The following is a 57,671-nucleotide window of genomic DNA, read 5'->3' as shown; positions in this document are numbered from 1 at the left end:
AGCTATCCTTTTCTTAGCGACATTACTCGTTTGCTCATTTATTTCTTATGTTATTGGCTTATTAGTCCAAAAAACAGGTTTATCAGGGACAGATCGAGTATTAGGCATCTGCTTTGGTGCATTACGTGGAATATTAGTGGTTTCAGCTGTTCTCTTTTTTATTGATACTTTCACTCCCTTCTCGCAATCGCAATACTGGAAAGAATCACAACTTATTCCCCATTTTCATGTTATTATTCGTTGGTTTTTTGATTTTATACAACATTCGTCTTCATTTTTAGTGCAGTAATTTTGAGGTAATCATTGTATGTGTGGTGTTGTTGGTATTTTAGGATGTAGCACAGTTAACCAATCTATCTATGATGCATTGACTGTATTGCAGCATCGAGGTCAAGATGCAGCGGGTATTGTAACTATTGATGAACAAAACTGCTTTCGTTTACGTAAAGCAAATGGTTTAGTTAAAGATGTTTTTCAAGAACATCATATGCAACGTTTGCAAGGTACATTAGGAATTGGACATGTACGGTATCCTACAGCAGGAAGTTCAAGTCCTTCAGAAGCTCAACCCTTCTACGTTAATTCGCCTTATGGCATAGCACTTGCACATAATGGTAACTTAACCAATGCTAACGAATTACGAAATAAAGTATTTGAATTAGCAAGACGCCATATTAACACTAATTCTGATTCAGAAGTGCTACTTAATATTTTCGCCAGTGAATTAGACAAATTTCCAACTTATCCTCTTTCTGCAGATAATATTTTTACCGCTATACGTCATGTACATAATATTATTAAAGGCGCTTACGCTTGTGTCGCAATGATTATTGGGCATGGATTGGTTGCATTTCGTGATCCCTATGGCATTCGTCCTTTAGTTATTGGTAAACGCATTTTAAATAATCAAAAAGTGGAGTATATGGTTGCTTCTGAAAGTGTTGCTTTAGATATACTTGATTTCGAATTTATACGTGATGTCGAACCCGGCGAAGCGATTTATATTACACAAGATGGGCAATTTTATTCACAACAATGTTCAGACAATCCCCAATATTATCCATGTATCTTTGAATACGTTTATTTTGCACGACCCGATTCGTTCATGAATGGGGTATCGGTTTATCAATCACGTATATTGATGGGACAAAAATTAGGTAAAAAAATAGCACGAGAATGGAAAGATGTTGATATTGATGTTGTGATTCCAATTCCTGAAACATCTTGCGATGCTGCGCTTGAGATTGCTAGAATTTTAAATAAACCCTATCGGCAGGGCTTTGTCAAAAATCGTTATGTTGGACGAACATTTATTATGCCAGGTCAAGCTACACGCAAACTTTCTGTAAGACGTAAACTTAATGCTAATCGCATTGAATTTGAAGGAAAGAATGTCCTTCTTGTCGATGACTCTATTGTTCGAGGTACAACTTCGGAAAAAATTTTGGAAATGGTTCGCTCTGTTGGTGCTAAAAAAGTTTATTTAGCTTCGGCTGCGCCAGAGATTAGGCATCCTAATGTATATGGAATTGACATGCCAACAGCCAGTGAGCTTATCGCTTATAATCGCACAGTCGAGCAAATTGCTAAAGATATTGGTGCAGATAGACTTATTTTTCAGGATCTATCTGACTTAATCGACTCAATCCGTGAAGAGAACCCTAAGATTCATCATTTCGAGTGTTCAGTGTTTGATGGGCAATATATTACAGACGGTATTGATGAAAGCTATTTGCTTCAATTAGAACAAACAAGAAATCAAAATCAAAAAGCTTTTAATAGTAAAGAATCAGAAAATCTTGAAATATATAATGAAGAACAATAATTAGTATTCTTGCTGAAAATGACATTTTTATAAAAAAAGATACTAATATTCTAATATTTCTATCTTTTTTATCTGCTTTATTTAGTATTATATAAAGAGAACTAATGTATTATTAATATTATCAAATTGATAAATAAATCCCACGTTTTATTTTAATCTATCTCTCCTCATATTTTGAAGACATTTTCATCAAATCTTTACAAATATTTTAAAAAAGTTATTGAACAATGACTTCTTTGTAATATAATCTTAAAAAAAGTAATTTTTTGTAAAGAATTTTAAAGACAATAAAAATGCTATCGTTTTTTTATTCTAAACAAAGAAGCTTTTTTATCAAAAAGCTGAATAAAACGTGTTTTTGATACATATATTATCAATAAAGTGAAATATGAGGAATGATTAAGATGAAAACAAATCTTAATTTAAAAATTGTTTCAACCTTAGTTGTTCTGGCATTAAATTGCCAGACAGCTATGGCATTGGATTCGAAACAAGGCACTTCTACTGTTGCTGTAGACAACAGTAAAGTTATTGAACTTAAAAATGGTATTAAAGTTCGAGAAATGGTTAACAATAAAAAGGCTAGCCTTTACCAAATAGCATTAATAAGTGGTATAAATGTTGACCAATTACGCAAAATGAACAATGGGCGCTTTGATAAAAAGGATGTGATTGAAGAAGGTGAGCTTCTCGTGCTTCCTGAAAACTCCCCACTACTACCTGCCATCAGTACAAGTAAAGCTGAAGATACTAAACAAAACAAATATACAAATTTACCGGATTTAGGATCAGATGAAAATTATGATGTACAGGCAGATAAAGATAAGCTTGCAACTCATGTTGCTTATGCTTTACAGACATTAGCAACACAAGATTGGAAACAACTATTATCATCTGAAAATGGTGGCTTATCAAGTCAATTGGCCAATCGAGGTAAGGATTACGCAGAGGATTATTTACGCAGTAGTGTGAAAAATCATGTTGTTGATCCACTTCGTACCGCTGCCCAAGACTTCTTAGGGCGTTTTGGTACGGCTCAATTATCTTTTGACGTTAGTGATAAAGGACAATTTAGTAACGTCAACGTTAAACTATTTAGTCCTTGGTATGATACAGAAAATACCTTGATATTTAGTCAAATATCATTTCAAGAATATGAACATAAACGACGTATTGGAAATATTGGTATTGGTCAACGTTGGGACTTTGCAGATAAAAAATGGTTATTAGGCTATAACGTATTTTTGGATCATGACTTTCAACGTTCACACAATCGTTTAGGTTTAGGTGTTGAGGCTTGGAGTGACTACATGAAACTTGCAGCTAACTATTATCATCCATTATCAAATTGGAAACAATCTCGTGATTTTGATGATTATTTAGAACGTGCTGCAAAAGGTTTTGATGTTCGTTTTCAAGGTTATTTACCACAGTACCCTCATTTAGGTGGTTCATTAATGTATGAACAATACTTTGGTGATAAAGTGGCATTATTTGGTAAAGATAACCTACAAAAAAATCCTAGAGCAGTGACAGCAAGCGTTGATTACACACCAGTGCCACTTTTTACCCTCAAAGCGGAACATAAGCGAGGACAAAATAATCAAAAAGCCACTTCTGCTTCATTGACGATGAATTATCGTATGGGGGTTCCTTTAAAAGATCAGTTAGATCCAGATATGGTTCAAGCAGCACGTTCATTAGCTGGTAGTCGTTATGACTTAGTTGATCGTAACAACTATATCGTTCTTGAATATAAAGAGAAAAAATTAAGTGTTGATTTAGGACTTGAATCTTTACAACTCGTTGAAGGACAAAGTTATGATGTTAGTATCGCTGTTTATAATGCGAAAGGATTAAGCAGTGTAAAATGGAATGGTGATATGTTTGAAATTGATGCAAATGGTGGATTCCTTTGTTATACAACAGGTATTTGTACCTCTTCATCATGGGCTACACCAAAAGCAGATACTCAAAATTGGAAAATTGTTGCACCAAGTTATGTAGATGAAAATGGTAAACGTCATCCAATTCAATCTAATGGTAAATATACCTTATCTGTTTCCGTTACCGATAAAAAAGGTCGTTCAGCAACATCAAATCAAGTGTCATTTGAAGTTATCCCCGATCCTGTCATGCGTAAGATTGGTCTTTGGGCTGTTGATCGTAACGGCAATAAAACCACAATGGCTTCTAATTCAGCCGATGGTCTCAGTGCTATAACATTGATTGCCAGCCTTGTAAAGCCGAAGGTACCAAATGGAACAATTTCAGCAATAGAGGATGCAGTTGGGTTTAGTGATGAACAACTCATGAACCGAATTCCAGACTCATTTGATTCTGTACTTAAAGGCTGGACAGCAACAAGTAATGGTAAAAAAATCACCTTAATTGATGGTACTTCGGGTCAAGTAACGTCTTGTCCTAAACAAGAACCTTGTGTCATTGTGAAATCCTTTGAAAAAATCAAAATGGGTCAAAAAATTTCTGCTAAGGCAGCTACTGCTGGAGGCATGGATGCAATTGGTGATAGTTATGTATTAGATGTCGCTTCTAATATTGAAGGGGTGGTTGAATTTTCCACTTCGATAGATCAATTTGGTGCATCGTTCAATAAAGTATCCATAGATTTTGCTGGTGGTCAAGCTGGATTAATTAAAGTTTATCGAAGTGATGGGGTATTGGTTGCGACTCAAGCTGGAAACTTATTAGAGTTTGATCCTAATGGTTCAAAAGAGTGGAAAGTTGATAATGAATATTATGTCAAAGCATATGCAGCAGATGGTGTCACTGAAATGAATAGTCCATATGTGATTTGGTCTCTTGTGGGGTCTAATGCGGTTGCATGTCCTAATGGAGCGGCAACAGCAGCATTACCTGATGCAAGCAACAAACCAAATGGGCCTTGGTTTAATGTCGCAATGGGATATAACGCACATTATAAAATTAGAAGTATAAAAACAGGTAGTTATGCAACTTCTGGTTCGAGCATTATCGCTAATGCTGATGCTCCACAAGAGTTAAATCTTGATCCGATAAACGCAACGCCTTCAGCATGTGCAGGTGATCAAGGGTTTAGATTACAAGTATTTGTTAAATAGAATGGTTAATTAAAAAAGTGTTTTAGATAACCAATTTATAAGGGTTATCTAAAAGTTAAATACAAAACGGTGTATATTATTTTTGATATACAATAATTAATAAATGAAAAATAGGAAGTTAAACATGAAAAGTTTAATGATAAAAAATATTGCTTTAGGTCTGTTAATCGCTGGATGTGCAGCAAGTAACGCATATGCACTTAGCGGTGTGAGTGCTAAATATATAGTGGGTAATGCACCTGTAATTAAAAGTCTTGGCGGTCAAGATCACAGTTTAACAGTGTCAGTATCTTCTGATGCTGATGGTAACAATACCGTGGGTGGTCGAGCTGCAAAAGTTAATGATTATGTCGTTATCGAGTATACATTACATGATGAAGATGGTGACAGCGATCCTTCAGGTAAAGTAGTAAAAGAAACGTTTAAAGCATTTTATAAAAGTGCGTCTGGTGAATGGAAAGAAGCCAGTTTAGCTGACTCAGATATTAAGTTCAGTAATGGTAAAATCACGTTTAAAATTACAAATGAGTTTGCTGGTGCAACACGAATTGGTTTCAAAGTATTAGAAAAAACTGAGTTTGGTTTACCTTATACAAATAAATGGTTAAAAGTTGCTGATATTTGGAGTACGCAAGCACCAGGACAAGTGGATACATTAGATCCGACAGATCCAAGTAAAGCCCCTACTGATGATACTAATGGCCCGAATAAAGACGAAATAGGTAGTAACCCTAACGATGGTCCAGGTGAACAAAAAGATCCGAATAAAATTACAAGTGGACCAATTGAATCTGATGACATGAGGGTCTACATTTTAGCTGCTGATTCAAATGATAACTATAGTATAGCGGGTAGTACTTTCGTACCTAAACAAGGCGGAAAATATCGAGCTGTGGTATGGTTAGATTCTAATGGCAATGGTGCTTTAGATAGTGGTGAAGCTGACTTATCTGCAAATTACAACTTTACTTGGGAGTTAGACGGTACTTATGCCGGTGTTGGAGCGACAACAGATTCGTTAGCACAAAATCAAAATATAACATTAGGTCAACTTAACAACGATTCAATGTACAGTACGACCTACAAAGCAGGTGCTCAAGGTTATAAACTCAAAGTTACCGCAACCGCAAAATAATGCTTATTTAAGACAGATAAAAAACCACTCAAACGAGTGGTTTTTTTATAAATAAATTAGTTTGAACATCTTTTTAAATTAGTTTAAGCCGTTAAGTATTGTGCCATACTCACTAAGTTAAATACCCATTTAGGATAGACTCCGCAAACCATAATAAGTAAAGCAGAAAGGGTGATGAGTAACTCACTCATTCCAATTTTATGCCATTTAAAACTTACTACTGAATTATTGATAAATTGATCTTCTCGACAAGTTGGTTTGATATAAAGGTTGATCACTAAACGAGCATAAAAATATAGGCCTAGCGCACTACCGACTACAACTGCTGCCATTAACCACCATAGTTCAGCGGTGACACCTAATAGGACTAATAAAAATCGACTAATAAAACCGAGAGTTAAAGGTGCGCCAGCTAATGAAAGCAAGCCTATTCCCATAGATAATGCAAGGATAGGGCGTCGCCAAAATAATCCCGACAAATCTAGCTCATTTTCATGATCTTGAAGCTCATTTGAGTGAGATTCTAAACTAATTACGCCCAGAACAGTAATATTTGCAAGAATATAACCTATCAAATAAACGCCGATTGTTTCTAAGGCCAAAACTTGATATTGCACAGCAATTAAAGCAATTAATAAATAACCAAAATGTGCGATTGAGGAATATGCAAGAAGACGTTTTAAATTACTTTGCATAAAAGCAAATAAATTACCCCATAAAATAGAACAAAATGCCATCACAACTAAAATAATTCGGATGGTTTCATTGTTTACAATAGGAGCTAATAAAAATAGTCTTGCGATAGCGCAAAATATCGCAACTTTACCCACTGTGGATAAAAGAAGTGCGACAACCGTTGGTGCACCTTGATAAACATCGGGTAACCAAAGTTGGAAAGGAACAAGTGATAATTTAAAACCGACACCTACAAGCATTAAACAGACCCCCATTAATAACAGTGTGCTTGGGTAGGTCATAGTGGATAACTGATAACTTAAACCACTGAACGTTAATTCACCAGTGGATGCATAATAAAAAACAATACCCATTAGCAAAAAAGCACTTGCAACGGCGGATAAAATCATATATTTAATTGCTGCTTCAAGGGAGTGGGTTTGAATATATTGATATCCTATTAAACCCACAAAAGGAATGGAAAGCAACTCAATACCAATAAAGAAAGCGATTAAATGGCTGGCGTAGACTAAGGTCACTCCACCTAATGCCATGAAAAGTAATATTATATAAAATAATCCATGAGACTTTTGTTCTTGCTTAAACCAACGATATGCTAAGCAACTGACGATAATTGAAATTAATAAAATCAAACTGGTATAAAGTAAACCATAGCCATCACAGGTGAAAAGTACTGTAATTTCTTGGGAGTTCCAATTATTTACATTATTCGGTTGTTGAATATCTGAATGGGATTGATTTTTTTCTTGGTTATCCGCAATGTTTTCATTTTTCGGTGTTTCAGATGTTATAGTCTGTTCCGAATTGGATTCGTCTAACTGAGGTTGGCGGACTTGAGTCGCTGATTCTACGCTTGCATCATTATTATTGTCACTCAGTGCTTCTGTCTGATTAGTTTGTGGATCTGGTTGAGTTGGTGCGGCATCCACTGCTAACAATTTTGCATTCTGAAAATCAGGAGAAGTCAGTGGCAAAGAAGAGATAAATATTTGCATATTATCGCTGCTGATATCTGAAATTTTCTGATCATTGGCTGAAATTTTATATCCCATGACAGAAGCGCAAATTAATGCGAATATTAAACCACATAAAGATAAAATAGCGCAGCATTTTGTACTTACTTTGAAACGAAATAATGCAAACATTAGCGCAATAATAGTAAGACTTAATATATAAATAGGTGATAAAGCTATCATATCTTATTACTCTCCCATGCGCTCTGTTGTTATATAGTGTTGAGTTTGATTCATGACAGAATATGACATATCTAAAATGACTTTAGGATATAATCCGATAAAAATAAGAACAGCCAATAAACTACTTAACAATAAAAGCTCTTTGATATTAAGAAAACACTTTTTCATGGTTTCATTATTATCGTGACCGCCATGAAAAATAGGTTGCATACGAATAATGAATGAAATAGATAGCATAAGTAATCCTAATGCTAATAAAATTGTAGAATAAGAAAACGTTGTGAAACTTCCAAGTAACATCAGGTAATTTCCTATAAAGTTAGCTGTGCCAGGTATACCCAATACGGCCAATATGAAAAATAACGTAAATGATGATAAATATTTGACTCGCTCTTTCAATCCAGTAAATTGACTGATGTTACGTGTTGAATAACATTCAACTAATAAACCACTAATCATGAACATACCGACAATCGCTAAGTTAATCGCAATAATTTGTATGACCACTCCTTGGTAGGCGATTAATGAACCACTATATATGATAGCGGTCACAAAGCCCATCAATGCAATATGAACATAAGCAATTAGTTTTTTAATATCCGTTTGATTAAATGCAAGTAGTGCAGAATAAAAAACGGTGATTAATGCAAGTATTAAAATTAAAGGTACAATTGTTGCAGAAGCATTAGGAAATAGTGGTATGACAAAACGCAATAACCCAAAAGTGGCAGTACTAAGTAATAAACCACTAATCATCATTGAACCGGTTGTTGACGATTCGATATGTGCTTCAATAAACCAATTGTGAAATGGAACAAAAGGAATACGCACAATAAAGGCAGCCATGAATCCAAGCATTAATAAATATTCTGTTTTACTTGATATAGGCGTTTTGGTTAGGATTTGATAATCAAAAGTCCAATGACCCGTTAAATTCCAATTAATGAGAGCTAATGAAACAATCGAGATTAACATTAACAAACTACTGATTTGCGTATAAATAAGAAATTTACTTGCACCATTAAAGCGTAACTGAGAATTGGAATCTCGTCTTCCCCATAAAGAAATTAAAAAATAGATAGGAATCGCAACAGCTTCCCAATAAAAGAATAACAAAAAGAGATCCGTAACTGTAAATAACATCATGACAGCTGATGTCATTGCTAAAATACACAGATAATATAATCCAGTATTATTAATGCTTTCTTTGCTTGAATAGGCGATAGTGAATAAAACAATAATGAGTGTTGAAGTAATAACAATGATAGATAGCCCATCTAAAATTAAGTGAAAACGAATACCTAATAACGGAATCCATTCAAAATTGACTTCTTCTACCCAACTATTTCCTTGATCCATAATAGCTTGCGCATCCAGCCAAAAATTGATCACCAATATTAGCGAGATGATAATCGTCATGAATGCGATACAAATTGGCAGTTTATTCCAACGTGATTGCGCATCAACAGATGCTACCATTCGTTGTAAAAAAAGATGACATAACCAACCGATAAATCCACCTGTCACAGGTAAGAAAATAAGCCATAACAACATGAAAGATTGCACCTTTATTAAATAAACACAAGTAACATTAATATAATAATACTACCCATTACAATTGAAACCATATACCATCTGAGATGTCCATTTTCGAAGCCGACAATATATGAATTGATTTTTTTTATACCCAGCATAACCCAATTGTCCCAAGTTGCTAATGGATCCTTTTTCAACTTACTGGTTAAAAAGATGAAAGGCTTAACAAAAACAATATTGAGTAAATAATCAAATCGCCATTCTGCTTTACACAGTCGTGTAAAAAATTTTACTATGGGCGTGTTTAACACTTCTTTCACTTCACTATTAGGATGAGCAAATAGTGTATAAGCGATGATAATGCTAAGTAACGTTACCGCAGCAAAAAGAAGCTGGAATGACAATTTTACATTAGTATCTAATGCAGCAATTGGAATTATTCCTTTTATGGGTAACGGAAAATAGATAACTAATGATGAGGTAAATATTAACAATAAGAAAATAGGGCAATAACTCATCCAATTCGTTTTGGCAAATTGTTTAATTTTAGGTTTATGATAAAACACCATAAATATTAAACGTAATATACTAACACTCGAGAGCAAAATACCTAATAACCCAATGGTTCCATTCATTAAATTATCTTGAGCCATTAATCCCCAAATAATGTCACCTTTAATGTAAAAGGCAGCTGAAATCCATGGCATTGCACTAAGCGATAACAGAATGACTAAAAAAATGATAAATAAAACGGGGAATTTTTTATATAAACCACCAATTTTACTTATATCACGCTCACCTTGGCATTTTTTGATAAGTATTGCCGAGGCTAATATGAGTAACGTACTTGTCATTGTATAATTGATTAAACAATTAAGTGATAAACTCCAATGTTGAGTTGAAAATGCATAAAACAGATAACTAATTTGTGTTAGGTTTATGAAAGTGACTATACGTTTAATATCGTATTGTACAAGAGCAATAGAGCTTGCAAATAAAACTGTTAGCGATGAAATCATTGTCATGATAGAAAGTACATCGCTTGACATCATAAACAAATTGCTGAGTCTTAAAATTAAATAAACACCCGCTAAGATTACCGTTGAACTTTGCATTAACGCCATTGCAGGCATGGGGGCTAAGGTGCTTTCAGTAAACCAGGATTGCATTGGAAATAGCGCTGATTTACTCATTGCACCAAGCAATAGCATCAATGTTATCCAATAGATGATATCTGAATCGATAGCTAAATTAGCATGTGCGAGAGTCAATATATTACGAATATCTAACGTATGAAGCGTTTGATAAATTAAAAATACACCGATGAGTAAAAAAACATCGGTCAAATGCATGATTACAAACGCTTTAACTGCTGCAAAACCATTGCGGATTTGTTTATAGTAAATGCCAATAAGTAAGTAAATACTTAATGTAACACCTTCCCAACCAATTAGCATGACCAACAGATTATCGACTAAAATAATTGTTAACATACTTGCTATTAACAAATTGCTATAAGCATAAAAAGTATAAATATCTTTTTGAGATGTTAAATAATACGCAGCAAAAAAATAGATAAGCATGCCCAAAAAAGCAATTAACACAAGAAAAGTTAATGACAAACCATCTAAGGTTAAAGTAATGGGAACAACAAAATCCCCTATAGAAAACCAATTCCATAATGGTCTGCTATAAATTAATGACATATCAGGGACTGAGTTAGTAACAAAATCAATACAAGAAAATATGGTAATTAATACCACAATCAGCATAGTACTAATGCCGATAATGATGATATTAATTGATCGTATTTGTCTTCCTAAGCTAACAAGGGCTAAAAAAGAAAGCAAAGGAACAATGATAGTTAAATAGAGTAAATTCATCCTTTCATTTCGCTTAATGAGTCAATATTAAAAATTTTCTTTCGGTAAACTAGCTTTCTAAAAAGGGCAAGTCCAACGCACACTTCGGCAAGTACCGCAACAATCGCTAAAATAGCCAGTACTTGCCCATCTGTATGTTGCCAATGGCTACTTGCAGCAATTAAAGCAATAATGGCACCGTTATTCATTATGATTAGGCTAAGGAGCAAAAAATAGAGATTGCGCCGAATCATCACGCCTAGTAAACCAAGGACAAATAAGATAGAAGCTAAAATAAGGCTATGCATTAATGGAATCATATTAGCTCTCCGACGACAAACGATGCATAAAATGATAAGCAATGACCGCTGCACCTAATAATAAAAATATTCCCAATTCTGCCATTAAAATATAGGCATGTATTGAAATTTCATGGGTTAATTCATGTGGCTCTTTTAGCTGTGAATAGTCAGTGCTTACTACTCCATAAATAAGGATGACCAGTAAAACAAATGCTAACATTAGCGGGACTAACCATATTTTAGGGCTAATACCATGTTTATCATTTTCTACATTGTCTTTACGAATTTTAAGTATACTTGCAATGGATAAAAAAAGCGTTACTGTTCCGCCAATAAAGAACACGATATAAAGCACAGCTGATAAATAAGTATTAAGTAGAATCAATATCAACGCTGAAGCAAAAAGCGATACAATAAGGTACAAAATAGCTTTATCTATTTGTAAGCAACTAATCACTTTCATGCTAGCAAAAATAGCTATAATCGACGCAATATAAAAAACAGCGATCATTAAATAATCCAATATATATTCTCAATCTTATTAGTATATACCCAAATTAAAGCAAGATACAGATTACAGGCGAGCTATTCATTGAAAAACAGTGATTTAATAAAAAATAGAACGTTATTTTTTAATATTAGCTAAGAATTTAAAGATAAGTGCATTATATTTTCAATATAATTAAAACAGAAAAAAAAATAAAAACCATAAAATTTTATTATTTAAATTCAATTAAGCATTGATATAAAGTATATAACTTGAGCAAATTAACCATTATTTATACTTATTTCTTTAAATTGTGAACATGCCCTTACAGCTTAAAGTTGCTTAACCCTAATTTTTAAATACATAAAATGAGATTAAAATGAACAGTGAATACTCCTCTATGCGAAGTAATGTTAATATGTTAGGTACCCTCCTTGGCGATGCAATAAAACGAGCGACCGGTAACGAAACTTTTGATTTAGTCGAAAAAATAAGGAAGCTATCAAAATCGGCTCAACAAGGAAATAAGCAATCTCATCAAGAGTTACTCAAATTAATAGAACATCTCAATGATGAAGATTTATTACATGTTGCTCGAGCATTTAACCAGTTTTTAAACTTAGTGAATATTGCGGCAGAATATTATGGCATTTCGCCGCACGGGGAAGCGGCGAGCAGTCCAAAAAAAATGACAGACTTATTTACTACCCTAAAAAAATTAAACTTTTCTGAGCAAATTATCACACAAGCCATTAACGATTTATCGATTGAATTAGTATTGACTGCTCACCCAACCGAAATTAATCGTCGTACAATGATTAATACCTATACCGCAATAAATAATTGCTTATCGCAATTGGATCATAATGATCTTGCTGATTACGAAATTGAACGTATTATGCGCCGATTAAAACAGCTAGTTTGTCAGGCCTGGTATACGGATGAAATACGTAAAAAACGGCCTACACCTCTCGATGAAGCTAAATGGGGGTTTTCTGTTATAGAAGACAGTTTATGGCAAGGTGTTCCTCTCTTTTTACGGGAATTTAATGATCAACTCGTTGATGCGTTTAATCAACAACTATCTGTTGAACATGTTCCAATAAAATTTACCTCATGGATGGGGGGAGACCGTGATGGTAATCCTAATGTCACAGCTGATGTGACAGAAAAAGTCATGTTACAAGCTAAATTAAAAGCAATTGAATTATTTTTAGCAGATATTCAAATATTAGTGCGAGAGTTATCGATGACAGAGTGTAACCAATCTGTTATTGATCTGTTAGATGAGCCAAATAAAACAGCATCAGAACCTTATCGAGCGGTGATGAAGCAGCTACGAGCCCGTTTAGTTAAAACGCACAGTTACATAGTATCAGTACTCAATAATGAACAAGTCCTAGCTCCAGCTGATATTTTAATTAAAAATAACCAACTTTGGGATCCACTTTATATTTGTTACCAATCATTAATTGATAATGGGATGTCAACTATTGCTCACGGACCTTTACTTGATACATTACGTCGAATAAAAAGCTTTGGATTACAGTTAGTCAAATTAGATATACGTCAAGATAGTTCTGTTCATACTGAAGCACTTGATGAATTAACGAAAGAACTTAATCTTGGAAGTTATGCACAATGGTCTGAAGAAGAGAAACAAGCATTTTTATTAACCGAACTTCAATCTAATCGTCCATTATTACCCTATCATTGGCAACCTAGTCAAATCGTTAAAGAAGTATTTGACACTTGTCGTGTAATTAAAAAAGCTGGTGAAGAGTCGATTGCTTCTTATGTTATCTCAATGGCAAAAGCACCTTCGGATATTTTAGCGGTATATTTGCTCTTAAAAATAGTCGATTGTGAAAAAAATATCCCGGTGGCACCGCTATTTGAAACATTAGAAGATTTGAATAATGCGAAGACTGTCATGCAAAAATTATTGGATATTCCTTGGTATCGACAAAAAATCCAAGGTAAACAGATGGTCATGATAGGTTACTCGGATTCAGCTAAAGATGCAGGAACCCTTGCGGCATCATGGGCACAATATCGTTCGCAAGAAGAATTAGTCGCCTTATTTGAAAAATATAATATCAATCTTGTTTTATTCCATGGGCGAGGCGGTTCAATTGGGCGTGGTGGGGCGCCAGCACATGCGGCACTCCTTTCTCAGCCACCTGGTTCATTAAAAGGAGGGCTTCGTGTCACTGAACAAGGTGAAATGATTCGGTTTAAACTTGGTTTACCGGAAGTCGCGCTCAGTAGCTTAATGTTATATGCTTCAGCTATACTTCAAGCAAATTTATTACCTCCTCCACAGCCGAAACAAGCATGGCGCAATATCATGGATGAAATGTCAGATATTTCATGTCAGTGCTATCGACGTTATGTTCGTGAAAAAGCAGAATTTGTCGATTATTTTAGAACGGTCACCCCCGAAGCAGAATTAGGAAGGTTACCTCTTGGTTCAAGGCCTCAAAAACGGCGAACAGGTGGCGGAATAGAAAGTCTTAGAGCTATTCCATGGATCTTTGCTTGGACACAAAATCGCTTAATGGTTCCTTCATGGCTTGGTGCTGGCTGTGCCTTAAAAAAAGTGATTGAAGAGGGGAAAAAAGATTTGCTCAAAGATATGTATCACAACTGGCCTTTCTTTAATGCACGATTAGGTATGTTAGAAATGGTATACGCTAAAGCTGCACCAAAAATTCATGAGTACTATGAACAACGTTTAGTTGATGCTAGCATGTGGCCATTAGGAGAAGAGTTACGTAATTTATTAACAGATGATATTAATACTGTTTTAACCATTACTGACGATGATAGCTTAATGGCCGATCTACCTTGGATTGCGCAATCCGTTGCTTTACGAAATATTTATATTGAACCGTTGAATTTATTACAAGCAGAACTATTAAATCGTTCTCGTCAACGTAATGATGAAGAAAATACAATAGTTGAACAAGGATTAATGATCACAATATCAGGTATTGCTGCTGGAATGAGAAATTCTGGATAACTTAATAAAAATAAAAAAGGGCAATCGCCCTTTTTTATTTATCTGCTAAAAGTTCATCTAAATACGTTTTAGCATCTCGATCACCTTGCTCACTCGCTTTAGTAAACCAGTAAATTGCCGTATCTTTATTTTTCTTGATACCTTCACCTTCAAGATATTTAATGGCTAAATTGTATTGAGCATCAGCACTGCCTTGTTCAGCGGCTTTAATATACCATTCAATCGCTTTTTTAATATCTTTGGGAACACCACCGCCGACATCATACATTACGCCAATATTATATTGTGCATCTGCATTACCCGCTTCTGCTGCTTTAGAGAACCAATGGGCTGCTAATTGGTTATTAGGTCTAGTGCCTGTACCTGTGGCATAAATAATGCCTAAATTATACATTGCAAGTACATTACCATATTCTGCCGCTTGCGTATAAAAATAGGTTGCAGCAACATAATCTTGAGTCAGACCATCGCCGTGTTCCGACATTAATCCTAAATAATATAAGGCTTCAGGCACATTATATTTCGCTGCTTTACTAAACCAATCGGCTGCTTGCATACGATCTTCTTCTACACCATCACCAAAAAAGTACATAATGCCTAGGTTTAGGTAAGCATCAAACACGCCTTGATCACCAGCTAAAATAAAATAGTTAATAGCACTATCGTTATTTTTGGCGACACCTTCCCCATTTTTGTACATTAAAGCTAAATTATAAAGTGCAAAACTGTAATTTTGATCCGCTGCCAATTTAAAATATTTAAATGCTTTCGATAAATTACGCTTAGTTCCTAAACCATTTTGATACATATATGCTAAATTATTTTGGGCTTTAGCTAATCCTTGGTCAGCTGCTTTTTTAAACCAAAACAGCGCGCGAACATTATTAACTTCAATACCGCCTAAACCTTGTTTATAAATATTACCTAAAGTGTATTGTGCTTGTGCATCCCCTTTTTCTGCCGAAAGCTTTAAAGAAGGAATCAATGAGCTAGGATCAGTCATTATTAGTTCTGGAGCTTTTGATGCACCATTTTCATTAGCTTTGACACTAAATGAAAAAGATAACATTAATACCAATAATAATTGAAATGTCTTCATAGTTTTTATTCATAATAAAAGTGTTATTAAGTATATATTAACAAGATAAAAATAAATAGTTTATATGTTTTTTGATAGATATAATCGATAGATTCTATATAAAAAAATTAAGTTCTGAGCAAAATTAATTTATTATTAATCAATTAAATCATACTATTATATTATAATTCAAAAATTTAGTTATCAAATCACATAACTTTTAAACGTACATAATACGGTTACTAACATACAAAAGGTGGGTTAACTTTCTGTTTAGTTTCTATTGATCGGATAAAGAATTCAAGTACTTTCTGATAATATTTAATTAAAAAATCGACAAATATTACTTTGTTTTAGGTATAAATTACCTTATTAACTTATTTATTCTATTTAAAATATTTAGTAGTGAATAATTTAAATATATTTTAATCTTTATGCTTTCTTAGGCATAGGGGCAACAAATAGTACATATTTAACCTTTTTTTTATGATACAATTTCGACCTTTATAAAATAAATTTGAATTCAGAGGATCAATATGGACTTTTTTATTAATCAAGCGTACGCAGCTGACGGACAAGCCGTTGAAAGCAATCCTTATTTTTTACCGATCATGCTTGTTGTTTTTGGATTATTTTTCTATTTTATGATCATGCGTCCACAACAAAAACGTGCTAAAGCACACCGTGAATTAATGTCATCCATTTCAAAAGGTGATGAAGTGTTAACCAATGGTGGATTGATCGGTCGTGTTTCTAAAGTGAACGAAAATGGTTATATTGCATTAGAATTAAATGATTCAACTGAAGTAATAATCAAACGTGATTTTATTACATCTGTATTACCAAAAGGTACAATGAAATCATTATAATAACAATATTATTATGATAATTCATTGTGTTAATAGTCTAACCCCACAAGAGAATATGTCGTGTTAAATCGCTATCCTTTGTGGAAGTACATTATGTTGGTCGTCATAATTTGTGTCGGCCTACTTTATGCGCTTCCTAATATTTATGGTGAAGATCCAGCTATACAGATTTCTGGCTCGGATAGTGCCAAAATTGAAACGGCTACGCAAAGCAATGTAATAAAATTGCTAGCTGAAAATCACATCGATATCAAGTCAATTGTTTACGAAAATGGAACCATTTTAATTCGATTTGCTGATAACGATACGCAACTTAAAGCCAAAGAACTTATTTCAAAAGATTTAGGTGAAAATTATATTGTTGCTTTAAATCTAGCGCCCGCAACGCCAAAGTGGCTTTCCATGTTTGGTGCTTCACCTATGAAATTAGGACTAGATTTGCGTGGGGGAGTTCACTTCTTGATGGAAGTGGATATGACAACGGCATTAGACAAACTCGTAGAGCAATCAATTGAAAACCTAAAATCTGATTTTAATAATAGCAAACTAAACTTTAAATCCTTGAGTCGCAATAGTGAGCAACAAATCGTCATGGAGTTTGTTAATACACAAGATCGAAACAAAGCCATTGCTAAAATCAATAATTTACAAGATTACAAGATTGACTCTCAAAACGACAACAGCATCATAATCAATATAAGTGAACAACGCTTACAACAAGCTAAAAACGATGCTGTTCAGCAAAACACAACGATTTTACGTAACCGAGTTAATCAACTAGGTGTTGCTGAACCGATTGTACAGCGTCAAGGTTCGGATCGAATTGTTGTTGAATTACCGGGAATTCAAGATACCGCATTGGCTAAACGCATTATTGGTGCAACTGCTACACTTGAGTTTAGACAAGTAAATGAAAACAATTCAGCGGATTTGGCTGCTATCATTAACGGTCAAATGCGTGTTCCTTATGGTTCAGAAATAAAATATATGGAAAACGGGCGTCCGGTACTGTTATATAAACGCATTGTCCTGACTGGTGACCATATAACGGATTCTTCTTACCGATTGAATGAATATTCCCAACCAGAGGTTTCTATTACCCTTGATAGTTCAGGGGGAAAAACTATGCTCGATTTTACTCAAAAAAATCTGCATAAATCAATGGCTACTTTATTTGTCGAATATAAAGATACTGGTAGACGTGATGAAAATGATAAACCAATTTTTGAACGACTTGAACGGGTTATCAATGTTGCAACAATTCAAGGCATCTTCAGTGATCGTTTTCAGGTTACAGGCATTAGTAACATTAATGAAGCTAAAAATTTGTCACTTTTACTACGTGCCGGCGCATTAATAGCGCCAATTCAAATCATTGAGGAGCGTACTGTTGGCCCATCAATGGGGCAAGAAAATATTACTCAAGGGTTAGAATCTTGTGTATGGGGATTATTAATCTCAGTTATTTTTATGTTAGTGGTTTATCGACTATTTGGAGTATTTGCGAGTTTAGCGTTAGTTGCTAACTTAATATTAATTGTTGGTGCGATGTCATTATTGCCTGGTGCGACGTTAAGTATGCCGGGTATAGCTGGTATTGTATTAACTGTCGGTATGGCTGTTGATGCAAACGTACTGATCAATGAACGAATAAAAGAAGAACTGAGTAACGGTCGTAATGTTCAACATGCGATTAATGAAGGATATGCAGGTGCTTGGAGCAGTATTTTTGATGCAAATATCACTACATTAATTACTGCGGTTATCCTTTATGCAGTCGGTACCGGTTCAATCAAAGGTTTTGCGATTACATTAGGTATCGGTATAGTAACATCAATGTTTACATCTATCGTCGGTACTCGAGCATTAGCAAATCTTATTTATGGCGGTCGTCGCGTCAACAAGTTATCAATTTAGAGGTTTATTGTGATTGTTACTAGTAATGATATAAAAAATCATGATGTTAAAGAACTAAATCATGGTCGCAGAGTCCTCGACTTCTTAAAGTTTGGTTTTATTGCTTTTGCAATATCAATGTTACTTGTTGTTGGATCAATTTATGTAATTTTGACCAAAGGATTTAATTTGGGACAAGATTTTACAGGTGGTACAACAGTCGAAATTACGGTAACCAAACCAGTAAATCTTGACGACATCCGTGACAGTTTACGTAATGCTGGCTATCATGAGCCCGTTGTTCAATATTATGGAAGCAGTAAAGATATTATCATTAGACTTGCTTCAGAAAAAAAGGATGACGGTAGCGTATCTTCAGTTATTGATAATGCGTTAGGAGTCAACATTTCAAATTTAATTCATAAAGATATTGATGCAAATGCAGAAATAAAACGAATTGAATTTGTTGGACCAACCGTTGGTTCTGAGCTTGCTCAAGATGGGATATTAGCTATCTGCGCGGCATTGGTTTGCATATTAATTTACATTGCATTTCGTTTTGAATGGCGATTTGGAACAGGTGCGGTTGTTGCGCTTGCGCATGATGTCATCATCACTGCGGGCTATTTATCACTGTTTGATCGGGAGTTGGATCTCACCATAATTGCTGCCATGCTTTCAATTATCGGTTATTCACTTAATGATACCATTGTAGTATTTGACAGAATTCGTGAAAACTTCAGGAAAATTCGTCGAGCATCGCCTTATGATGTGATTAATATCTCATTGACTCAAACCTTACACCGAACTTTAATGACATCAGGTACAACCTTGGCAGTAGTCATTATTCTCTATATTTTCGGTGGTTCAATGCTAAAAGGTTTTTCAGAAACATTGGGCGTTGGTATTGTTTTAGGCACTATTTCGTCAATTTATGTAGCAGCTTACATGTCACTAAAATTAGGCGTTAAACGAGAACACTTTATGCCGCAAAAAAGTGAAGCTGAGGGTGCTGATCAACCTTCAATTATGCGCTAACTTTTACACTCTGCTGGATGCCCAGCAGAGTTATATCAGACTGTTATTTAAACAAATGATATTAAATAGATTGACACCTATTATCGAGTTGAATATTATTAGCCACAGTTTTATCCCTTTCTACTTGGGGCCATAGCTCAGCTGGGAGAGCGCAACGCTGGCAGCGTTGAGGTCAGGGGTTCGATCCCCCTTGGCTCCACCACTTTTTAAATTCATGTGTCAATGTTAATCAAACACAAACGATGACACTAAAGATATTAAATCCTACTTCATTATCATTCCTGTTATCGCGTTACTCATTCTCCTAAAGGCATATACCTACAAGTAAATATCTGAATACATCTATAATTAAAATAGGCAAAAGCTAAAACGAAAATTTAACTATCTTGATTGCATAAGGCTTTATTAATAATCCTAAAAGATTATATATACCGTTACTATGCCAAAATTCGCGAGAAAATCATATAAAGTTAAAGAATAGTAAAGAAATGTATATAGTAAGTAAATAATATTTAATTTATAATAATTATGTAAGGTTGATTTTGTGAATCTCCCTGACAAAACATCTATTTTAAACGATGAATAGATCAATATGTTTTAAAACTGACATTCTGTTTTTATGAAAAATAAAAAATAGAACGACATGATGTAATGAAAATTACATCATGTTTTTTTTGATTTAATTTTAGGTTAAATATTTTATAGGCTATTAATTTATATGAAAAATCATAAGTTTTCTGTTGTATATCAAACTATAGCATTAATAACGCTTTCCAGCGCGACTTATGTTAATGCTTTACCATGTAGTATCGCAAATGGTCAAATTAATGCCACTAACTCTTGCGAGACGAATGAGAATAATCTTACCAATATTAATGTTAACGCAGGGGCGACAGTTAACCATGATACCGCTAGTAGCTTAATTATCAATAATCCTGGGATTGAGTCAAATAGTAACGGAATTAATGTAACTGGTAGTAATGCGAATTATTTATTAAACGCTTCCGATACAACAAAAGATATAACAATCGATATCGGCGACAATAAAAATCAAAGAGGTCGAGGTATTTCTGTTGAAAAAGGTGCCACAGCAACCGTTAAAGCAAATAACGTGACAATCAAATCAAAGGATAAATATACCAACGATTGGAATGCAAACAATGCATTATGGGCAGGCTCTGGCGGTCAATTAACTATTTTTGCTGATAAATTAGATTTATCAGTTGAAAATGCCACAACACCTTATGGAACAATTGGTGTCAACAACGGTAGTATAAAAATCCAAGGTAATAATGGATTGTCAATTGCGACAATTTCTAACACTGGTGGATCAAGTGCCGGCATATGGGCAGAAGGCAAAGGAACGATAGATCTTGATCTTGTTAAAATTAATACTGATTCTTCTCAAGATTATGTCATGGGGGTTTATACTAAAAATAAAGGGTCAACCGTCACATTTGCTGGAGGTGAAATTGGTAGCCTTGCTAGTCGGGCCGGTTCAGCAATTCGAACATTGGAACAGTCACAGGTTATTGCCAAAGGTTATGATAAAGGATCTTTAATTATACAGACTAATGGAACGGATTCACGGGGTATTCGAGCAACGGGTGGTTCATCTGTCATTTTAAATAACGACAAACACAGTAATTTTGTCACGCAAATTCATACTACAGGAAGCATTTCTGATGGTATTAACGCTGGTCGATTAGGGACAATGCATAAGGATGGAAAAATCTTTAAGCATGGCGGTGAAATAGGATCGGAACTCGCGTCTTCAAGCATTGAAACTTATGGTGAAACTCATATAAAAACAGATTCAGAAAATTCTTATGGTCTTCGACTTATTGGTGATGGAGCAAGCATAAAAATGCATGCGTTGGATGGACAAGGTCGTAGTACGATTCATTCAGCGACCACAGCAATACGTTTTAATTTTGGCAATGGTTACAGTCTGAATGAAGATGGTTCTTCGGCAAAAGATCTTGCCCAAAATATGATGCTCGAAAATGTAGACATTACCAGTGATGGAAAATCAGGCAAGTTCGAATTGATTAATACCAGTGATAATAACAGTTTTATCTGTAAACTTGGTGGTTGTGACAAAAATGGAAATAATACCTATGCTAGCGGTAATTTAATTCAGGTCGGGGATCACAGCCTTGATGTCGGTATGTTATCGCATATCAACGATAATAATTTAGCTATGACTGTGGCTGATTCAGTAAAAAATGGTGTGCTGTTATTAAAAAATAGTTCGGCAACAGCGGCTGAAAATACCGATCTATTAAATGTTACTTATGGTGGTGGAACGGCTAAAGTGACTGATAAGGTTTCAAGTAGTTTTAATTTGACGTCTAATGCATCGATCTTAAAAGGGAGTATCTTTACGGATAAAACCTTAGACAAAGACAATCAAACAAGTCAATCCAACATAAGCTTGAATAATCAATCTACATGGTACATTCAACGTGATTCAAATGTGACTAATTTAAATGTCCAAGATAGTGAAATTTATCTCAATCGCTATGACAATTGGAAAGATGAGCAAGGTAAATTACTTGAAAATGCTAACCAACCTTCAAATTATACCGTCTTAGAGACAAATAAACTAACGGGTAATAATAGTCGTTTTTATTTCCAAACTGATATTGTTAACCAAAAAACAGATAAATTAATAATAACCGATAAAGATGGGACGAATGGGCAACATTATGTCATTGTAAAAAATGATGGATCGCAAAGTACGACAGGAACAGAAAAAATTGACATCATTGAAACTAATGGAAATCATGCCGATTTCAAATTAATCAATAAAGTTGAATTAGGTGGTTATGAATATGATCTCAGACAAATTACTGATCCTGATTCAGACGAACTTGGTGGTTGGGAGTTATATAGTACAGGTTCAAAACAGAAACCTTCAAAACCATCAAAAACTTCAACGGCTCAAGCAACGCTAAGCTTTGCAAATACTAACTATCTGCTTGTTTATATTGATATCCAAACTTTATTACAACGAATAGGTGATTTACGGAATATATCGGATCATCAAGGCGATTTTTGGATTAGAGGCGTCGTTGGTCAATTAAACTCATTTGCATCAGTTGATTATAATGATTATAAAATGAATTATTGGGGGCTACAAAGTGGTATTGATAAACTGGTTTATGAATCTGAAAATGGTCGTTTCTATTTAGGTGGTATGATTGGCTACTATGATGTAGATCAAGATTTTAAACAAGGAAGTGGTTCAGGAAAAAACTATAATGTTGGTCTCTATTCTACTTATATCACCAATAACGATTTTTACTTAGACGGCATTTTCAAATTATCCAAATTAAAAAATCAATTTGATGTTAGAGATAGCCAAGGTAAAAATATTTCGGGTAAAGGGAATACCCACGCGCTAAGTCTATCGTTAGAAGCAGGGAAACGTTTTTACCTTTCTGATGAAAAACAAGGGATATATACAGAACCTCAGCTACAAGTTGTTTATACTCGTAATGGCGCTGATTCAACAAAAGCGAGCAATGCACTCAAAGTTAAATATGATCGCTATAACTCATTGATAGGACGTACAAGCATCATAATGGGATATGCGATACCGAATATCAAAAATCAAACCAATATTTACTTAAAAACAGGGTATGTTAAAGAGTTTGATGGTGATACTTCTTACCGATTAAATCATATCAAGGAATCTAATCAATATTGTGGACATTGGTTTGAAAATGCACTTGGTATAAACGCAACCATACAAAATAATCATCATATCTACAGTGAAGTCGATTTTGCTAAAGGGAATAAGTTTAACAAAAAGCAGATCAACTTGGGTTACCGATACAACTTTTAATAACAATAAAATCCTAACAAACTAACTTTATAAGCTTATCCTTATTGGATAAGCTTTTTTTATATATGTCGTAACCAAATATTCCCCCTAATTGAAATTTAATGAGCGATCAGTTGAACAAATAATTTTTTTAATTACAACAGCAAAGTTATTGGTTTTTGTACGATGAAAGTAATATAAACCTTAGAATCTTATTCATGACAATTGAATGTTCCCTTTATCATTAATTTAATAATTATTAAAAAATTCATGATTTTATAAAGGAAATCAACAATATTGATAACACTATCATTAAATTCTTGGCATATCGATTTGAACAGGTCAAACAAGCCAGTAATTTAAAAAGAAGACTTCTGATATTTACGCAAGTGGAGGTTTTGAGTGTATGCTTGAAAAACGAGAACAACAAGCTAATGAATTCGGATTGAATGATGAAATCATCAAACATTTAAACGCTAATCTTGTACAACATTTTATTGAGGAAGCATTGAAATACGTTAATAATCTAGCAAAATAATCATATCGTAATTTTATCAATGACAATAAGAAATTAAGTCTATTGTATGAAAAACAAAAGGTTAATATAAGTAAATTTCACTGCATTAAAATTTACTTTATCACTCACTTCATCACAAATCTTATCCAAAAACAGCTTGATGCCTATCCTATTTTTCGAAAAAATAACCGACTTACGTCAATAGATTAGCTAACCAATTTGGTAATAATTTATAAAAAAATAATAAATTGAAAGTGAAATGAACAATTGTTTATAACCGTTCTAACAAAATCATTAAACAGCAGTATTGAAGTTGTTTTAAATCTTTAATGGGTAAAAGTATGAAATCTTTTTACAGTATAAAACTAGCCAATTTTCTGAACTTTTTTTCAACGAATTTCTTTTATCATAGTGCAGAAATGCTATTTTTAATCTGGTTCTTCCTATTTTCATTCATATTTTTTTCATTAAAAATCACTCAAAATATATATCAATTAGGCATGATTTCTACGACAAGAGATGAAGGGAAGTTTGAACTTTCAGTCGATGGAAAAAAAAGAAAAAAGTTTGCGTTCAAATATATCAATTATGATAACCCTGTCAGCAATATCTTTTTCATCAGGCTATTTGGCGTTGTTTTAAACTATTTATCAATTATTTTTTGTTTTATCATTCTATCTAACTTATTAATAAATATTGTTTTTTATTTTTTGGGTTTAGGTAAAATGATTAATTTAAAGTACTATAAATACTATCTTTTTAGTGAATATAATATTTATGGCATTGCATGGATATTTGTTGCATTTGTTGTAGCGGTAACTTGTTATCTGATTATCTATCATAAATATACAAAACAGTTTTTTTCAGAATTAGATAAGAAAGTTAATGAATCAATGATTTCAAATATTAAGAAATCTGATTTAAGAAGCGGTAGTTTATTGGATGTTAAAGATTTAAAATTTAATGAAGTCGATATTTATGATCCATCAGATTATTATCAAGAAGCGAAACAAAAAGATTCGTTATTTCTTGGTATCGATGATGAATCGACCCCCATATTTTATAAAAAAAGTATATGGAATGAAACTAACGTACAAATAATCGGAAAAATGGGAAGTGGTAAAGGTGTATTAGCAACATCTGTATTTATCCAATGTTATGAAAACTATAATGATTTCAACGTATGGTTCGACCCTAAAAACGACGAATGGGCTTATAGTGTTTTCAAGAATAAATCAAAGAAAGATCAGTTCTTTTATATAGATCTTAATCGAGATGCAGAGCCTCAATTTAATATATTCCAAGATATTACCGTCACAGAACTTAATGAATTATTTGTAGCCGGTTTTGGACTTGGCAGAACAGGAACAAATGCTGACTTTTATAAAATTGGTGATAGAAAAGTATGTCGTGAATTGGCTAATCAGTTTGAGGATGAACCAGATAATATCAACATCAACACGATTATGGAAAAATGGAATAAACTACCTAATGAACTAAAACAGCAAGGTTCAAGTTTTTTCGGTCAGCTTGAAGAATTATCTGAATTAAAGTGTATTCAAACTGATAAAGGAATTAACTTAAAAGACATTATATCTGGCAATAAACCCGGCATGTTATATATAACAGGATCGTTAAGAGATGAAAATGTTGTTATGTTACAAAAAATGTTGCTGTTAAGAATAACGCAGATCATCGAAAAAAGGGACAGAAAACAAGATTTAACACACATTAATATCATGCTTGATGAAGTTCGATATATTTTATCTAAAAACACGTTAGAAATGATGGGAACAATACGAGATAAAAAAGCAAATATTATCTATACTCACCAATCGTTAGGTGATTTAGTTGGGGCAAGCCAAGATCTTGATCCTGCATCGACCAAAAATATCATGCTCGACAATGTTGGACTAAGATGGATATATAAACTTGATATAAAAGATAGTGCGGAATGGGCAAGTAATTTAACTTCAGAAACGCTAAAAGATGTAGAAAGAAGAACTTTAAGCTTAAATGATGCAAACGTAGAAATGGCAAGCAAAGAAACAACCATCTTTAAACAAAAAGCCAATTATATTGAAACGAGTGTTATACAGAATTTACCGAAACGCTGCGGCTTAATTATCGGATTAGAAGGCTTGCCTAAGTTAGCTTACAGTAGCCCAATAATCGTATCTAAATTAGATAAAGTATTACAGATAGCACCTAGATTGGAACTTACCTACAAAAAAACAACACCAAAAAACAAGGTTGAAAAACAACCAGTCAAAAAACAGAAAAAAAATGAGACCACTGTCGATAAAGAATTACTTAATCAAACTACAGGATTAGAAGATTTTTTAGCATCCAAACTTAAAAAAGATAAAAACCTATCTGATGAAATAATGATTGACATCGAAAGTAATCCTACCGCTCAACCAACGATTATAAATCATGAAGTGATTAAAGATTAACAATTTGTGATAACGATTTCAAAAAAAACATAAGGGTAACGTACGTACTAAAAAATTTTTACGTTTCAATAACTATAGTGAAAAGCTTATTCTGTCTAGTTTTTGGTTATCTTTTTCCAAAAAAAATCGTTATATTTCGTAAAGATAATAATTAACAAACAACAATTATAATTACAAAATTTACTAAATTAGAACTGAAAATATCGAAAATAGCTATTATAGTACGACCCATCTTTACAAATTCGTTTCAATTAGCGATTTGTGCGATTTTGAAAATAAATTAATAAAAATCAAATAACTATAAACAAAAAATAAAATAATAAAAAATTACAATAATTTGTAATCGTATATCATTATATTAGGAATAGAAGGAAATGAGGAAGTGGAGTTAGTTACGCTTTTAACAGCTTGTGCTTTAAATGTAAGTTCTGATTTATTAGAACCATTAATTCAATTAGAAAGCGGTTATAACCCTTATGCTATAGGTGTTGTGGGCGCTTCTGTTCCTCAACCTACTTCTTTAAATGATTTTTGGCACACTATTAATGATTTAGAAAAAAGAAACAAAAATTATTCGGTAGGTCTTGCTCAAATCAATATCAAAAATCTTCATCGATTTAATATTCCTGTTCTTGATGCGGTAGAGCCTTGTAACAACATCAAATTATCAAGTGTCATATTGAAAGATTGTTACTCAAATTATCAAGATATAGGAAAAGCATTGAGCTGTTATTACAGTGGCAATGATAAAACTGGTTTTAAGCGTGATTTTAATAATAGCTATGTTGAACGATTTTTAACATCTTATGCTAACAAGCAAGAAAATGTTGTTATCAATTTTGATTATGACCAATTTTATCAACTCAAAAATCAAGTTGAAAATTATCATCACAATCAACCATCAACACAAATTGCTAGATCATCAAATGTTAAAAATACTAATCAAGTAAAAAATTTTTCTAATCACAAGAAAAAAGAATCGTTTTTGAAAAAAACAATCAATATGAACTAAAGGAGAAAGAATAAAATGAAATTAATCAAAAAATTATTTTGGTTGTCAATTGGGATTTTGATTACTAATCCAAGTTTTGCTGTCGGACTTTCTAAAACCGAAAGTGGTATGAAAAATTTGCAAACTTCGATACATGCCATTGTAGGGGTTGTATTTCTTATAACAGGACTCATTGTTGGTGTTTTAGTTTGGCGAGGATCAAAAACTTGGGAGGAGTGTTCTAAATGGGTGATTGGAGTTGCATTTGCAGGTGGAGCGGCAGAATTAATAGGTATTTTCTTTTAAAAATAAAAGTGTCAAATAAATGGAAAAAGATATTTTATACAAGGCATTAACCAGACCCGCACTAGTGTTGGGATTACCGTTACAGTTAATCATATTTATCGCTTGGATAACTGTAATGCTATGTATGTTTATTTCATACTTTTTTGTCGGTTTAGGTATTTTCCTTTTTATTACCTGTGTTGCTTTAAATAAAAAGGATGAAATGTTTTTTTCTATATTGGGAAAGAAATTATTGGTTTCAAGCGGAACGACCAGTTTGTCACAAAGTAAAAAGCTATATGGCAATAATATAGATTATGTAACATCATCGTCTTATCGGGCAATAAAAGTGGATAATAATATTAATTTAAAACATTTTTCAACTATCGAAAAAAACATACCTTACTCAAGTCATATCGATAATCACATTATTATTAACAAAAATGGTGATTTAGTGGCAACATGGGAAGTAAAAGGTATTTCCTTTGAAACAAAAGGTGATGATGAACTTGATATCAGAAAAAATGAACTTGATAATTTTATTCGCTCATTTTCAAATGAAAACATAGCAATATATGTAAATGTCATCAAAAAAAATACAGATATCAAAATAGGCGGTGATTTTACGGGGTTTTGGTTTGCTGAACAAAATAATAATCGATATCTCGATTACCTAAAAAGTCAGCAGAATAAAGAGACTTTTATTTATGTTTCTTTGGTGATGAAAGGCGCGGATTTACAAGATAAAGCAGATAGCTTCATTACCAGTATAATTACAAAATTGATAGGGAAAAAATCGATTAATATCAAAGAAAAACAAGATTTCATTGATAATAACTTATTACAAATGAAAGATCTTTGTTTCAGATTTGATAAAGGATTATCTGAATTTGGCTCAAGGCGACTAGGGTTATATAGGAAAAATGACTATGTTTATTCAGAATTGATTGAATTATATAACTTAATATTAAGTGGTATTGATCGACCTATAATAATCGAACCGACAAGGTTATCCAACCTATTAGCCACGTCTGATTATTATTTTGGTGAACAGACAGTTATCGCAAAGTCAAATAATCAAACTAAATACATAAAATGCGTTGAAATAAAAACTTATTCCAACGAAACCAATCAAGGTATTTTTGATTTTCTTCTCGCTTTACCGATAGATATTTGTATAACGCAATCCTTTTCTATTTTATCAGCCAAAAAAGGAGTGGATTTAATAAAAAGGAAGAAAAATCAATTTGAATCATCAAACGATGATGGTGTGTCTCAAGTTATGACTCTTAATTTATTTATTGATGATTTAGCAAGTGGTAATATTTCGATTGGAGAATACCATTTTAACGTATTTATTCGTGCCAATACGTTTGAGCAAGTCCAAAACCAATCAAAAGAAATTATACAATCGCTAAATAATAAAGGGTTTATTGCACAAGATAGCACAATATCATTAAAACCTAATTTCTTTGCGCAGTTGCCTTCAAATTTTAAATATCGAACACGCGTCGTTGAAATCACCAGTAAAAATTTTGCAGGAACAACGGGATTACACAATTTTTTAGCTGGTAAACGAATCGGCAATTGTTGGGGAGATGCGTTAACGGTATTACAAACTAGAGGCGGACAACCCTATTATTTCAATATTCATGAAGAAAACGCATTTACTAATGATTTAGGTAAAGATCTAGTCGGAAATTTCATGATCATTGGTGGAACAGGCGCCGGTAAAACGGTTCTTGCATCCTGGATATTGGAACAAAGTTTAAAATTTAATAGTCCAACATCGTTTAAAACCAATGTATTAGAACAAACCAAAAAATTTAGATTTATCTATTTTGATAAAGATAGGGCTGTTCAGATGCATATGTTAGCCTTAGGTGGAAAATACATTAGTCTCAGAAAAGGTTTCAATACCAATCTAAATCCTTTTGCGCTTGAAAGCACGCAAGAAAACATTAATTTTTTAGTTTCATTCATAAAACTACTTTGCTCATTAGACGGTGGCCCTGTATCTGTATTACAAGATAAAGAGATATATAGAGCCGTTAATCAAGTCATGTCCCGAGAAAGAAGCAAAAGAAGTTTTGGTATTTCTTTATTACTTCAAACATTGGACATAGAGCAGGCAGAGGATAAACGAGAAAAATCAATTCATGAAAGACTGCAAAAATGGAGCCGAAATGGTTTTTTAGGTTGGGTATTTGATAATGAAATAGATGATCTTGATATCGAAAAGTACAATACTTTTGGCATTGATGGTACAGAGTTTTTAGATGATAAGGAAATTTTAGATCCGTTAATGTTTTACATTCTCCATAAAATAAAATTGTTATTGAATGGTCAACGGATTGGTGTTTTTATCGACGAAATACAAAAATATGCAGAATGTCCTACGGTTGACAACATGATCGATGATCTGTTTAGGGTTATCCGTAAATTACAAGGATTTATTGGCGGTGCAACGCAAGATCTGACTTCGATTGAACATACCAAAACATACAAAGTACTACTAACACAGACAGAAACTAAAATAGTTATGCCAGAAAAAGTATATCGGGAAGATTATTTTATTGAACGTCTAAAATTTACTGAAAAAGAGTTTCAATTGCTAAAGACTTTGAAAAAAGCAGATAGAGAATTTTTAGTGAAAAAAACCAGTGTCGATACCGGAAAACCTGAAAGTATCGTTTGTCGATTAAATTTAGGTTGCCTAGGTGAGAATTTACGTATATTGAGCATTGGTTCATCAGAACGAGCAGTCGCCGATAAACTAATAGCAGAAACAGATGACGCTCAAATCTGGATTAAAAAATTAGGTCAATTATTACAAGCTGAAAATATGAATCAATAAAGGGAGAGGAAACAATGAAAAAAACAAAATTATTAATGTTAAGTTTATGCTTTATATCTTATAACGCATTATCTGGAGGTGTTCCTGTATTTGATGGTGCTGCCAGTATAAGAGCACTCAATGAGTGGCAAGAAAAACTACAACAATGGCAATCAACAAACAGTTTTCATAATAGTAATCTTACTTTAGGTCAGGAACAACTGGGTACTTTAAGAGGTATCGAAGATCAAGTTCGAAATTTTAATGTTAAAAGCTTACTTAAAGATATTAATGCCATTGATAAAATTATGCCTGACTATAACGCAATAATCAGCGGAAAATTTTCACAAGAATCTAATGCATTAGCATCAAAATTAGATATTAATGGTCGATGTGGAAATAACATTAAAGAGCTGATTAATCTTTGTAAATCGGAAAATTTGAACTTAGCGGCTAACTATATTGCAATGGAAAAAGTTAATGAACAAATAAATGTCATTTCGGAAAAAATAGGAAAACTAGCCGATGAAGTCGCACAATCTAAAAATATTAAAAACAGTACAGATATCAATAATCAAATCACATTATATAACAACCAATTAGCATTATTAGATCGAAAACTAGCACTTACACAAAAACAATATGAATCTAATCAAGAATTAATAAATAAGCAAAGAGAGCAAATTATCGATGAAATAGAATTACGACCGACTACACCAACATTTCAGTTCTTTCAGGATGAGTTAGATAGAAACAATCGTAATGTTAGTTTTGATGGTTTTTAAAAAAGTTTAAAAAAATAATTAGGTCTTCTTCAATTATTTAGCTTATTTGCGTTGTTAACAATACATATATTGATAATATTTTAAGATTTTTGGGGAATGCCTAATAGGCTAATATTACATTATAAAATAGTCTTATAGGGTTGGAGAAAATTAAAAATGGCAGGAGTATTTACTACACTTCAGAAGTTTGTTGATAAGTCGCTTGCAGCAGTTACCGCCCCCAAAATTACGGAATTGGTGAGTGCAATCAGTGAAATATTCGGAAGTATCATGTTGTTATGGGTAACCTATAAAAGTATTGAAATTGCGCTGGGGAGTAGGCCTTTCAGGCTTGGAGAACACATTCATAAAATATTAATAATCTCTATTGTAACGAGTATTGCTTTTGATGCTGATGGGTGGATAAAAACAGTTCTAGACATAATAAAAGAAGTTAAAGGTGTTTTAGTAGAAAAGGGAGGAGCAATTGCACAACTAGATAGTCAAACAGATAAGTTTAATAATGCCATAGAACCGATCATTAAAAAAGCATTTATGTTTGAACGTCCTTTTATTGCAGTAAGTTTCTGGGCATGTTTCTTCATTATGGCAGGAAGTTGTCTTTTTGCATTATTAACATCTGAAATTATTTTGGCGTTTGCTTTGCTCTTTACACCACTGGCAATTTTGTCGTTATCATTTGAAAATACCAAAAAAGTGTTTGAAGGATGGCTGTCTGCAGTAGTCGGGGCTATAATTACAATGGTATTATCTGGATTGATGATGTCATTAATGTCAGGATTTTTAAAAACACTTTGCGATTCCATAGGTAAGTATCCCCAATCATACCGAGTAATTTGTGCTGCATGTTTATTCTTTGCCATTTTCTTTTATTATGTTATGTCAGAAGTAAAAAAGTTAGCTCAAGCATTTACAGGGTTTACATGTGGTTCAATTCTGAATGCATGGGATGGAGCTGTTAACACAGTTAAAACTACAGCCAATGTCGCATCTAAGGTAGCAGCATTATGATTCAAAAAATAATTAAACATGGAAAAAAAATGAAAATAATTATAATTTCTCTATTATTTTTAACGTTAGTGGTAGGCTGTGTTAAAAGAAAAAATACTGTTCCTCTTGAAAATAACCAATTACAAGCAGTAAATAGTGACATTATTACTTATCAACTAATAGAAAATATAAAGGCGAAGTAAATGTCAGACAAAAAAAGTATACATGTTATAGATGAACTTACAAAAGAAAGTCTAACTTTCGAAAAAAATATTATCCAGAATCAGGAAAAATCCAAAAAATTAGCATGGATAGTAGCAAGTATTTTTATCTTATATTCGCTAGTGTTAACGGGGTCATTTGCATTTTTATTACCATTGAAAGAGACTCAACCCTATGTTATTCGAGTCGATAGCAATACAGGCTATACTGATATTATTCCATCCTTAACGGATCAATCCTTTACGCCGGATGAAGCACTCGATCGATTTTGGATAGCTCATTATATTGAATTACGTGAAAAATATGTTTATGAAACTCTTCAACAAGATTATGAAAGAGTGCAATTATATGGATCAGCAAATGTTAATCGGCAGTACATCGGCTTATTTAACGCAGATAATGCACCCTACAAATTGTATGGGGATGGTTATGCTATCGAAGTAAAAATTTTGTCTATAAATTTGGGGGTAAGTGAAGGAGAGACTAACACGAAGACTGCAATTGCACGGGCAGAATTGACAAGGGTAAACCTTGCTAACAATGAAAGAGTGAGCAAAAGAATTTTTGCTACCATAGCATATGACTATAAACCAAATTTATCACTAGCGTTAAATCATAGAACGTCCAATCCGTTAGGATTTCAAATATTATCTTACACCGTCGATACAGAAAATAGGTAATTTTAATGAAAAAGCTGATTACATTTTTAATAGTATTAATCACGTTTAATGCATATTCCGAAACCGATCCCCCAAAATCTAATTTTGATTATCGTGTTCGAGAGCTTGACTATAATAATGATGATGTAACTAAAATCATTGCGGTAGATGGTTACACCACAACCATAAAATTTTCAGATAATGAATACATACAATATGTAACCACCGGTTTTGAAGAGGGTTGGCAACATAAAATACAAAATAATTATTTAATCATAATGCCCAAACCTATCGACAATGGGGAAGGGACATTTTATAAACCATCATCACCAGATTGGAATACCAATTTAATTGTGATTACCGATAAAAGGGAATACTCATTCCAATTAATGATAGATGAAAAACAAGATAATAACTCTTTTATTGTACGCTTTAATTATCCGAAGGATAGAGCCTTAGCCATAAAAAATGAAAATATAAGAAAAGCAAAAATATATCAAGAAGAGAAAAACAAACAACTTATAACAAAATCATTAGGCAAGTTAAGTACACCAGTGAACTGGAATTATTACAAATCTGTTAATAAAGGAAGTGAAAGTATTGTACCGGATTTTGTTTATGATGATGGCATACTAACCTTTTTAGGGTTTTCCAATGAAAAAGAGATCCCAAGTGTATTTTTGGTGAATAAAAATAAATCAGAAGAAATGCTCACCTACAATATGCGAGCCGATGTATTAAATAATTACCGAACGTTAGTGGTTCATAAAGTGGCAGAAAAATTAATTTTAAGAAATGGTAACAAGGTTGTTGGGATTTTTAATCAGTCTTACGGAACCTATAAACCAGAATATAAAACAACAATAAGCGATAATGTAATCAGAGTGATCAACCAGTAAGGATAGAAAATGAGTGTCAATCAAAATAATATGGAGTCAAATGAAGAAAATTTGAAATCGAATATCGCTGATGAATTGAAAAATGAGAAAAAATCAAAAGGAATATCATTTAAAACAATTTTCATGTTGATGATTGTTATCGCTATTGTGTTATTTATGTTAGCAAAGGGAATCTTATCGCTCAAAACATCATTAACAGCAGATAGACATGAAGCAGAACCCGAAGTTGTTACTGTTGATAATAGATCATTTAATATTACAAGAAATACTAGAAATCCTGATAATCTTTTACCCCCGAATGATCCAGAAAATGGTGTTGATCCAGAAAATCCAATCCCAAATGAAGTTGAAGTAGAGTCAAAACCCGTAATTATAAAAGGGCGTTTTGGATTAGCTAAAGGTGATGATAAAGATGTAAAACAACAAGAAACTCAACCAATAGTTCAACCAATACCTCAACAACAAAGTTCTGTCGATAACGAAAAAAACAAACAAGGTACCAAGATTGTTAAGGCGGAAGTATTAAAACTTAACCCTAATTTATCAATTTACAGGGGAACATTTATTAAATGCTCATTAAGGACAGCATTGATTAGCCAAATTAGTGGTGATGTTGGATGCATTATCAGTGATGATGTTTATTCGGCAAATGGCACGACCTTACTCATAGAAAAAGGTTCAATAGTTAATGGAGCCTTCAGACGAGCCAGTGTTAATCAAGGTGACGATAGAGTGTTTGTTTTATGGGAAGAGATCAGAACACCCAATAATTTAATAATAAGAATTGATTCAGGGGCGAGTGATGTATTAGGTGGCCAAGGTATTAGTGGTTGGGTTGATAATCATTTTTGGACTCGTTTTGGTAATGCTGTGTTAGTTTCTTTGATGAGTGATCTGTCAAGTGCTGCTGCATCACGATTACAAAAAGAACACACTTTTACTGATTTAAATAATACCACTCAAGGTGGAACGGATGTTGCTAAATCGATAATTGAGAAAAATGTTGATATTCCACCAACAATATATCGTAATCATGGTGATAGTGTTGGTATTTACACTAACCAAGATATTGATTTTAGTGATGTTTATAAATTAGAGTACAGAAAATGATGAATACTATTTTTTGGGAAAATACAGAAGTTTTATTTGGAAAATACCTATCAGATCCGAAAATAAAAGAAATTTGTGTCAATCCTGATGGTGCATTGTGGGTTGAAACAACTGACGATGAATGGATAAAAAAAGAATCGATTGAAAACGATATAAAAAAACCAGGTTCACTTTTACAATCTTTTGCGACGACCGCGGCAAATTACAATAATACAAAATTAGGTGAAACTAACCCCTTTTTAAGTGGGACATTAATCAGTGGTGAAAGAATACAATTAGTTTATGCACCCGCATCTAAAAACTTAATTGTAGATATCCGAAAAAATCATAAAACCAATGTACCGTATCAAAAGTATGTTGAACAAGGTTTATTTAATGATATCAAAGCATTTGGTGATAAAAGTAGAGATGATGAAGAGTTAAAAGAACTTTATCTTAGCAGAAATTTCGTCGATTTTATAAAAAAAGCCGTAGCTGTAGGTAAAAACATCATTTTTTGTGGTGAAACAGGATCGGGAAAAACGACCTTTATGAAAAGCTTAATGGAGTTTATACCATTAAATGCACGGTTAATATCTATCGAAGATACAGAAGAGTTAGCCTTTTTTAATCATGGTAACTATGCCCAACTTTTCTATGATAGCCAATACAAAGAAGAAGATCCGGTAACGCCATCAAAATTATTAAAAGCATGTTTACGATTAAAACCAACCAGAATTCTACTGGCTGAAATACGAGATCAAGTCGCCTTAGATCTCATCAAAGTAATTGGTAGTGGCCACAATGGAACACTATGTTCTTATCATTCACCTACAGTTGAAATGACTTTTCAAAAAATGGTGACTAATGTAATGGAAAATCCTAAAGCCGTGGGATTAAGTGATAAAACTGTTGCTAAAATGATAGGGTTATCAATTGATGTAGTCATTCAAATGTCAGCTTTTTCTGGTTCAAGAAAAATTACAGAAGTCTATTTTAAGGATGTCGATTATGAAAAGTTATTTAATTAAAGGGTTATTAATTATATTAATAGGATACCTAACAGGTTGTTCAAATCCACCTAAACCACCTGAATTGAATAGTGACAACTATAAATCTGTATATCAAGATCAACTATTTCGATATCCGACAAGTCGACTATCACCTAATGAACAAATTATAAAGGACTTTAAAGATAAATCAGTGATTTATACTGTAGTAGGCGAGCCAATTAAAGAGTCAGACAAAATAACTGTCATTTTTTTAGCAACTCATGCCGATTCAATAAAAATAATTGGCAACAAAAAAAATATTTATCTCTATGAAAATTATTTCAGAAAAATAGGGATTAAATGCCAATTTGTAACAGAAGAAATGGTTGATAAAAATGAATTTGTCACATTTATATTTTCAGGAAAACAGGGGGATAAGATTGTAAAATCAAAATAAAATGTAAAACATATGTTATTAAAAAATAACATGGGAATAGGAAAACAATAAAATAATAAAACTAAATAAAACCAGCGATAACATCTAAAAATAACGAATGATAAGTGTATTAAAAGATGTTATTCAATGATTAAAACAATGAAACACAAATGTATATCAAAAAACGAAATTGATAACATTTAATTACTATAAAAGCAGGTAATATTATGAAAAAAATAAACTATTTTAAAACAATTATCATATTTACTGCTTTTTTTTCATTAAACAGTTTTGCTGATGAAAAAGAAGACTTAGATAGATACCGGTTTGAATATAAAACAATTATGTCAAAAGAACATATATCACCAACAGAGCAGCTCAAAGCTAGCGATTTAAAAGAGAAAATACAACTTATTGAAAAAAACAACCCATCTTTAAAAGAAGATGACAGAAGTATAATCGATAGGCTTGCCGAAACTAAAGAATCAAAAATAGTTACAAGCTCAAGTCCTGCTAATACAAACGATATAGACTATCGCGAAAACGTGGGAATATCAGATAACCTGACTCATTTTACTAATGACAAAAAAAATCGATTTAATATAAACCAAAAAGATCTTTCTAATGATCAAGCAATAGCTTGTGGTGTTATTTTATGTTTATCTTCAGTAACAAGACCGAGTGAATGTACATCTTATCTTAAAAAATTCTTCTCAATAAAAGTAATTACCAGAGGGATTTTCAATTGGACAAAAACGCTAACAGCAAGAAAATCTTTTTTAGCAATGTGTCCGGTTGATAATGATGACCAAAATTTAAATAACCTAGTCAACGATATTATTCCAAACCAAAAAACAGATTGTACAGCTGACGAATTAAACAACTTGCAAGATAAAAAAGGTGATAGTATAAGAACCATTGCAAAATTACCAGATTACTGTGAAGCATTAGCCAACCATGCCTATTCTGATATCAAACTACCTACCTATCATTGTGATGGAACCTATTATTCAAACAAAGATTGGCGACGAGGTTACAGTGCGATAATAATTAGAGGAAAAAATCCGAAGAAAGAATATGATGCATGGAAGAGTCAAGGAAATAAAGGGCATATGGAAAAAATAAATTTTGGTTATGGTTATTTTAAACATTACCCAATTACCAAAAAATGTTGGAAAGATGAAAATTAAGCTAATTCAGAACTGATTTCTGACATGAAAATATAAACAGCAAACTATCAATTTGAACAACCAATAGTTGATAATGACTGTTAACGAAAACTAAAAAGTTAATCCTTAACACTAAGGATTAACTTTGTTGGTTAAAATAACAGTGAAATTTATGATTAATGGTATCAAATATTCAACTCACAATCTTTTTTACACACAAAATATCATCTATTGCATCAAACAATATCGTAACTGATTTTAGTCGCTTCTTATACACATAAAAACACTCATGACCAGCAATGGGTAGTTTAAAAGCTATTATGAAAAGGTTTACATAAAATAAATTTTAAAACCATAATCCTAAAATATCCTACGAATCCTATCGCTAAAAAAATTAAACAATTAATACATTCTTCCTTTTTACCTATTTTGAGCAGTAAACAGATAATTATCAAAAAATACGTAAATAATGAATAAGTACCGTTATCGAATAAAAATTTATCCTAGATAAACCCCAATTTTCTAGAATAAAAGTCTGATTTTTCATTGAGTAAGACAATTATCGCTGTTGGTCTATGTATTTGTTGTCTGAGTTTTTCTAAACTCGTTTGATCAAGTTGAGGGATCTGATTTTTGATTTTTTCCCATTTTGCACGTCTTAGCGAAATTCGACTTTGCTCCCAGGCATATTCACTATGACTAGAGTAAGGAATAATTTTTTCATTTTGTTGATAAGCTAAATAGATATCAACACTATCTTCTGATAAACGAGTCGCCACTTCGACTTCGTTATCCCATCCCATTTTTGAATCACGCTTATAACCTTCATTCAAATTTAATACGTTTTGATTGGCGATAGACGATTTACTTAAATTAGACCCTTCAGCACCATAATAACCTTTTTGTAATCCTGCTGGTGGTTTAAGCTTGGGATCATAAACGGATTCAATTAATTGCCTTGCATCATCTGGCATTTTAATGCAACCTTGCTCGGATAGTGTCTTTTGGGTATACCATAAATGAGCCGGATTAGCGTAAACATAACTGGTATTTCGAAAGGCTGGTTCGTCAAGCCAATTCGCGTTAGGTTCAGCTTGCCAATCTGGGGCAAGCACGGTTAGGGTAGGGGGATGGCGTTCATCTAGCGATTGATTTTTTTCATCATATGGCTTGATATTGCCATGTTTATCGCGAACATGCCGTTGTAAACGTCCAGCTCGTTGTATCAATAAATCTATCGGGGCAATATCGCTGATCATTTCATCAAAATCAAGATCCAAGGATTGTTCAATCACCTGTGTTGCTATAATGACTTTTCCTGCACGAATTTGATGATTCGATGTTTTTCCAGCCCATTGTAATGTTTTTTCTTCAATGTCCAAACGGTCACAATAGGCAAAACGGCTATGAAAAAGTAGGATTTGTGTATGATCCAGTTGTAAATTGAGTTGAATTTGTTGATATAGACTAATTGCATCTTGTACACTGTTTTTGATCCAACAAATAATTTTACCTTGTTGCATAGCTTTGCTGATTTTGTCTATACCTGCTTCAATATGGTTAATCCATTCGATATTTACTTGGCGTTTAACTTCTTGTCGGGTTTCAATCGCTTGTTTAACTAAGCCGTTATGATTAAGCTGTGTCATAAGTGGAAAAGGTAATGACTGTTCTAATTCTAAAACTTGTTTGTTGCCAGTTAAGCCTTTATAAAAGGCATCGAGTAGTTTTTGACGCAGAAATAAAGGTAATGTTGCTGTCAAAATAATAGCACTGCCACCTTGTAACGCATGGTAATGTAATAGGTTTTCGAGTAGTTTTACCATGTAACTGTCATAAGCATGAACTTCGTCTAATATCAGTAATTTATGGCGTAATCCTAATAAACGTAACGATTGATGTTTGAAAGGCATAATTGCCATTAACGCTTGATCTAACGTGCCAACCCCAACTTCAGCTAATAACGATTTTTTTCGAGTATCAACAAACCATTCATTACATTCTCCACTCACCGATTGTTCACCTTTAGGGTATTTTTGCTGGCTAATTTCATCGTGATTTAAAATTGTTTGAGTAAAATGCGGATTCATATAGCTAGACCCATGAGCCAGTACCAGCGAAGGATGGCTATCAGCTTGATATAATTGTTCGTAGACTTGAGCGGTACGCTGATAAATAGCATTAGCTGTTGCTTGCGTTGGTAAGCCAATATAGATACCCTGTGCTTTTTTAGCTGTCATAAGCCGATGTGCTAAAATCATTGACGCTTCCGTTTTTCCTGCACCAGTCACATCCTCCATAATAAAAAGCTCTGCACCATTATCAGAAAGTTGACAGGTTAACGCTTGTTGCTGTAGTGGTGTTGGTTTTTCAATGAAAGGAAACAAATTTTTAATATCACTAAAAGGAGTGATTGGTGAGGCTGTTGGTAAAGTGGCAATGGCTTTTTCTGCTTTCAACATCGCATGATTGTGCCAATATTCATCAAGTGGCATGGGCTGTGAACAAAACGGAAAAAATTGTTCATTTGAACCAAGCCAATCACTGATTACGGTTAAACCCGCAATTAACCAACTTATTTGTTTTAATTTTTTATGATAATTTATATCAAAAAAATGACAAGCATGGTGTGCTAGATTGTTATCGACAATAAACAATTGATTCAGTGCGATAATATAGTCTAAAGCCGATTGTTTATCTTGTTCATTAAATGATAAATTACCATAAGCTTCTCGTTCTGGTGGCTTGCCATGATGTCCCGTCATAATATGCAGCCATGTGTCATATAATTCATCAATATCTTCATTATGTTGTTCAAGCTTAACGTTTGGTTGGTGTTTAAGTGAGTTATTCCATAACCAAAAACCAAGCGAATCATGTCTAGAATTATAGCTTTTAGATGGATCGACGCTGACAAGCTGCGGATGATTGTGTTTAAATAATGCTTGAAATCCATTCGCAAATTTACCAATATCATGCCAAGCCAAAAAATAAGCAAACCAAAGCGCTGCTTGATCGATATCTTTTGCAGAAAAACCAATTTGTTCAAATAATTGCGAAGAGTTAAATAAATTTTGTTTAACTATTTGATAACCACACGCAGCGACATCTAAATTATGATAAGCAAGTAAGTGATAACTACTGTTGTCAGAACTTTGATGGCATTTGCCCCAATATTGATAAAATGGCTGAGTCACTAAATGTATTCCTTGATTGTTTTGCTACTGTTTTGTCCGTTTTATTATTTATGCTTATTTAACTTAATAATTTTCATTAAATTTCGAAAAATTTAGTTTGTTAATATAATACTGTTTAGTATAAAAATGAAACAAAATCTTTTATACTGAAACATAAAGTAAATGTTAAACTTTTTTGATGATTAATTAATTAGTCAGATTATAATGGTGGTTGTACTGGGTGAATTTAGTGCTAATATTTAGATTTTGCTCACTTAATTGAAGTTTGGCAAAATAGAATATTTTAACTAATGAGGGTAAATAATTTTAGTCATTATCGATGACAATAAAATTTTGCGCTAACAAATAAATTTAAAATTGATTAAAACAGGAATTAAATTAGGATGATTCGTCAAATCAAACCCAAAATAAAATCAGTACTCATTGCTTGTTGTATGAGTGGATTTGTCATTATTCCTCAATCTGTTAATGCCAATCAAACAGAAGACAAAACAACGCAACAAACGTCACAAGCTGTAGAGCAGTCTTCGGATAGTCGTCAGCAAATGGCAATGCGTGACATAGTTCAAACGAACGAACAGATTTATCATAAAACTATTTTTTCGTTATTAGGCGAACCTAAATATCCTGACAATTTTGAACATTTAGAGTATGTGAATCCAAATGCGCCGAAAGGTGGAATTATTAAACTAGCTGAGATTGGTTCGTTTGATAATTTCAATCGCTATGCCAGTCGTGGTGCGCCGGAAAAAAATTCAGGTGCATTATATGATACCCTTTTTACGAATACCGCAGATGATATCATCAGTTTTTATCCTTTGATAGCAACGTCGATTACTTATTCTGATAGTTATCGTTGGGCTGAAGTTTTAATTAATCCTAATGCACGTTTTCAAGATGATCAGCCAATCACTGCTGAAGATGTGGAATTCACCTTTAATAAATTTATGACTGAGGGTGTGCCTCAATATAAAGTCTATAATCAAGGCGTGACGGTTAAGGCCTTAGATACTTATCGAGTTCGTATTGAATTGCCAAAATCCGATCGTGAAAAATTACTTTCATTTGTCGGCAATATGCGCGTTATTCCAAAACATTTTTGGCAACATCATAATTTTTCAGAACCCTTAACGACCCCACCGGTTGGTAGTGGGCCTTATTTTATTAGTGATTATAAAATGGGGCAATACGTGATTTATCGCCGTAATCCTCATTATTGGGCGAAAGATTTACCCGTTAATCGAGGTTTAGATAATTTTGATGAAAAACGCATAGAATATTATATGGATAGCAGTATTGCATTAGAAGCCTTTAAGGCCGGTGAATATGATTTTCGGGGTGAGTCCCAACCTAAAAATTGGTTTACGCAATATCAAGGTCATTATTTTGACACAAACGATATCATCAAGCAGGAAAAGCCGATAAAAACTGCCACCGATACAAGATGGTTAGCCTTTAATTTACAAAAAGATCTGTTTAAAGATATTAAAGTTCGTGAAGCGATTACGTTAGCATTCGATTTTGAATGGTTAAATCGTGCTTATTACTATAACAGTTATAAAAGACCGACCAGTTTTTTTGAAAATACAATTTATGCTGCAAAAGGAACCCCTACCGAACAGGAGCTAAAATGGCTGAATATCTATAAAGATATTATCCCTGAACGTGCTTTTGGTGATGCTTATTCATTGCCTAAAAGTGATGGTCAGGGTTTTAATCGTGAAAATTTATTAAAAGCAGCCCAATTACTCAATCAAGCTGGCTGGAAAATTGAAAATGGCGTGCTTGTCAATGCAAAAACTAAGCAACCTTTTGAATTTGAACTTATTGCTTACCTTGGTGAAGATATTAAATATGCTATTCCATTTCAGCAAAGCTTAGCAAAATTAGGTATTAATATGAAAATTACGTTGTTAGATTCGGCTCAACACTTACGCCGTATGCGTGAACGTGATTATGATATGATGGCTCGTAATTATGGGGCAGTGAATTATCCAACGTCAGATCTGATGATTCTTTGGGGGAGTGAATATCTTAATTCGTCATGGAATGGTTCAGGTTTACATAATCAAGCCATTGACGGTATCATCGCCGAAATCACCAAGAATGTCGATAATCAAGAAGCATTAATTCCACTAGGACGAGCGCTTGATCGTATTCTTACTCAAGAATACCCCATGATCCCCATGTGGTATAATAGCCAAACATTTTATGCTTACTGGAATAAATTTGGGCAACCAGACATCCAACCCACTTATGCAATAGGCGTGGATAGTTGGTGGTATGATGCTGATAAAGCAGCTAATTTATCTAAGAATAAGGAACATTGATATGCTCAATTATCTAATTCGTCGATTGATATTCATTATTCCAACACTGTTTGTTATTTTAACGATCAATTTTTTTATTGTACAAGTAGCTCCAGGTGGCCCAGTTGATCAAGCCTTAGCGATGATAGAAAATGATGCCAATGGTGGACAAAGTTTGTTACCCGGTGGTGAAAGCACTGCATCATCTTCGCTGCATCAAAAAAATGAGTCAAATTATCGAGGTGCTCGAGGACTTGATCCCCAAGTTGTGGCGATGATTGAAAAACAATTTGGCTTTGATAAACCCCTTTTTGAACGTTACATTGATACGCTCAAAAATTATCTTTCCTTTGACTTTGGTAATAGTTTTTTTAAAAGTGAATCGGTTTTAGGATTGATTGCTAAAAGCTTGCCTGTTTCGATTTCTTTAGGGCTTTGGAGTACGTTAATCGTTTATATGATTTCTATCCCTTTAGGTATTCGTAAGGCGGTTAAAGATGGTTCTGCATTCGATTTTTGGTCAAGTATGTTAATTATCATTGGTTATGCAATACCTGCTTTTTTACTAGCTGTTTTATTAATTGTATTGTTCGCCGGTGGCAGTTATTGGGATATTTTTCCGCTTCGAGGATTGATATCAAATAATTTTGACCAACTCGATTTTTGGGGAAAAGTAAAGGATTATGCTTGGCATATCTGTTTGCCAACCATTGCTATGGTGATCAGCGGTTTTGCTTCGTTGACGATGTTAACAAAAAATCTATTTTTAGATGAAATTCGAAAACAGTATGTTATTACTGCGCGTGCTAAAGGCTTAAGCGAAAGACAAATTTTATATAAGCATGTTTTTCGTAATGCGACATTATTGATTGTTTCAGGCTTTCCTGCTGCATTTGTTGGCATTTTATTTACCGGTTCGTTGTTAATAGAGATTATCTTTTCGCTTAATGGTCTAGGATTATTAGGCTACGAAGCGATTATACAACGTGACTATCCGGTAATTTTTGGTTCACTTTATATATTTACCTTAATTGGACTCATCACTAAATTGTTATGTGATCTATCTTACATGGTGATTGATCCACGTATTGACTTTGAGGCTCGTAATTAATGACCACTCACTATTCTATTAATCAACAACGTTGGCAACGATTTAAACATAATCGTCGTGGTTATTATTCGCTTTGGTTATTTTTGATTTTTTTTGTTATTAGTTTATTTTCAGATTTTATCGTTAATGACAGACCAATTTTTATCAAATACCAGAATAACTATTATTCACCTATTTTTCATTTTTATCCGGAAACTGAATTTGGTGGACAGTTTGAAACGCAAACTAACTTTTTAGATCCTCAAATACAAGAAAAAATAGAACAAAACGGTTGGATGTTATGGCCACCTTTTCGTTATACCTATAATACATTAATTTACGATACTAACAGTACCTTTCCGACGCCACCTTCTGCATTGCATTGGCTAGGGACAACAGATGCAGGTTTTGATGTTCTAGCCAATATTTTATATGGTTTTCGAATATCGATGTTTTTTGCTATTCTTTTAACACTTTTTACCACGATTATCGGCATCATCATTGGGGCTATACAGGGGTATTATGGTGGTAAAGTCGATATGATTGGGCAACGTTTCATCGAAATTTGGAGCGGATTACCTGTCCTATTTGTCATTATTCTTCTTGCAAGCATTTTACCGCTTAATTTTTGGTGGTTACTAGGTATTACTGTTTTGTTCGGTTGGATGGCATTAGCTGGCATAGTAAGAACAGAATTTTTACGTACACGTAATTTTGATTATATCCGTGCAGCAAAAGCAATGGGCGTTAGAAATTATAAAATTATGTTTCGTCATATTTTACCTAATGCCATGGTGGCAACTTTAACCTATTTACCGTTTATTCTTTGTGGCTCAATTACCACATTAACATCGCTTGATTTTTTAGGCTTTGGTTTACCGATTGATTCACCATCGTTAGGCCGTTTATTACTACAAGGCAAAAATAATTTGCAAGCACCATGGCTTGGCATTAGCGCTTTTCTAATTATTGCAACGTTGCTTTCCCTTCTGATTTTTATTGGTGAAGCCGTAAGGGATGCATTCGACCCAAACAAAGGAGTGTATCGATGAGTTTACCTTTATTATCTGTACAAGATTTAAGTATTGCATTCAAAAGACAAGCTCATCTCACTTCGCAAGTGGTCAGTCATATCAGTTTTGATATTCATGAACAAGAGACACTTGCATTAGTTGGGGAATCAGGATCGGGTAAAAGTGTGACAGCACTGTCAATTCTACGCTTATTGCGTAACGAACAAGTGATTTACCCAACTGGGGACATTTTGTTTGAAGGAAGCTCATTACTGCATGCCAGCGAAAAATCACTTCGTAAAGTACGAGGTAATCAAATCAGTATGATCTTTCAAGAACCAATGGTATCACTTAATCCATTACATACTGTTGAAAAGCAGCTTTATGAAGTTTTATCATTGCATCGAGGCATGCGACGTAACGAAGCCAGAAGCGAAATATTGCAATATCTTGATCGGGTTGGAATCAAAGAGCCTAAAAATAAATTGTCAGCTTATCCTCATCAATTATCAGGAGGAGAAAGGCAACGAGTTATGATTGCTATGGCAATATTAACACATCCTAAACTATTAATTGCTGACGAGCCAACTACGGCTTTAGACGTTTCTGTACAGGCGCAAATTATTCAGTTACTAAAAGAATTAAAAACAGAACTGAATATGAGTATGCTATTTATTTCGCATAATCTAAGTATTGTAAAAAAATTAGCGGATAAAGTGGCGGTAATGCAACAAGGTCAAATCGTTGAATATAATAATAAACAACGTATCTTTTTACGTCCGCAACATCCATATACTCAAACATTATTAAACTCTGAACCGAGTGGTGAACCTATCGTTTTACCTGAAACACCGGGAATACTGCTTAGTGTTAATCATTTAAATGTTGAGGTGACAACGCAAAAACGCTTATTTAGCAGTAAAAAGAAAAAAATTGTTGATAATGTCGGTTTTGTCATTCATCAAGGTGAAACCGTGGGGCTGGTTGGTGAATCAGGCTCAGGTAAAAGCACAACGGCAATGGCGATACTTCGGTTAATAAAATCTGACGGTGATATTTTATTTGATGGTCATCATATTGATCATTTAACCGCTAAAAAATTACTCCCGTTCCGTAGTCGTATTCAAGTGGTGTTTCAAGATCCTTTTTCATCGCTAAATCCTCGTTTTAATGTTGAGCAGATTATTAGTGAAGGATTGTTAACCCATAAAAAACTAAGTAAATCTGAACGAGAACAAGCTGTGATTGATATCATGCTTGAAGTTGGTCTTGACCCAAAAATGCGTTTTCGCTATCCAACAGAGTTTTCAGGAGGGCAACGTCAGCGCATTGCTATTGCCAGAGCATTGATTTTGCGACCAGAATTACTCATCTTAGATGAGCCAACCTCATCTTTAGATCATACAATTCAGCAACAAATTATTTATTTACTTAAATCATTGCAACAAAAGTATCAACTGAGTTATCTTTTTATCAGCCATGATTTAAGCGTAATTTATACTATGTGTCATCATGTTGTTGTTATGAAAGAAGGAAAAATTGTCGAACAAGGATTGTGTGAAAAAGTCTTTTCTGAACCTGAAAATGAATATACAAAAACCTTGTTATCTTTTTTCGATAAACCGATGAAGCTAAAAGCAAAAAATAAAACACTGATTTATTCAGATAAAATCAATGAACAAGAAGAAAAAGAAAATAAAAAACTAAAAAATCAAGTCAATTGGGCAGACGCGTTGTTGATGCGAAAAGAGTAATGATAAAAATTAACGCATTAACACGCATTTTTAAAAATTATCTTAAATTAACTTTATCAATAAATTATGCAAAAACGAAGACTACCTTTTTTTATCGCACCATTATCCATATTGTTTTCAACTAATGTCATAGCACTGAATTGTCGTGATGATATTACTCAAAATCAAGTTGAAGCCAATAATTATATCTTCCAACTTTATGATTATCTTGATACACCAGCAACGGGAATAAAGCAAGAAATCAGAACGACAACGACCCAAAAAATAGGGATGCAGGAGAATGAAACGAATGCCAATCATTCATTAGAATATGATCCAAACGGACTAATTACGTTAAGTCATTATGAGCTGTATTCTGCTCAAAACAAACGATTATATTCTGAACATCTCCAAAAAATAAATACTGGTTGGGAAAATATTATCGAAGATTTTGAAGATAAAACTAACAGTATAACTCAGTTTACGACTGATAAAGACGGTAAAATTATTCAGTCTCATCAAGTTAAAAAAGCGGTTGATTTTATTTTTATTCAAAATGATAGTTATCAATATGATACCAATCATTGTTTGATTAATAAAAATGTGCACTGGCAACTTAAAGAAACGGATGAGCAGGGTAACTATACCGGTAATGATTTGAATGGTGTTTCATTATTTACGTATGAATATCAAGATCAAAAACTCGCAAAAGTAGTGACTCAATTTAGTAATGGTTTAAGCAATGAAAGTGATTTTTCTTATCAATATGAAAATAATCGCTTAACGTCAATTCAATCTACTAATTTTACAGACGGTAAGGAGTCAGCTAACTATATAACTCAATTACTCACCGTCAATGATAAAAAAGATTGGCTTTCAGCAAATAGAGTAAATAAACTTCAACCAGATAAGCAAGTGAACGTCGTTAGACAAATCACTTATTATTAATCTTGAAACCATTAGCGTTATCATCTAATAACGCTAATCGCAATTTCAATTATTATGTTCTGACAAACAAAATAAAAATAGCGTGAATCGTCCATGCCAGCGCCAAACCAAAAGTTAACAGTTTTTCACGTTTAGGATGAATATTAAACTGGTGCAAAATCGTTAAAATTTGTTGTAATGCGCACCAAATGGGTAAGCATATCATCAACAGCAAAAAGATTTTACCCGGTTCGCTACTAACTAATTTTAAAATATAGGAACGAGTTTGAGCATCGCCAAAAGGAATAATCAATCCAATGATAATCATCACAACCGGAACAAAAACAGCTGCCCACGTACCGCCTAAGGCATATAATCCTTTGATAACAGGATTATTCGAACGTTTAGTTTCTGATTCTTGAATTTTCATGATTTAAACACCACTCATCTTAATATCAATTTAATTAATAACACTGATACGGCAATTGTGATTATCCATAAACAAGCGATAAGTAACCAAGCTTGAGTTTGCTTATTATCAGTCGTTAATGATAATGCTTTAGGGACTTTTATAAACCAAATTATGCTATGTAATAGTGCCGACAAGAGTGCTACACAATTAAGTGCAACCACAACGGGTTTTTGTAAAAAGAAGATAAAGCGGTAAAATTCATCTTGTCCAACCGTATTCGTGTACATACAAACTACCCCATAAGTTAAAACAAAACTGATCCATAACATTGAAAACGGCGTTATTTTGCTAATGATCGAAAAAATCAAGGATACCTTGGTTTTTACCTGCCCATTATCAAGCTGATGAGAATTGTCTAGGGGATTTTGATGATTATTTAGTGGAAATTTAGTGTTATTTTTAGGATTCATAACTCTCTCAACATTAGATTTATCTACCAGCTTTTACATTTTATATCAGTTTCATAATAGCTTTTAACAAGCAATTATAGTGGCAAACCGACTTGATGTCGCTAGTTTAATATAAGTAATGTTAAAGATTTTACCGTTCAGAGGTTGCACATAATGTGCGTGATTTTAATTATTAGAAAGCTATGCAAGAAAAGATTAAATTAATAAATAATACAAGCTATTAAATGCAAATTTTTTAAAAATTTGTAGTGGATCACATTTCTAACATTAATTTATCGTAAAATATGTAATTATTTGGTTAAATAAGGTTAATTTGTTTTTAATATGAAAATCCCCACGGTAGTGGGGAACTGATTGTAATTTTTATCTTTCGCTGGTTTAACCCTATTAAAATAAGGAACATTAAATACTATATCATAAAAACACTGAGATAGTAATTTGGAATAAAAATTTTACCTTTATCTTTCGCCTTTTATTTTTGTTGCGATAATTTTTTATTGCAGTATATTAATCATGGTTGGTTACAAGATAGCCAATAGGTTTGGCGTTTCATGTAACCCTAATGGATTAGTGCTCCATGAGTATACATGTATTGCTAATATTATCAGTCATTAATTTCAGGAGAAAATATAATGAAATTAATTGAATTTATATTAGATAAATTTTCTAAATTACTGAATAGTATTAAATTTAAAAAAATATCATTGGTTTTTAGATTCAGAAAAAAAACAGATAAAAATAAAAATCGCAGTTATACATTCAGTTTTGAAATCAACAAATCAAATTTTTAATGTGTTGATTTTTTACGATCTGAAAACGATAATCGGTCTCAGATCGTAACATCGATTTTATATGAAATTAAGGAGTAAAATTTGTCTACTTTATCTTTATTAGACGAAAACTGGATACCAGTTGTTCATTTCGATGGTCATCTTAGTAAAATTCAACCTAGCCAACTGGTTGATGAAACCATTTCAGATTTAGCTTATTTAAGACCCGATTTTCAAGGTGCGGCTTACCAGTTTCTTATTGGTTTATTACAAACCACACTATCACCCGAAGATAATTCAGAATGGCGAAAATATTGGAATAATGGTTTTTCATCACAGCAACTAACCGAAGCGTTTGAACAAGTCAGAATTGCCATGCAATTTGGCGCAACAAAACCCTCTTTTATGCAAGATTTTGCTAAATTGGAGGGTAAGAAAATACCTATAACGAATTTATTAATTGACGCTCCGGGTGAGAATGCATTGAAAAAAAACACCGATCACTTTGTTAAACGTGGTTTTGTCAAAGTGATGTGCCCACATTGCGCCGCCATAACCCTATTCACTTTGCAAACTAATGCTCCGTCGGGTGGTCAAGGACATCGGGTAAGTTTGCGTGGTGGAGGGCCTATCACGACTTTAATCATGCCTGAACTGAATAAACCGACTCCTTTATGGAAAAAATTGTGGCTGAATGTGATCCCTTTAGATGATGAAGAAAGACCACAGCAGTTTGATGCATCAGTCTTTCCATGGTTAGCCGCAACGAAAACTAGTGAAAAGCCAAAAAATTTAAGTTTATTTCCTGAACAAGCTAATTACTGTCAAGCTTTTTGGGGAATGCCTCGGCGAATTGAGTTAGATTTTCACCAAACTGAGCAAGGGCAATGTGACATTTGTGGTGAATTCTCAACACAACTAATTACACAATATCAAACCAAAAATTATGGCATTCAATATCAACATTGGCTACATCCACTAACGCCCTATCGCACAAATAAAAAGACCGGCGAGCAACTTGCGATTAAAGGGCAACCGGGTGGCTTAGTATATCGAGATTGGTTAGGTATGGTAAGTGCCAATGATGATATGCATTCGGCTAGAGTGGTTACCACTCATCTTGATCGAAACTTTAAAGATAAACAACACTATCATTTATGGTGTTTTGGTTACGATTTCGACAATATGAAAGCACGTTGTTGGTATGAACACACATTCCCAGTCTACCCCGATTTGGCAGATCCAAACAGTGATTTAAAAGAGATAATCGCTCAAGCTTTAGCACTCAGTAAAGATTCATTACCGATTTTGCGTAAAGCAATGACGGCAATTAATAAGCACTCAACTTCAACAAATAATCAGTCAATTTCAATTGATATTGCCTTCTGGAAAGAGACAGAATTGCCATTTTATCAGTTGGTAAAACAATTAATAACATCAAAAGATAATCCTAGTGGTCGGCAACCATTGTTAGCTGATTTCGCTAAGACATTATTACATTATATTATCCAAGTTTATGATAAAGCTGCTTTTGGTGATCCTGACCAGTCTTTTAATTATTCAAAAGATAAAAAACCTAATCAAGTGGTTTGTAAAGAAATTAGTGGTAGAGAAAATTTAATCAATAAATTTAATAAATTGAAAAATAGAAAGTTAAAAATTAGCAAATAACTTTGATTACGTATAAGGAGAATAACGTGTCAAAATATCTTATAAAAAAAAACCTCATTCTTAATGATGATCACAAAGCAATCATTATTAAATGGTTTTCTAAGTTACAGGTTCAAGAATGTTATTTCTTTGGTAAAGCATACAATGGTTTAAAGTTACGTGCAGAGCTGAAAAGATCATCTTTACCTAATGGAGTAATGCTCAAAGAAGGTTATTGGTTATTAGCTAATCAGTTATTTGAAGAAAAGAGTTCTCTAATCGCTTCAGATAATCATCATCAAGCACTTGCAATTTTTGTTGCTGTTGCCGTTTTTGTTAAAGCTAATAATGAAAATGCTTCTTTTGCATCTCAATTAAGTGAGAAAAACCAAAAAAATGAACGAAGTATCATGTCTTCTTTGCGTTTTAACCAACTTCTTGCAAGTGATACAGAAGAAGAGTTTTGCCGACGTTTAATTCGTGCTGTCAAATTGCGTGGTGATGGTGGTGTAAATCTCTTTTCACTTGCTGACAGTATCTTTTTATGGGTTAAAGAGAAAAATAATCGTCAAAAAAATTTATTAAATAATATGGAACCATTTAAACGTAATTCTGTTCGTTGGGCAATGGATTACTATTCGACCGAAAAATCAATTAAGGAATAACTATTATGAGTACATTTTTACAATTACATTTATTAACTGCTTATGCACCTTCAAATTTAAATCGTGATGATTTAGGTCGTCCGAAAACAGCTAAAATGGGAAATAGTGAACGTTTACGTATTTCTTCTCAGAGTTTAAAGCGTGCTTGGAGAAAATCAGACTTTTTTACTGAGTCACTAACTGAAAATATAGGTGTTCGTTCTCGTAAATTTATTACTGAATGGGTTTATAACCATATGAAAGACAATGGATTATCAGAAGAGCTAGCAAAATCATGTGCGATAAAAATAAGGGAACACTTTCAAAAAAATAAAAAAGAAAATTCAGATGATGAAACTGATAAAAAAACAGAAAAAAAGGAAAAAAAATCCGAAGAATCAAAAGTAAACTTCGATATGGAGCAACTTATTCATATTAGTAATAATGAACAACAGGAAATAAAAAGACTAGTTGCACTATTAATTAATCAGAAAAGAGAACCTACCCAAGACGAATTGAATAAATTAATTAAAACTCGTCAAGAAAATAGTAGCATTGATATTGCACTATTTGGTCGCATGTTAGCGGGTAAAACAGAATTTAACATTGAAGCTGCTTGTCAAGTTGCTCATGCTTTAAGTGTGAGTGCAATTTCTATCGAAGATGATTTTTTTACTGCTGTTGATGATTTAAATGATAAAGGAAAAGATGCGAGTTCAGGGCACTTAGGCGAACGTGGATTTGCCTCGGCACTGTTCTATACTTATATATGTATTAGTCGTGATCTACTCCTTGATAACTTAAATGGTGATGAAGCATTGGTTGAAAAGACACTAAAAGCATTAACTGAATCCGCTATAAAAGTGGCGCCAACAGGCATGCAAAATAGCTTTGCATCACGTGCTTATGCCTCTTATTTATTGATTGAAAAAGGTACTCAGCAACCACGTTCACTTGCTGTTGCTTATTTTAATCCTATCCGTAGCCAAGATATGGTGAATGATGCTATTACAAGATTAGAGCAACAATTGGATAAGTTTGATCAAGTTTACGGTCAATGTGCGGATGATCGCTACAAACTCAATATTGAAAGTGGAGAAGGGACACTTGCAGCTGCATTAACGTTTGTTGCGGAAAAATAAGGAGCAGTCAAGATGATAAAACATCTTATTTTTCAGATTTATGCACCGCTCACATCGTGGGGGGAACCGGCTGTTGGCGAAGTTCGCCACAGCAATATTATTCCTTCCCGCTCGGCTGTATTAGGTTTTTTGGCGGCAGCATTAGGTATTCGGCGTAATGATGAATGTATTGATGCTTTCAATCAGCATTATTTTATTGCTTCTCGTCCTTTTATTGTTAAAGGAAGTTGGTTGTATGATTTTCATACTGTTCAATTTCCAATCTCTAAAAGCAAAAATTCTAAAAAGGTTGATGAGGAAGATTTTAATACTTTGGTAACTCATCGTGAATATTACAACGATATCTATTATCAAATTGTTATTACCGAAACAAAAGGCGCTCCTTATACTGTAGAGCAGATAAAGCAGGCATTATTAACGCCTGTCTTTCCGCTTTATGTGGGCAGGAAAAATTCGCCATTGTCATTGCCATTAGCGCCGGTGATTTACGAAGGGTTACTTAGTGATGCTTTTGTCTTCGCTAATGACCATTATCGAAAATATCACCAATATGATTCAATCCTTAAAGATTTAATTGATAGTGATGCTAACGAATATTACTGGGATCATCCTGATCAAGAAGCGCATTTTGACGTAATGAAAATACAACTTCGACAAGATCAACCCATTAACAGGAAGCATTGGCAATTTATCAATCGTCAGCAATATACAGGACACTTAAAAAGGAGCGAATAGATGTATTTTTCGAAAGTCGAGCTAAAACTTGAACGGCTTCCTTATGCGATGCAACAAAAATGGTTTTCTGCTGGTGAATATGCTATGCATCAATGGTTATGGCAACTGTTTCCTGATGAAAATAAACGTCCATTTTTATTTCATAAAGATCAAAAGACTAAAAAACCTCTGTTTTATCTTTTATCTGAAGTTGCACCGCTTACCAATCATGAATTATTTAAAATCAATACAAAACCTTATGCACCGCAATTAACAACAGGGATGAAGTTAAGTTTTTTATTACGTGCCAATCCTGTTGTCATGAAACAAGGAAAACGATGTGATGTGATGATGAACGCTAAGTATCAGGCTAAACAACAGGGATTATCATCGAATGAGATCAAAGCTCAGCAATATCAAGCGGCCATAGATTGGTTGATTAAGCAAAGTGAAAAGCGTGGATTTTCATTACAGCAAAATAATCATTCAGCAGTCTGCTGTAATGTTATCAGTTACAACCAACATCTACTTAATAAAAAGTCAGAGCTTAAACCGATTAGTTATAGTAGTGTTGATTTTGAAGGGGTTTTAACTGTTACTGATCCAAAACTATTTTTAGCTACACTTTATCAAGGTATTGGTAAAAGCAAAGGGTTTGGCTGTGGGCTATTTTTAATCAAACACTGTCAATAGGATATTTAATATGGTGTATGTTCCACTAAATCCTATTCCTTTAAAAAATAGAACATCAATGATCTTCCTACAATATGGACAAATTGATGTTTTAGATGGTGCTTTTGTATTAATAGATAAAACAGGCGTTAGAACCCACATTCCCGTTGGTTCTATTGCTTGTATCATGCTTGAGCCCGGTACACGAGTATCACATGCAGCGGTTAGATTAGCCGCAACTGTGGGGACACTGTTAGTCTGGGTAGGTGAGGCTGGCGTCAGAATGTATTCGACAGGTCAGCCCGGGGGAGCCCGTTCAGACAAATTACTTTATCAAGCAAAATTAGCTTTGGATGATGAGCTTCGTCTAAAAGTTGTCAAAAAAATGTTTGAACTGCGATTTGGTGAGCCGGCTCCTAGCCGACGTTCTATTGAACAATTACGAGGTGTTGAAGGCGCTCGTGTACGTGCAACTTATGCATTACTAGCCAAAAAGTATCGTGTTAAGTGGCATGGACGTAAATATGATCCCAAAGATTGGCAAAAAGGCGATACGGTCAATCAATGTATCAGTGCTGCCACTTCTTGTCTTTATGGTATTACCGAAGCAGCGGTTTTGGCAGCTGGTTATGCACCAGCTATCGGTTTTGTGCATAGCGGAAAACCGCTCTCGTTTGTTTATGATATTGCCGATATTATAAAATTTGATACAGTGGTACCCAAAGCGTTTGAAATTGCTGCTAAAAATAGAGCTGACCCTGATCGTGAAGTGCGCATTGCTTGTCGCGATATTTTTAGAAGTCAAAAAACATTGACGACATTAATTCCACTGATTGAAGAGGTATTATCCGCTGGAGGTATTGAACCTCCACCGCCTCCTGATGATGTACTACCACCTGCGATTCCAGAACCTCAATCACTTGCCGATAGTGGCTTTAGGAGCCATTAATCATGAGTATGTGTGTTGTGGTGACTGAAAATGTCCCACCTAGATTAAGAGGACGCTTAGCTATTTGGTTATTAGAAATCAGAGCTGGTGTTTACATAGGTGATATTTCCAGACCGGTAAGGGAGATGATTTGGCAACAAATCATCGAGCTTGCTGAAGAAGGGAATGTTGTACTTGCTTGGGCAACCAATACTGAGTCTGGATTTGACTTCCAAACTTATGGTACTAACAGAAGAGTGCCGGTAGAACTCGATGGACTCAGGTTGGTATCTTTTTTACCTATTGAAAATCAATAAGTTAAAGTTCTTTAAAAATTAAAAAAATCTGGTAGAATTTCGTGGTCGCTATAAGTTTAAATAAAACAAATAGCTACGTTTAGAGTGTTCCCTGTATACACAGGGATAAACCGAAGGTAACTATATTATAGTCATGGGTGAGCGTGTGTTCCCTGTATACACAGGGATAAACCGAGTTTGAAAAATGGGAACCAGGTATTTATCAGGTGTTCCCTGTATACACAGGGATAAACCGCGTCTAGTTGCAAATCAGGGGATGAGCTAAAAAGTGTTCCCTGTATACACAGGGATAAACCGGGAAATAAATCATGAGTTTACGAGAAATTATAGTGTTCCCTGTATACACAGGGATAAACCGATCGCGATCCCGTTTAATGCGGTTGTGGGGATGTGTTCCCTGTATACACAGGGATAAACCGCTATAGCATCAGTCGGGCACCACCCCCAACCAGTGTTCCCTGTATACACAGGGATAAACCGTTCCTGCAAACGAGCTGATCAATGAGCAAACTGTGTTCCCTGTATACACAGGGATAAACCGTCACATTGAGCGAGGTCATTTTTAAATTTCATGTGTTCCCTGTATACACAGGGATAAACCGGTGAAAATTAAGATTAAGATTAACTTTAACTAGTGTTCCCTGTATACACAGGGATAAACCGATTTGGACGTCGGAACGTTCGGGGACAAGTTGGTGTTCCCTGTATACACAGGGATAAACCGACTGGAATGATATCAAAGGTGGTGGTTATTGGGTGTTCCCTGTATACACAGGGATAAACCGGATATTCGTCCGACCGACACAGTAAAACGTCTGTGTTCCCTGTATACACAGGGATAAACACATTAGCGAATGGTCATTTTTAGGTTTTCTTTTATAAGCTTTAATAACCGATATACCTTCAATTTACACTCTTCTAGACTAATAAATAGTAGTTAGTACCAAGCTTAATCTTAAACACTTAACATTGCTATCTTTATAATTTAATTAGAAAATCATTCTAAAAAACTTGCATTAAATGGTAAAACAATGTAGTTTACATATTTAAAAAAAGTTATCAAAATTTATATTTCAAAATAATTAAAAACAAAACCTATAATTTCTAGGAATGATATGGATATAAGGCAGCTGTTTTCGGATTGTTTCAACGTGCAATCAAATAACCGATTACCCATTTATGGTAATTTCTGGCATTTTCATGATGATTGGTATCTCAATTTACAATCATCATCTTGTCAATTCGCTAACTCTTTTCTTGCTATTAATAGCTCACCAATCATACCCACAAAACTCACTTACAACATTATTATCACAATAATATTGGACTGTCTAAATAACAGGCATAAAGTCCGACAAATGCGAAATATACAGGAGTAACCCATGGCGAACAAAATAACCAGCCTTATCAATCAAGTCGGTGAAAGTTTACTGAATGAATTAACGGGCGAGGTAAGCCACAACCGCTACACCTTAACGG

The 57,671-nt window shown here is 33.6% G+C and carries 44 protein-coding genes, 1 tRNA gene and 1 CRISPR repeat array (1 of these 46 running past the window's edge); of the genes, 36 read left to right on the top strand and 9 right to left on the bottom strand.

Annotated elements, in window-relative coordinates; all coding sequences use genetic code 11:
- The 4 genes from ACGH4F_RS07025 to ACGH4F_RS07010 all read left to right on the top strand — a co-directional run.
- Positions 1-289: the 3' portion of a CvpA family protein gene (locus tag ACGH4F_RS07025; RefSeq protein WP_411590614.1), read on the top strand. Its footprint begins 197 nt before the window's first position; 289 of the gene's 486 nt are visible here — the last part of the coding sequence; its start codon lies off the left edge, out of view; its stop codon occupies positions 287-289.
- Positions 290-307: 18 nt separating this feature from the next.
- Positions 308-1,825, top strand: a complete 1,518-nt coding sequence (gene purF / locus ACGH4F_RS07020) for an amidophosphoribosyltransferase (protein ID WP_411590599.1) — start codon at positions 308-310, stop codon at positions 1,823-1,825.
- Between the two features lie 404 nt (positions 1,826-2,229).
- Positions 2,230-4,926 (top strand): inverse autotransporter beta domain-containing protein, encoded by a 2,697-nt coding sequence (locus ACGH4F_RS07015; protein ID WP_411590598.1) that lies wholly within the window; start codon positions 2,230-2,232, stop codon positions 4,924-4,926.
- Positions 4,927-5,050: 124 nt separating this feature from the next.
- Positions 5,051-6,061 (top strand): hypothetical protein, encoded by a 1,011-nt coding sequence (locus ACGH4F_RS07010; protein WP_267351473.1) that lies wholly within the window; start codon positions 5,051-5,053, stop codon positions 6,059-6,061.
- A gap of 83 nt (positions 6,062-6,144) precedes the next feature.
- On the opposite strand, the gene ACGH4F_RS07005 is transcribed toward ACGH4F_RS07010, so the two are convergent.
- From ACGH4F_RS07005 to ACGH4F_RS06985, 5 genes are read right to left on the bottom strand one after another with little or no spacing between them, the layout of a single operon-like run.
- Complete coding sequence (locus ACGH4F_RS07005; RefSeq protein WP_411590597.1) at positions 6,145-7,953, bottom strand: NADH-quinone oxidoreductase subunit N; 1,809 nt, start codon at positions 7,951-7,953, stop codon at positions 6,145-6,147.
- A 6-nt stretch (positions 7,954-7,959) separates the two neighbouring features.
- The gene (locus ACGH4F_RS07000) at positions 7,960-9,507 is read right to left on the bottom strand and encodes a NuoM family protein (RefSeq protein WP_267351477.1); all 1,548 of its coding nucleotides are present in this window, start codon (positions 9,505-9,507) and stop codon (positions 7,960-7,962) included.
- Between the two features lie 17 nt (positions 9,508-9,524).
- A complete protein-coding gene (locus ACGH4F_RS06995) occupies positions 9,525-11,372 on the bottom strand; it encodes an NADH-quinone oxidoreductase subunit L (protein ID WP_411590595.1) in 1,848 nt (615 codons plus the stop codon).
- Positions 11,369-11,671: an NADH-quinone oxidoreductase subunit NuoK gene (nuoK, locus tag ACGH4F_RS06990; RefSeq protein ID WP_267351481.1), complete on the bottom strand. Its 303-nt coding sequence runs from the start codon at positions 11,669-11,671 to the stop codon at positions 11,369-11,371. Before nuoK ends, ACGH4F_RS06995 begins: the two co-directional genes overlap by 4 nt.
- 1 nt (position 11,672) lies before the next feature.
- On the bottom strand, positions 11,673-12,164 hold the full coding sequence (locus tag ACGH4F_RS06985) for an NADH-quinone oxidoreductase subunit J (protein WP_411590593.1): 492 nt from the start codon (positions 12,162-12,164) through the stop codon (positions 11,673-11,675).
- A 355-nt stretch (positions 12,165-12,519) separates the two neighbouring features.
- Here ACGH4F_RS06985 and ppc point away from each other — a divergent pair, with 355 nt between their 5' ends.
- Positions 12,520-15,165, top strand: a complete 2,646-nt coding sequence (gene ppc / locus ACGH4F_RS06980; RefSeq protein WP_411590591.1) for a phosphoenolpyruvate carboxylase — start codon at positions 12,520-12,522, stop codon at positions 15,163-15,165.
- 34 nt (positions 15,166-15,199) lie between these two features.
- Here the strand turns inward: ppc and ACGH4F_RS06975 are convergent, their stop codons facing one another.
- Positions 15,200-16,264, bottom strand: coding sequence for a tetratricopeptide repeat protein (locus tag ACGH4F_RS06975; RefSeq protein WP_267378353.1), 1,065 nt, complete (start codon positions 16,262-16,264; stop codon positions 15,200-15,202).
- A 515-nt stretch (positions 16,265-16,779) separates the two neighbouring features.
- Between ACGH4F_RS06975 and yajC the strand changes: the two genes are divergently transcribed.
- The 19 genes from yajC to ACGH4F_RS06880 all read left to right on the top strand — a co-directional run bounded on the left by yajC (position 16,780) and on the right by ACGH4F_RS06880 (position 38,225).
- The gene (gene yajC / locus ACGH4F_RS06970) at positions 16,780-17,112 is read left to right on the top strand and encodes a preprotein translocase subunit YajC (protein ID WP_065558440.1); all 333 of its coding nucleotides are present in this window, start codon (positions 16,780-16,782) and stop codon (positions 17,110-17,112) included.
- Between the two features lie 60 nt (positions 17,113-17,172).
- Positions 17,173-19,029, top strand: coding sequence for a protein translocase subunit SecD (secD, locus tag ACGH4F_RS06965; protein ID WP_267378351.1), 1,857 nt, complete (start codon positions 17,173-17,175; stop codon positions 19,027-19,029).
- 30 nt (positions 19,030-19,059) lie between these two features.
- Positions 19,060-20,046, top strand: a complete 987-nt coding sequence (gene secF / locus ACGH4F_RS06960; protein ID WP_411590612.1) for a protein translocase subunit SecF — start codon at positions 19,060-19,062, stop codon at positions 20,044-20,046.
- 126 nt (positions 20,047-20,172) lie between these two features.
- Positions 20,173-20,248: transfer RNA gene (locus ACGH4F_RS06955), tRNA-Ala, on the top strand.
- A gap of 516 nt (positions 20,249-20,764) precedes the next feature.
- Positions 20,765-23,899 carry an autotransporter outer membrane beta-barrel domain-containing protein gene (locus ACGH4F_RS06950; RefSeq protein ID WP_411590589.1) on the top strand — a complete coding sequence of 1,045 codons (3,135 nt, stop codon included), beginning with the start codon at positions 20,765-20,767 and terminating at the stop codon, positions 23,897-23,899.
- Between the two features lie 385 nt (positions 23,900-24,284).
- Positions 24,285-24,416, top strand: coding sequence for a hypothetical protein (locus tag ACGH4F_RS06945; protein ID WP_267351494.1), 132 nt, complete (start codon positions 24,285-24,287; stop codon positions 24,414-24,416).
- Positions 24,417-25,120: 704 nt separating this feature from the next.
- Positions 25,121-26,851: a hypothetical protein gene (locus ACGH4F_RS06940; protein ID WP_267351496.1), complete on the top strand. Its 1,731-nt coding sequence runs from the start codon at positions 25,121-25,123 to the stop codon at positions 26,849-26,851.
- Between the two features lie 382 nt (positions 26,852-27,233).
- Positions 27,234-27,863 carry a transglycosylase SLT domain-containing protein gene (locus ACGH4F_RS06935; protein WP_065559009.1) on the top strand — a complete coding sequence of 210 codons (630 nt, stop codon included), beginning with the start codon at positions 27,234-27,236 and terminating at the stop codon, positions 27,861-27,863.
- Between the two features lie 15 nt (positions 27,864-27,878).
- On the top strand, positions 27,879-28,148 hold the full coding sequence (locus ACGH4F_RS06930; RefSeq protein WP_267351499.1) for a TrbC/VirB2 family protein: 270 nt from the start codon (positions 27,879-27,881) through the stop codon (positions 28,146-28,148).
- 19 nt (positions 28,149-28,167) lie between these two features.
- Positions 28,168-30,984, top strand: coding sequence for a VirB3 family type IV secretion system protein (locus tag ACGH4F_RS06925; RefSeq protein ID WP_267351501.1), 2,817 nt, complete (start codon positions 28,168-28,170; stop codon positions 30,982-30,984).
- Between the two features lie 14 nt (positions 30,985-30,998).
- Positions 30,999-31,748, top strand: coding sequence for a type IV secretion system protein (locus tag ACGH4F_RS06920; protein WP_267351502.1), 750 nt, complete (start codon positions 30,999-31,001; stop codon positions 31,746-31,748).
- A gap of 156 nt (positions 31,749-31,904) precedes the next feature.
- On the top strand, positions 31,905-32,759 hold the full coding sequence (locus ACGH4F_RS06915; RefSeq protein WP_267351504.1) for a type IV secretion system protein: 855 nt from the start codon (positions 31,905-31,907) through the stop codon (positions 32,757-32,759).
- Positions 32,756-32,941, top strand: coding sequence for a hypothetical protein (locus ACGH4F_RS06910; protein ID WP_267351506.1), 186 nt, complete (start codon positions 32,756-32,758; stop codon positions 32,939-32,941). Before ACGH4F_RS06915 ends, ACGH4F_RS06910 begins: the two co-directional genes overlap by 4 nt.
- Positions 32,942-33,640, top strand: coding sequence for a virB8 family protein (locus tag ACGH4F_RS06905; protein WP_267351508.1), 699 nt, complete (start codon positions 32,942-32,944; stop codon positions 33,638-33,640).
- A gap of 5 nt (positions 33,641-33,645) precedes the next feature.
- On the top strand, positions 33,646-34,518 hold the full coding sequence (virB9, locus tag ACGH4F_RS06900) for a P-type conjugative transfer protein VirB9 (protein WP_267351510.1): 873 nt from the start codon (positions 33,646-33,648) through the stop codon (positions 34,516-34,518).
- A gap of 9 nt (positions 34,519-34,527) precedes the next feature.
- A complete protein-coding gene (locus tag ACGH4F_RS06895) occupies positions 34,528-35,628 on the top strand; it encodes a TrbI/VirB10 family protein (RefSeq protein ID WP_267351512.1) in 1,101 nt (366 codons plus the stop codon).
- A complete protein-coding gene (gene virB11, locus ACGH4F_RS06890; protein ID WP_081299148.1) occupies positions 35,625-36,638 on the top strand; it encodes a P-type DNA transfer ATPase VirB11 in 1,014 nt (337 codons plus the stop codon). Before ACGH4F_RS06895 ends, virB11 begins: the two co-directional genes overlap by 4 nt.
- Complete coding sequence (locus tag ACGH4F_RS06885) at positions 36,619-37,056, top strand: hypothetical protein (RefSeq protein ID WP_411590584.1); 438 nt, start codon at positions 36,619-36,621, stop codon at positions 37,054-37,056. The genes virB11 and ACGH4F_RS06885 overlap by 20 nt, the downstream gene beginning before the upstream one ends.
- 206 nt (positions 37,057-37,262) lie before the next feature.
- Positions 37,263-38,225 (top strand): TrbM/KikA/MpfK family conjugal transfer protein, encoded by a 963-nt coding sequence (locus ACGH4F_RS06880; protein ID WP_411590583.1) that lies wholly within the window; start codon positions 37,263-37,265, stop codon positions 38,223-38,225.
- Positions 38,226-38,707: 482 nt separating this feature from the next.
- On the opposite strand, the gene cas3 is transcribed toward ACGH4F_RS06880, so the two are convergent.
- On the bottom strand, positions 38,708-41,401 hold the full coding sequence (gene cas3 / locus ACGH4F_RS06875) for a CRISPR-associated helicase Cas3' (RefSeq protein WP_411590582.1): 2,694 nt from the start codon (positions 41,399-41,401) through the stop codon (positions 38,708-38,710).
- Positions 41,402-41,946: 545 nt separating this feature from the next.
- Between cas3 and ACGH4F_RS06870 the strand changes: the two genes are divergently transcribed.
- From ACGH4F_RS06870 to ACGH4F_RS06850, 5 genes are all read left to right on the top strand, one after another.
- Complete coding sequence (locus tag ACGH4F_RS06870) at positions 41,947-43,731, top strand: extracellular solute-binding protein (protein WP_411590611.1); 1,785 nt, start codon at positions 41,947-41,949, stop codon at positions 43,729-43,731.
- A gap of 1 nt (position 43,732) precedes the next feature.
- Positions 43,733-44,821 carry a microcin C ABC transporter permease YejB gene (locus tag ACGH4F_RS06865; RefSeq protein ID WP_411590580.1) on the top strand — a complete coding sequence of 363 codons (1,089 nt, stop codon included), beginning with the start codon at positions 43,733-43,735 and terminating at the stop codon, positions 44,819-44,821.
- Complete coding sequence (locus ACGH4F_RS06860) at positions 44,821-45,852, top strand: ABC transporter permease (RefSeq protein ID WP_411590579.1); 1,032 nt, start codon at positions 44,821-44,823, stop codon at positions 45,850-45,852. The genes ACGH4F_RS06865 and ACGH4F_RS06860 overlap by 1 nt, the downstream gene beginning before the upstream one ends.
- Positions 45,849-47,567, top strand: a complete 1,719-nt coding sequence (gene yejF, locus ACGH4F_RS06855; protein WP_411590578.1) for a microcin C ABC transporter ATP-binding protein YejF — start codon at positions 45,849-45,851, stop codon at positions 47,565-47,567. The genes ACGH4F_RS06860 and yejF overlap by 4 nt, the downstream gene beginning before the upstream one ends.
- A gap of 66 nt (positions 47,568-47,633) precedes the next feature.
- Positions 47,634-48,494 (top strand): hypothetical protein, encoded by an 861-nt coding sequence (locus ACGH4F_RS06850; protein ID WP_411590577.1) that lies wholly within the window; start codon positions 47,634-47,636, stop codon positions 48,492-48,494.
- Positions 48,495-48,546: 52 nt separating this feature from the next.
- Here the strand turns inward: ACGH4F_RS06850 and frdD are convergent, their stop codons facing one another.
- Together frdD and ACGH4F_RS06840 are read right to left on the bottom strand one after the other, a co-directional pair.
- A complete protein-coding gene (gene frdD / locus ACGH4F_RS06845) occupies positions 48,547-48,903 on the bottom strand; it encodes a fumarate reductase subunit FrdD (RefSeq protein ID WP_411590575.1) in 357 nt (118 codons plus the stop codon).
- Between the two features lie 14 nt (positions 48,904-48,917).
- Positions 48,918-49,355 carry a hypothetical protein gene (locus tag ACGH4F_RS06840; protein ID WP_411590574.1) on the bottom strand — a complete coding sequence of 146 codons (438 nt, stop codon included), beginning with the start codon at positions 49,353-49,355 and terminating at the stop codon, positions 48,918-48,920.
- A gap of 872 nt (positions 49,356-50,227) precedes the next feature.
- Between ACGH4F_RS06840 and casA the strand changes: the two genes are divergently transcribed.
- Genes casA through cas2e form a run of 7 tightly spaced genes read left to right on the top strand, consistent with a single transcriptional unit; the run spans position 50,228 to position 56,192 of the window.
- The gene (casA, locus tag ACGH4F_RS06835; protein ID WP_411590572.1) at positions 50,228-51,796 is read left to right on the top strand and encodes a type I-E CRISPR-associated protein Cse1/CasA; all 1,569 of its coding nucleotides are present in this window, start codon (positions 50,228-50,230) and stop codon (positions 51,794-51,796) included.
- A gap of 26 nt (positions 51,797-51,822) precedes the next feature.
- Positions 51,823-52,440 (top strand): type I-E CRISPR-associated protein Cse2/CasB, encoded by a 618-nt coding sequence (casB, locus tag ACGH4F_RS06830; protein ID WP_411590571.1) that lies wholly within the window; start codon positions 51,823-51,825, stop codon positions 52,438-52,440.
- A gap of 5 nt (positions 52,441-52,445) precedes the next feature.
- On the top strand, positions 52,446-53,561 hold the full coding sequence (gene cas7e, locus ACGH4F_RS06825) for a type I-E CRISPR-associated protein Cas7/Cse4/CasC (RefSeq protein ID WP_411590569.1): 1,116 nt from the start codon (positions 52,446-52,448) through the stop codon (positions 53,559-53,561).
- 12 nt (positions 53,562-53,573) lie between these two features.
- Positions 53,574-54,296, top strand: coding sequence for a type I-E CRISPR-associated protein Cas5/CasD (gene cas5e, locus ACGH4F_RS06820; RefSeq protein ID WP_411590568.1), 723 nt, complete (start codon positions 53,574-53,576; stop codon positions 54,294-54,296).
- Positions 54,297-54,968, top strand: a complete 672-nt coding sequence (gene cas6e / locus ACGH4F_RS06815; RefSeq protein WP_411590567.1) for a type I-E CRISPR-associated protein Cas6/Cse3/CasE — start codon at positions 54,297-54,299, stop codon at positions 54,966-54,968.
- Positions 54,969-54,978: 10 nt separating this feature from the next.
- A complete protein-coding gene (cas1e, locus tag ACGH4F_RS06810) occupies positions 54,979-55,896 on the top strand; it encodes a type I-E CRISPR-associated endonuclease Cas1e (protein ID WP_267351532.1) in 918 nt (305 codons plus the stop codon).
- Positions 55,897-55,898: 2 nt separating this feature from the next.
- Positions 55,899-56,192 (top strand): type I-E CRISPR-associated endoribonuclease Cas2e, encoded by a 294-nt coding sequence (gene cas2e, locus ACGH4F_RS06805; protein ID WP_220216475.1) that lies wholly within the window; start codon positions 55,899-55,901, stop codon positions 56,190-56,192.
- Between the two features lie 84 nt (positions 56,193-56,276).
- Positions 56,277-57,038: a CRISPR direct-repeat array (repeat unit 29 nt; unit sequence GTGTTCCCTGTATACACAGGGATAAACCG).
- Positions 57,039-57,671 lie beyond the last annotated feature (633 nt).

Origin of the sequence: Gilliamella sp. CG35, assembly GCF_046635745.1 — a bacterium.
GTDB lineage: Bacteria > Pseudomonadota > Gammaproteobacteria > Enterobacterales > Orbaceae > Gilliamella > Gilliamella apicola_I.
The sequence above is the reverse complement of the archived record's forward strand: the minus strand, read 5'-3'. Positions and strand labels throughout refer to the sequence as shown.

What these genes read in the sequence shown, in the direction of transcription:
- purF (WP_411590599.1), top strand. Translation starts at nt 308, where the DNA reads ATGTGTGGTGTTGTTGGTATTTTAGGATGTAGCACAGTTAACCAATCT.
- ACGH4F_RS07015 (WP_411590598.1), top strand. Translation starts at nt 2,230, where the DNA reads ATGAAAACAAATCTTAATTTAAAAATTGTTTCAACCTTAGTTGTTCTG.
- ACGH4F_RS07010 (WP_267351473.1), top strand. Translation starts at nt 5,051, where the DNA reads ATGAAAAGTTTAATGATAAAAAATATTGCTTTAGGTCTGTTAATCGCT.
- ACGH4F_RS07005 (WP_411590597.1), bottom strand. Translation starts at nt 7,953, where the DNA reads ATGATAGCTTTATCACCTATTTATATATTAAGTCTTACTATTATTGCG.
- ACGH4F_RS07000 (WP_267351477.1), bottom strand. Translation starts at nt 9,507, where the DNA reads ATGTTGTTATGGCTTATTTTCTTACCTGTGACAGGTGGATTTATCGGT.
- ACGH4F_RS06995 (WP_411590595.1), bottom strand. Translation starts at nt 11,372, where the DNA reads ATGAATTTACTCTATTTAACTATCATTGTTCCTTTGCTTTCTTTTTTA.
- nuoK (WP_267351481.1), bottom strand. Translation starts at nt 11,671, where the DNA reads ATGATTCCATTAATGCATAGCCTTATTTTAGCTTCTATCTTATTTGTC.
- ACGH4F_RS06985 (WP_411590593.1), bottom strand. Translation starts at nt 12,164, where the DNA reads ATGATCGCTGTTTTTTATATTGCGTCGATTATAGCTATTTTTGCTAGC.
- ppc (WP_411590591.1), top strand. Translation starts at nt 12,520, where the DNA reads ATGAACAGTGAATACTCCTCTATGCGAAGTAATGTTAATATGTTAGGT.
- ACGH4F_RS06975 (WP_267378353.1), bottom strand. Translation starts at nt 16,264, where the DNA reads ATGAAGACATTTCAATTATTATTGGTATTAATGTTATCTTTTTCATTT.
- yajC (WP_065558440.1), top strand. Translation starts at nt 16,780, where the DNA reads ATGGACTTTTTTATTAATCAAGCGTACGCAGCTGACGGACAAGCCGTT.
- ACGH4F_RS06950 (WP_411590589.1), top strand. Translation starts at nt 20,765, where the DNA reads ATGAAAAATCATAAGTTTTCTGTTGTATATCAAACTATAGCATTAATA.
- ACGH4F_RS06945 (WP_267351494.1), top strand. Translation starts at nt 24,285, where the DNA reads ATGCTTGAAAAACGAGAACAACAAGCTAATGAATTCGGATTGAATGAT.
- ACGH4F_RS06940 (WP_267351496.1), top strand. Translation starts at nt 25,121, where the DNA reads ATGATTAATTTAAAGTACTATAAATACTATCTTTTTAGTGAATATAAT.
- ACGH4F_RS06930 (WP_267351499.1), top strand. Translation starts at nt 27,879, where the DNA reads ATGAAATTAATCAAAAAATTATTTTGGTTGTCAATTGGGATTTTGATT.
- ACGH4F_RS06925 (WP_267351501.1), top strand. Translation starts at nt 28,168, where the DNA reads ATGGAAAAAGATATTTTATACAAGGCATTAACCAGACCCGCACTAGTG.
- ACGH4F_RS06920 (WP_267351502.1), top strand. Translation starts at nt 30,999, where the DNA reads ATGAAAAAAACAAAATTATTAATGTTAAGTTTATGCTTTATATCTTAT.
- ACGH4F_RS06915 (WP_267351504.1), top strand. Translation starts at nt 31,905, where the DNA reads ATGGCAGGAGTATTTACTACACTTCAGAAGTTTGTTGATAAGTCGCTT.
- ACGH4F_RS06910 (WP_267351506.1), top strand. Translation starts at nt 32,756, where the DNA reads ATGATTCAAAAAATAATTAAACATGGAAAAAAAATGAAAATAATTATA.
- ACGH4F_RS06905 (WP_267351508.1), top strand. Translation starts at nt 32,942, where the DNA reads ATGTCAGACAAAAAAAGTATACATGTTATAGATGAACTTACAAAAGAA.
- virB9 (WP_267351510.1), top strand. Translation starts at nt 33,646, where the DNA reads ATGAAAAAGCTGATTACATTTTTAATAGTATTAATCACGTTTAATGCA.
- ACGH4F_RS06895 (WP_267351512.1), top strand. Translation starts at nt 34,528, where the DNA reads ATGAGTGTCAATCAAAATAATATGGAGTCAAATGAAGAAAATTTGAAA.
- virB11 (WP_081299148.1), top strand. Translation starts at nt 35,625, where the DNA reads ATGATGAATACTATTTTTTGGGAAAATACAGAAGTTTTATTTGGAAAA.
- ACGH4F_RS06885 (WP_411590584.1), top strand. Translation starts at nt 36,619, where the DNA reads ATGAAAAGTTATTTAATTAAAGGGTTATTAATTATATTAATAGGATAC.
- ACGH4F_RS06880 (WP_411590583.1), top strand. Translation starts at nt 37,263, where the DNA reads ATGAAAAAAATAAACTATTTTAAAACAATTATCATATTTACTGCTTTT.
- ACGH4F_RS06870 (WP_411590611.1), top strand. Translation starts at nt 41,947, where the DNA reads ATGGCAATGCGTGACATAGTTCAAACGAACGAACAGATTTATCATAAA.
- ACGH4F_RS06865 (WP_411590580.1), top strand. Translation starts at nt 43,733, where the DNA reads ATGCTCAATTATCTAATTCGTCGATTGATATTCATTATTCCAACACTG.
- ACGH4F_RS06860 (WP_411590579.1), top strand. Translation starts at nt 44,821, where the DNA reads ATGACCACTCACTATTCTATTAATCAACAACGTTGGCAACGATTTAAA.
- yejF (WP_411590578.1), top strand. Translation starts at nt 45,849, where the DNA reads ATGAGTTTACCTTTATTATCTGTACAAGATTTAAGTATTGCATTCAAA.
- ACGH4F_RS06850 (WP_411590577.1), top strand. Translation starts at nt 47,634, where the DNA reads ATGCAAAAACGAAGACTACCTTTTTTTATCGCACCATTATCCATATTG.
- frdD (WP_411590575.1), bottom strand. Translation starts at nt 48,903, where the DNA reads ATGAAAATTCAAGAATCAGAAACTAAACGTTCGAATAATCCTGTTATC.
- ACGH4F_RS06840 (WP_411590574.1), bottom strand. Translation starts at nt 49,355, where the DNA reads ATGAATCCTAAAAATAACACTAAATTTCCACTAAATAATCATCAAAAT.
- cas7e (WP_411590569.1), top strand. Translation starts at nt 52,446, where the DNA reads ATGAGTACATTTTTACAATTACATTTATTAACTGCTTATGCACCTTCA.
- cas5e (WP_411590568.1), top strand. Translation starts at nt 53,574, where the DNA reads ATGATAAAACATCTTATTTTTCAGATTTATGCACCGCTCACATCGTGG.
- cas6e (WP_411590567.1), top strand. Translation starts at nt 54,297, where the DNA reads ATGTATTTTTCGAAAGTCGAGCTAAAACTTGAACGGCTTCCTTATGCG.
- cas1e (WP_267351532.1), top strand. Translation starts at nt 54,979, where the DNA reads ATGGTGTATGTTCCACTAAATCCTATTCCTTTAAAAAATAGAACATCA.
- cas2e (WP_220216475.1), top strand. Translation starts at nt 55,899, where the DNA reads ATGAGTATGTGTGTTGTGGTGACTGAAAATGTCCCACCTAGATTAAGA.